57 protein-coding genes, 4 pseudogenes and 1 other annotated feature (2 of these 62 running past the window's edge) are annotated in these 57553 nt (G+C 36.4%); of the genes and pseudogenes, 44 read left to right on the top strand and 17 right to left on the bottom strand.

Going from position 1 to position 57553, the window contains the following annotated elements; all coding sequences use genetic code 11:
* A protein-coding gene (adhE, locus tag ACQKTA_RS07500; protein WP_427813331.1) for a bifunctional acetaldehyde-CoA/alcohol dehydrogenase crosses the window boundary here: on the top strand, positions 1-1747 show its 3' portion. The gene continues 857 nt to the left of window position 1, outside the view; the window shows 1747 of its 2604 coding nt (coding positions 858-2604); its start codon lies beyond the left edge, outside the window; its stop codon occupies positions 1745-1747.
* Between the two features lie 154 nt (positions 1748-1901).
* Positions 1902-2366, top strand: coding sequence for a hypothetical protein (locus ACQKTA_RS07495; RefSeq protein WP_332653629.1), 465 nt, complete (start codon positions 1902-1904; stop codon positions 2364-2366).
* A gap of 25 nt (positions 2367-2391) precedes the next feature.
* On the opposite strand, the gene fni is transcribed toward ACQKTA_RS07495, so the two are convergent.
* Genes fni through mvk form a run of 4 tightly spaced genes read right to left on the bottom strand, consistent with a single transcriptional unit; the run spans position 2392 to position 6437 of the window.
* Positions 2392-3435 (bottom strand): type 2 isopentenyl-diphosphate Delta-isomerase, encoded by a 1044-nt coding sequence (gene fni / locus ACQKTA_RS07490; protein ID WP_427813330.1) that lies wholly within the window; start codon positions 3433-3435, stop codon positions 2392-2394.
* On the bottom strand, positions 3425-4513 hold the full coding sequence (locus tag ACQKTA_RS07485; RefSeq protein ID WP_427813329.1) for a phosphomevalonate kinase: 1089 nt from the start codon (positions 4511-4513) through the stop codon (positions 3425-3427). The genes fni and ACQKTA_RS07485 overlap by 11 nt, the downstream gene beginning before the upstream one ends.
* Positions 4514-5503 carry a diphosphomevalonate decarboxylase gene (gene mvaD, locus ACQKTA_RS07480; protein WP_427813328.1) on the bottom strand — a complete coding sequence of 330 codons (990 nt, stop codon included), beginning with the start codon at positions 5501-5503 and terminating at the stop codon, positions 4514-4516. It abuts the gene before it with no gap.
* A complete protein-coding gene (gene mvk / locus ACQKTA_RS07475; protein ID WP_427813327.1) occupies positions 5496-6437 on the bottom strand; it encodes a mevalonate kinase in 942 nt (313 codons plus the stop codon). The genes mvaD and mvk overlap by 8 nt, the downstream gene beginning before the upstream one ends.
* A gap of 420 nt (positions 6438-6857) precedes the next feature.
* Here mvk and ACQKTA_RS07470 point away from each other — a divergent pair, with 420 nt between their 5' ends.
* Both ACQKTA_RS07470 and ACQKTA_RS07465 read left to right on the top strand, forming a co-directional pair.
* Positions 6858-7514 carry a deoxynucleoside kinase gene (locus ACQKTA_RS07470; protein WP_332581004.1) on the top strand — a complete coding sequence of 219 codons (657 nt, stop codon included), beginning with the start codon at positions 6858-6860 and terminating at the stop codon, positions 7512-7514.
* Between the two features lie 119 nt (positions 7515-7633).
* Positions 7634-8539, top strand: coding sequence for a magnesium transporter CorA family protein (locus ACQKTA_RS07465; RefSeq protein ID WP_332581003.1), 906 nt, complete (start codon positions 7634-7636; stop codon positions 8537-8539).
* A gap of 45 nt (positions 8540-8584) precedes the next feature.
* On the opposite strand, the gene ACQKTA_RS07460 is transcribed toward ACQKTA_RS07465, so the two are convergent.
* Positions 8585-9394 (bottom strand): Cof-type HAD-IIB family hydrolase, encoded by an 810-nt coding sequence (locus ACQKTA_RS07460; RefSeq protein ID WP_427813326.1) that lies wholly within the window; start codon positions 9392-9394, stop codon positions 8585-8587.
* A gap of 140 nt (positions 9395-9534) precedes the next feature.
* Positions 9535-9663, top strand: a sequence feature (ribosomal protein L20 leader region).
* Positions 9664-9690: 27 nt separating this feature from the next.
* Here ACQKTA_RS07460 and infC point away from each other — a divergent pair.
* From infC to ACQKTA_RS07430, 6 genes are all read left to right on the top strand, one after another.
* Positions 9691-10215 (top strand): translation initiation factor IF-3, encoded by a 525-nt coding sequence (gene infC, locus ACQKTA_RS07455; protein ID WP_071857809.1) that lies wholly within the window; start codon positions 9691-9693, stop codon positions 10213-10215.
* A 73-nt stretch (positions 10216-10288) separates the two neighbouring features.
* Positions 10289-10489 (top strand): 50S ribosomal protein L35, encoded by a 201-nt coding sequence (gene rpmI / locus ACQKTA_RS07450; RefSeq protein WP_010742869.1) that lies wholly within the window; start codon positions 10289-10291, stop codon positions 10487-10489.
* Between the two features lie 61 nt (positions 10490-10550).
* On the top strand, positions 10551-10910 hold the full coding sequence (gene rplT / locus ACQKTA_RS07445) for a 50S ribosomal protein L20 (RefSeq protein WP_427813325.1): 360 nt from the start codon (positions 10551-10553) through the stop codon (positions 10908-10910).
* Positions 10911-11083: 173 nt separating this feature from the next.
* Complete coding sequence (locus ACQKTA_RS07440) at positions 11084-11332, top strand: GlsB/YeaQ/YmgE family stress response membrane protein (protein ID WP_427813324.1); 249 nt, start codon at positions 11084-11086, stop codon at positions 11330-11332.
* A 13-nt stretch (positions 11333-11345) separates the two neighbouring features.
* Positions 11346-11474, top strand: a complete 129-nt coding sequence (locus ACQKTA_RS07435; RefSeq protein WP_281246546.1) for a hypothetical protein — start codon at positions 11346-11348, stop codon at positions 11472-11474.
* A gap of 139 nt (positions 11475-11613) precedes the next feature.
* A complete protein-coding gene (locus ACQKTA_RS07430) occupies positions 11614-14166 on the top strand; it encodes an HAD-IC family P-type ATPase (protein ID WP_427813323.1) in 2553 nt (850 codons plus the stop codon).
* Positions 14167-14174: 8 nt separating this feature from the next.
* Here ACQKTA_RS07430 and ACQKTA_RS07425 read toward each other — a convergent pair whose 3' ends face one another.
* Positions 14175-15623: a helix-turn-helix domain-containing protein gene (locus ACQKTA_RS07425; protein ID WP_427813322.1), complete on the bottom strand. Its 1449-nt coding sequence runs from the start codon at positions 15621-15623 to the stop codon at positions 14175-14177.
* 160 nt (positions 15624-15783) lie between these two features.
* Between ACQKTA_RS07425 and ACQKTA_RS07420 the strand changes: the two genes are divergently transcribed.
* The 6 genes from ACQKTA_RS07420 to ACQKTA_RS07395 all read left to right on the top strand — a co-directional run bounded on the left by ACQKTA_RS07420 (position 15784) and on the right by ACQKTA_RS07395 (position 26405).
* Positions 15784-16710, top strand: a complete 927-nt coding sequence (locus ACQKTA_RS07420) for an aldo/keto reductase (RefSeq protein WP_427813321.1) — start codon at positions 15784-15786, stop codon at positions 16708-16710.
* Between the two features lie 284 nt (positions 16711-16994).
* Positions 16995-20510, top strand: a complete 3516-nt coding sequence (locus ACQKTA_RS07415) for a MucBP domain-containing protein (RefSeq protein WP_427813320.1) — start codon at positions 16995-16997, stop codon at positions 20508-20510.
* A gap of 642 nt (positions 20511-21152) precedes the next feature.
* Positions 21153-22346, top strand: a complete 1194-nt coding sequence (locus ACQKTA_RS07410) for a glycine C-acetyltransferase (RefSeq protein WP_332580996.1) — start codon at positions 21153-21155, stop codon at positions 22344-22346.
* A gap of 40 nt (positions 22347-22386) precedes the next feature.
* Positions 22387-23388, top strand: coding sequence for an NAD-dependent epimerase/dehydratase family protein (locus tag ACQKTA_RS07405; protein WP_407857606.1), 1002 nt, complete (start codon positions 22387-22389; stop codon positions 23386-23388).
* Between the two features lie 244 nt (positions 23389-23632).
* A complete protein-coding gene (locus ACQKTA_RS07400; protein ID WP_427813319.1) occupies positions 23633-24982 on the top strand; it encodes an APC family permease in 1350 nt (449 codons plus the stop codon).
* Between the two features lie 214 nt (positions 24983-25196).
* Positions 25197-26405, top strand: coding sequence for a GTP-binding protein (locus ACQKTA_RS07395; RefSeq protein WP_427813318.1), 1209 nt, complete (start codon positions 25197-25199; stop codon positions 26403-26405).
* Positions 26406-26547: 142 nt separating this feature from the next.
* Here the strand turns inward: ACQKTA_RS07395 and ACQKTA_RS07390 are convergent, their stop codons facing one another.
* Both ACQKTA_RS07390 and ACQKTA_RS07385 read right to left on the bottom strand, forming a co-directional pair.
* A complete protein-coding gene (locus tag ACQKTA_RS07390) occupies positions 26548-26982 on the bottom strand; it encodes a thioesterase family protein (RefSeq protein ID WP_332580992.1) in 435 nt (144 codons plus the stop codon).
* 2 nt (positions 26983-26984) lie between these two features.
* Entirely contained in the window at positions 26985-27821 is an 837-nt protein-coding gene (locus ACQKTA_RS07385; protein ID WP_427813317.1) for an NAD(P)H-hydrate dehydratase, read from the bottom strand.
* A 182-nt stretch (positions 27822-28003) separates the two neighbouring features.
* Between ACQKTA_RS07385 and pepV the strand changes: the two are divergent.
* Positions 28004-29417 (top strand): annotated as a pseudogene (pepV, locus tag ACQKTA_RS07380) (dipeptidase PepV).
* Positions 29418-29589: 172 nt separating this feature from the next.
* Here pepV and ACQKTA_RS07375 read toward each other — a convergent pair.
* Complete coding sequence (locus ACQKTA_RS07375; RefSeq protein ID WP_427813316.1) at positions 29590-29925, bottom strand: hypothetical protein; 336 nt, start codon at positions 29923-29925, stop codon at positions 29590-29592.
* A 143-nt stretch (positions 29926-30068) separates the two neighbouring features.
* Here ACQKTA_RS07375 and ACQKTA_RS07370 point away from each other — a divergent pair, with 143 nt between their 5' ends.
* The 3 genes from ACQKTA_RS07370 to ytpR all read left to right on the top strand — a co-directional run bounded on the left by ACQKTA_RS07370 (position 30069) and on the right by ytpR (position 31625).
* Entirely contained in the window at positions 30069-30386 is a 318-nt protein-coding gene (locus tag ACQKTA_RS07370; protein ID WP_427813315.1) for a thioredoxin family protein, read from the top strand.
* A gap of 9 nt (positions 30387-30395) precedes the next feature.
* Complete coding sequence (locus ACQKTA_RS07365) at positions 30396-30851, top strand: universal stress protein (protein WP_427813314.1); 456 nt, start codon at positions 30396-30398, stop codon at positions 30849-30851.
* A gap of 162 nt (positions 30852-31013) precedes the next feature.
* Complete coding sequence (gene ytpR / locus ACQKTA_RS07360) at positions 31014-31625, top strand: YtpR family tRNA-binding protein (protein WP_427813313.1); 612 nt, start codon at positions 31014-31016, stop codon at positions 31623-31625.
* Between the two features lie 46 nt (positions 31626-31671).
* On the opposite strand, the gene ACQKTA_RS07355 is transcribed toward ytpR, so the two are convergent.
* A complete protein-coding gene (locus ACQKTA_RS07355) occupies positions 31672-32988 on the bottom strand; it encodes a S1C family serine protease (protein ID WP_427813312.1) in 1317 nt (438 codons plus the stop codon).
* A gap of 421 nt (positions 32989-33409) precedes the next feature.
* Here ACQKTA_RS07355 and rlmH point away from each other — a divergent pair, with 421 nt between their 5' ends.
* The 3 genes from rlmH to ACQKTA_RS07340 all read left to right on the top strand — a co-directional run bounded on the left by rlmH (position 33410) and on the right by ACQKTA_RS07340 (position 35039).
* Positions 33410-33889 carry a 23S rRNA (pseudouridine(1915)-N(3))-methyltransferase RlmH gene (gene rlmH / locus ACQKTA_RS07350; protein WP_427813311.1) on the top strand — a complete coding sequence of 160 codons (480 nt, stop codon included), beginning with the start codon at positions 33410-33412 and terminating at the stop codon, positions 33887-33889.
* Between the two features lie 172 nt (positions 33890-34061).
* The gene (locus ACQKTA_RS07345) at positions 34062-34745 is read left to right on the top strand and encodes a TVP38/TMEM64 family protein (protein WP_427813310.1); all 684 of its coding nucleotides are present in this window, start codon (positions 34062-34064) and stop codon (positions 34743-34745) included.
* A 78-nt stretch (positions 34746-34823) separates the two neighbouring features.
* Complete coding sequence (locus ACQKTA_RS07340) at positions 34824-35039, top strand: hypothetical protein (RefSeq protein ID WP_427813309.1); 216 nt, start codon at positions 34824-34826, stop codon at positions 35037-35039.
* A 170-nt stretch (positions 35040-35209) separates the two neighbouring features.
* Here the strand turns inward: ACQKTA_RS07340 and ACQKTA_RS07335 are convergent, their stop codons facing one another.
* From ACQKTA_RS07335 to ACQKTA_RS07320, 4 genes are all read right to left on the bottom strand, one after another.
* Entirely contained in the window at positions 35210-35353 is a 144-nt protein-coding gene (locus ACQKTA_RS07335; protein WP_427813308.1) for a hypothetical protein, read from the bottom strand.
* A gap of 15 nt (positions 35354-35368) precedes the next feature.
* A complete protein-coding gene (locus ACQKTA_RS07330) occupies positions 35369-35749 on the bottom strand; it encodes a DUF805 domain-containing protein (protein WP_427813307.1) in 381 nt (126 codons plus the stop codon).
* Positions 35750-35777: 28 nt separating this feature from the next.
* Positions 35778-35927 carry a hypothetical protein gene (locus ACQKTA_RS07325; protein WP_427813306.1) on the bottom strand — a complete coding sequence of 50 codons (150 nt, stop codon included), beginning with the start codon at positions 35925-35927 and terminating at the stop codon, positions 35778-35780.
* Between the two features lie 197 nt (positions 35928-36124).
* Positions 36125-36727, bottom strand: a complete 603-nt coding sequence (locus ACQKTA_RS07320; RefSeq protein WP_427813305.1) for a LysM peptidoglycan-binding domain-containing protein — start codon at positions 36725-36727, stop codon at positions 36125-36127.
* A 542-nt stretch (positions 36728-37269) separates the two neighbouring features.
* Here ACQKTA_RS07320 and ACQKTA_RS07315 point away from each other — a divergent pair.
* The 9 genes and pseudogenes from ACQKTA_RS07315 to ACQKTA_RS07275 form a co-directional block, all read left to right on the top strand.
* Positions 37270-37590: a DUF960 family protein gene (locus ACQKTA_RS07315; RefSeq protein ID WP_427813304.1), complete on the top strand. Its 321-nt coding sequence runs from the start codon at positions 37270-37272 to the stop codon at positions 37588-37590.
* A 26-nt stretch (positions 37591-37616) separates the two neighbouring features.
* The gene (locus ACQKTA_RS07310; RefSeq protein ID WP_427813303.1) at positions 37617-37910 is read left to right on the top strand and encodes a 4'-phosphopantetheinyl transferase; all 294 of its coding nucleotides are present in this window, start codon (positions 37617-37619) and stop codon (positions 37908-37910) included.
* A 191-nt stretch (positions 37911-38101) separates the two neighbouring features.
* Positions 38102-38656 (top strand): DUF1643 domain-containing protein, encoded by a 555-nt coding sequence (locus tag ACQKTA_RS07305; RefSeq protein ID WP_427813302.1) that lies wholly within the window; start codon positions 38102-38104, stop codon positions 38654-38656.
* 117 nt (positions 38657-38773) lie between these two features.
* Positions 38774-39151 (top strand): Mor transcription activator family protein, encoded by a 378-nt coding sequence (locus tag ACQKTA_RS07300; RefSeq protein ID WP_427813301.1) that lies wholly within the window; start codon positions 38774-38776, stop codon positions 39149-39151.
* A gap of 73 nt (positions 39152-39224) precedes the next feature.
* Positions 39225-39548 (top strand): hypothetical protein, encoded by a 324-nt coding sequence (locus ACQKTA_RS07295; protein ID WP_427813300.1) that lies wholly within the window; start codon positions 39225-39227, stop codon positions 39546-39548.
* 18 nt (positions 39549-39566) lie between these two features.
* Entirely contained in the window at positions 39567-40394 is an 828-nt protein-coding gene (locus tag ACQKTA_RS07290; RefSeq protein WP_427813299.1) for a TIGR00266 family protein, read from the top strand.
* Entirely contained in the window at positions 40387-40812 is a 426-nt protein-coding gene (locus tag ACQKTA_RS07285) for a zinc-ribbon domain-containing protein (RefSeq protein WP_427813298.1), read from the top strand. Before ACQKTA_RS07290 ends, ACQKTA_RS07285 begins: the two co-directional genes overlap by 8 nt.
* 250 nt (positions 40813-41062) lie before the next feature.
* Positions 41063-41299 (top strand): annotated as a pseudogene (locus ACQKTA_RS07280) (transposase); the annotation flags it as partial.
* A 20-nt stretch (positions 41300-41319) separates the two neighbouring features.
* Positions 41320-42231, top strand: a pseudogene (locus tag ACQKTA_RS07275) (IS256 family transposase); the annotation flags it as partial.
* A gap of 175 nt (positions 42232-42406) precedes the next feature.
* On the opposite strand, the gene ACQKTA_RS07270 reads toward ACQKTA_RS07275, so the two are convergent.
* Complete coding sequence (locus ACQKTA_RS07270) at positions 42407-43246, bottom strand: hypothetical protein (protein WP_427813297.1); 840 nt, start codon at positions 43244-43246, stop codon at positions 42407-42409.
* A gap of 404 nt (positions 43247-43650) precedes the next feature.
* Between ACQKTA_RS07270 and ACQKTA_RS07265 the strand changes: the two genes are divergently transcribed.
* From ACQKTA_RS07265 to ACQKTA_RS07210, 12 genes and pseudogenes are all read left to right on the top strand, one after another.
* Complete coding sequence (locus tag ACQKTA_RS07265; protein ID WP_427813296.1) at positions 43651-44538, top strand: replication initiation factor domain-containing protein; 888 nt, start codon at positions 43651-43653, stop codon at positions 44536-44538.
* On the top strand, positions 44531-44668 hold the full coding sequence (locus ACQKTA_RS07260; protein WP_427813295.1) for a hypothetical protein: 138 nt from the start codon (positions 44531-44533) through the stop codon (positions 44666-44668). The genes ACQKTA_RS07265 and ACQKTA_RS07260 overlap by 8 nt, the downstream gene beginning before the upstream one ends.
* A 126-nt stretch (positions 44669-44794) precedes the next feature.
* Positions 44795-45469: a hypothetical protein gene (locus ACQKTA_RS07255; protein WP_427813294.1), complete on the top strand. Its 675-nt coding sequence runs from the start codon at positions 44795-44797 to the stop codon at positions 45467-45469.
* Entirely contained in the window at positions 45456-45764 is a 309-nt protein-coding gene (locus ACQKTA_RS07250) for a hypothetical protein (RefSeq protein WP_427813293.1), read from the top strand. Before ACQKTA_RS07255 ends, ACQKTA_RS07250 begins: the two co-directional genes overlap by 14 nt.
* A gap of 183 nt (positions 45765-45947) precedes the next feature.
* Complete coding sequence (locus tag ACQKTA_RS07245; protein ID WP_427813292.1) at positions 45948-47291, top strand: recombinase family protein; 1344 nt, start codon at positions 45948-45950, stop codon at positions 47289-47291.
* On the top strand, positions 47281-48936 hold the full coding sequence (locus tag ACQKTA_RS07240) for a recombinase family protein (RefSeq protein ID WP_427813291.1): 1656 nt from the start codon (positions 47281-47283) through the stop codon (positions 48934-48936). The genes ACQKTA_RS07245 and ACQKTA_RS07240 overlap by 11 nt, the downstream gene beginning before the upstream one ends.
* 379 nt (positions 48937-49315) lie before the next feature.
* Entirely contained in the window at positions 49316-52303 is a 2988-nt protein-coding gene (locus ACQKTA_RS07235) for a type I restriction enzyme subunit R domain-containing protein (protein ID WP_427813290.1), read from the top strand.
* A 42-nt stretch (positions 52304-52345) separates the two neighbouring features.
* Positions 52346-53896, top strand: a complete 1551-nt coding sequence (locus ACQKTA_RS07230) for a type I restriction-modification system subunit M (RefSeq protein ID WP_427813289.1) — start codon at positions 52346-52348, stop codon at positions 53894-53896.
* Positions 53893-55008, top strand: coding sequence for a restriction endonuclease subunit S (locus ACQKTA_RS07225; RefSeq protein ID WP_427813288.1), 1116 nt, complete (start codon positions 53893-53895; stop codon positions 55006-55008). Before ACQKTA_RS07230 ends, ACQKTA_RS07225 begins: the two co-directional genes overlap by 4 nt.
* A 79-nt stretch (positions 55009-55087) precedes the next feature.
* Positions 55088-55225: pseudogene (locus tag ACQKTA_RS07220) on the top strand (IS6 family transposase); the annotation flags it as partial.
* Between the two features lie 215 nt (positions 55226-55440).
* The gene (locus ACQKTA_RS07215) at positions 55441-55860 is read left to right on the top strand and encodes a hypothetical protein (protein ID WP_427813287.1); all 420 of its coding nucleotides are present in this window, start codon (positions 55441-55443) and stop codon (positions 55858-55860) included.
* 75 nt (positions 55861-55935) lie between these two features.
* Positions 55936-56703 (top strand): SDR family NAD(P)-dependent oxidoreductase, encoded by a 768-nt coding sequence (locus tag ACQKTA_RS07210; protein WP_427813286.1) that lies wholly within the window; start codon positions 55936-55938, stop codon positions 56701-56703.
* 98 nt (positions 56704-56801) lie between these two features.
* Here the strand turns inward: ACQKTA_RS07210 and ACQKTA_RS07205 are convergent, their stop codons facing one another.
* Both ACQKTA_RS07205 and ACQKTA_RS07200 read right to left on the bottom strand, forming a co-directional pair.
* Positions 56802-56969 carry a hypothetical protein gene (locus ACQKTA_RS07205; protein WP_427813285.1) on the bottom strand — a complete coding sequence of 56 codons (168 nt, stop codon included), beginning with the start codon at positions 56967-56969 and terminating at the stop codon, positions 56802-56804.
* A 223-nt stretch (positions 56970-57192) separates the two neighbouring features.
* Positions 57193-57553, bottom strand: the final stretch of a protein-coding gene (locus tag ACQKTA_RS07200; protein WP_427813284.1) for a linear amide C-N hydrolase. 644 nt of this gene lie beyond the right edge of the window; only the last 361 of its 1005 coding nucleotides appear in the window; the start codon falls outside the window, past its right edge — the gene reads right to left on this strand; it ends in the stop codon at positions 57193-57195.

Raw genomic sequence — 57553 nt, 5'->3', positions numbered from 1 at the left:
ATCAGAATTAAGCAAATTAGAAGATGCCGTTATGAATGAAGGCAAGTATGCTGTTAATCCAGCGATCGTCGGTCATTCAGCGATTGATATTGCTGAACGAGCTGGCATCAAAGTTCCAGCAGGAACAAAATTATTGATTGCAGAACTTGATGGGGTTGGTGCAGATTATCCATTGTCACGTGAAAAACTTTCGCCAGTCTTAGCGATGGTCAAAGCAGAAAATACAGCTCATGGTTTTGAACTATGTGAAAGTATGTTGGACTTAGGTGGACTTGGACATACGGCTGTTATTCATACGGAAGATGAAAACTTACAAATTCAATTTGGTTTACGAATGAAAGCTTGCCGAATCTTAGTAAACTCACCATCGGCTGAAGGTGGTATTGGTGATATCTATAATGAATTGATTCCTTCATTAACATTAGGTTGTGGATCATATGGACACAATTCAGTTTCTCATAACGTATCAGCGATTGACTTGATCAATATAAAAACTGTAGCGAAACGGAGAACGAATATGCAATGGTTTAAATTACCACCAAAAATCTATTTTGAAAAAAATTCTTTATTGTACCTGACCCAAATGGAAAATGTTGAACGTGTCATGTTGGTTTGTGATCCAGGAATGGTTCAATTCGGGTATGCTGATATCGTTCGTGAAGTTTTAGGACGTCGTACGAATGATGTAAAAATCGAAGTCTTCTCCGATGTTGAACCAAATCCGTCAACGAACACTGTTTATAAAGGTTTAGAAATGTTTAATGATTTCCAACCAGATACAGTTATCGCTCTTGGTGGTGGATCTGCAATGGATGCGGCAAAAGGCATGTGGATGTTCTTTGAACACCCAGATACTTCGTTCTTTGGTGCTAAACAAAAATTCTTGGATATCCGTAAACGGACATACAACATCGGCAAACCAGAAAAAACACAATTTGTATGTATTCCGACAACTTCTGGAACAGGTTCAGAAGTAACGCCATTTGCTGTTATTACTGATAGTGAAACACATGTAAAATACCCATTAGCGGATTACGCATTGACGCCAGATGTAGCGATCGTGGATCCTCAATTCGTTATGACGGTTCCAGCATCAGTTACAGCAGACACAGGTATGGATGTTTTAACTCATGCAATTGAATCTTATGTTTCTGTCATGGCATCTGATTACACGCGTGGCTTGAGTTTACAAGCAATCAAAATCGTCTTTGATTATCTTGAAAAATCAGTGAAGACAGGCGATACAGAAGCAAGAGAAAAAATGCATAATGCTTCAGCGATGGCTGGTATGGCTTTTGCCAATGCTTTCTTAGGAATTTGTCACTCAATCGCTCATAAAATTGGTGGAGAATACGGTATTCCTCATGGACGGACAAATGCAATCTTATTACCACATATTATCCGTTACAATGCCAAAGATCCGCAAAAACACGCGATGTTCCCTAAATATGATTATTTCCGTGCAGACTCTGATTATGCTGACATTGCTCGCTTCTTAGGTCTAAAAGGAAATACCACTGAAGAATTGGTGGAAGCTTTGATTACAGCTGTCTACGACTTAGGGGTTAAATGTGGAATCGATATGAACTTGAAAGCGCAAGGTGTCACGCAAGAAACATTAGATTCAACAGTTGATCGTATGGCTGAGTTAGCCTACGAAGACCAATGTACAACCGCTAATCCTAAAGAACCATTGATCAGTGAATTAAAAGGTATCATCGTAACAGCCTACGACTATAAAGCGTAGTTGAAAAAAGAGTCTCCATATGGAGACTCTTTTTTATATGTAAGTGTGTTTTTTATTTAAAAAATTATTTTATTTAGAAAAATTGATCCTCTTTGATTGTTATGGCCCTAAAAAAACGATAGACTGAATTTAATATATGCGGAAAGGGTTCATGATGATGGAAAAATTGAGGAGAGAGATCAAAGAATTAGGTGAATCAGGAGCTCATTTACATGCGATCGTTGACTATTTAGTAAATGAGAAAAAAATTATGGGAAGTAAAGCAAATTATATCTTTATGTTAGATATGCAGGATTATATTGCGGCCTTGAATCGTTTGGCTCCCTCAACAATAGAAATGACTGTTGAACCTCATGAAGTAAAACAAATCAATTATTTATTGACTCGCCAGTATGAGTTAATAAAGTTGATTCAAAGAGATATTGAACGAAACATCGATGCAAAAAATATTGATCCAGAGCAATATAACGAAAAACAGCTCAAACGATTAAAAACAATCAATCAATTGTTATTGCAAGATAATTTAGTTTTCCAAGCAATGTTGGATTCAACTAAAATTGGCAGTAATATTCGAGTCGGTCAAAAGAAAACTTGGCTGCAACGCTTGTTTAGAAAATAAAGAGGATGCGTTTAACGCATCCTCTTTATTTTCTATTAGCTAGTCGTTGATAATCGATGCCTCGTGCCTGACACCATTCTTTAGGAGAGCCACTCAAAATAATAGGATTTTTGATTAGTTCGTCTGTTGTGGTTTTGTCGGTCATTAGATATAAACGAGCTAACTGGACTTTCCAATCTTCAATCAGCTCGATCGTTTTATCGACACCGTCACTCATTAATGAATCTAAGATAGTTGCAGAGATCCCGACTGCTTTTGCTCCTAAACAAAGAGCTTTAAAAATATCATATGCATCACGAATTCCGCCGGAAGCAAGGATCGTAAGGTGATCGATAGCTTGTGCTTCAAGTAAAGAGATAACCGTTGATTGTCCCCAATCATCAAGATAGCTCAATTCACGTTTTTTCCTTCGAGCATTTTCAATTTGTGAAAAACTGGTTCCGCCACGCCCTGATACATCGATGGCTTTTACACCATAGCTTTGCAATTGTTGAATCGTTTCTCTGGTCATCCCAAAGCCGACTTCTTTTACGATCACAGGCACGTGTAATTTTTCAATCGATTCTTTGATATTTTTGGGCCAATCATAAAAATCACTGTCGCCTTCAGGCATAACTAATTCTTGCGGGACATTTAAGTGGATCTGCATACCATCTGCATGTAAAAGTTCAACGATTTTTTGAGCATCTTCACTGGTACGGCCAGCGCCCATATTCGCTAGCAACAGGCCATTGGGATTGACCTCGCGGATAACGGTATAAGAATCAGCGACGCTAGGATCTTTTAAGGCTGCACTGACAGAGCCGGTCGCCATCATCAAATTTGTTTCCCGTGCGATGATCGCTAAATCATGGTTGATCTTTTTGGTTTTTTCACTTCCACCTGTCATGGCATTGATATAAAACGGAGCAGCTAATTTTAAACCAAGAATTTCAGTGCTCAAGTCGATAGAATCAGACTTTGTTTTAACCAAAGAAGAATGAATCAGGCGTACAGCATCAAAATCATTTTCTTTTTGTTTATGGTGAAAGGCCCGAGCTAATGAGATATGTTCGTCTTTACGATTCATAGTGATCCTCCGTTAAGTGATAAACATGTAGAGGTAATGGGGTAATACCAGCCTTTTCCCATGAGCTCATCAAAGGTAAGATGCCAGCCCGCTTATCGACGATTACGATACCGCAGTCGCCACCGCCAGCACCAGAAGATTTTGCTGCGCCGCCATATTTTTCCGCTAAGTCGTTTAGTCTTTTTAGTTCCTCAGTTTCGATTGAGACGTTGCTGAGGCTCGTTAGTTGATTAAGTAATGTACGATTTTTTCGAATCATTGATTGAATTAATGACACATCATTTTGTTTGAATCCTAGAATCATTTGGTCCACACAGTCTTTGCTATCGGTCAAAAACTGTTCGTAAGAAGTTTTCTTCTCATCCCTAGATTGATGAACTTGATCAACTAAATCCGAAGTAGAAGCAGGACTTCCAGTCCAACCAATCAACAAACGTAAATCTTCAGGGACTTTTAGTGGTTCGATATTTAAATTTGGCCAGTCGTAAGCGATCAAGTCTGTTAATTTCTCGTTAGCTAACTTACTTAAGACCCAATCATGATCGAAAGTTGAAAAAGCTAGCCAGCCGCCATAGCAACTAGCTGCGATATCTCCGCATGAACCGTTTCCTTGGACATTTAAATGGGCTAACGTCGCTAATTTAAATAGCTCTAATTGTGATAAGTTCAGTTCGTAAAAGGCGTTTAATGCTTTAACAGTTGCGACGGTCACGGCACCGCTAGAACCTAAACCGTATTTACGTCCATTTGAATTATCTAATTCACTCGTAACTTTTAAATCAAAGAAGGCTAATTTTTTGCCTTTTTCTTGAGCGAATTTTTCAGTGAAATGGATGGCAGCTAAAATATAATGAAAAGGATTGTCACGAATATCCAAAACGAGTTCATTATTACGTCGAGTCCAACGTACAGGCAAATCACTATATTGGGTCGATTGGATACTGCCGCTTTTTTTAGCCGGTTCGATCGTTACCGTAATGAATTGATCAATGGCGACAATGATGGCAGGATGTCCAGGTTCGACCACCGCATACTCGCCGGCAATATATAGTTTTCCTGGTGCAGATACTTCGATCATTTATGCTTCCTCCATTGATAAAATTTCAATACTTGGTCCTGCATGAGCGACAATCAATTGAGTTGGATCAAAATGTTTAGCTAACTCATCAAGAACTTTTTCTTCATTTTTGCGCTCAACTAAAACTTTGACGTTAGGCCCAGCATCCATTGTGAAATAGCAAGAAACACCGGTTGTTCTTAGTTGACGAACAAGATTCATTGCCTTCATACTTTCAGCTGACCAATATGTAAAAGGAGGTGTAGCGGCTAATGTAGTGCCATGCATTTTTAGCGCACTTGCTTCAGTCACTTCGCCTAGAGCCGTAAAATCTTTTGCTGCAATCGCAGCTTTGGCTTTAGCCAAGTCTTTCGGAACACTTTGCAGCCAGCCATCATAAAATGAAGAAGTTTCAACTGTTCGTTGCATGCCATCGCGGCTAGAAACATCTTTCTTTGCATCATTAACTACAATAAAAATCATACTTAAATCTTGTTCGAAATCGTTACTAATGATTTTGGTTGCATAAGAAGTCTCGTCGGAATTTCCTTTTTCCCATTCGGCAAAACCGCCATAAACACTACGAGAGGCAGAGCCCGAACCTCGGCGTGCTAGACGAGATAGTGCGATCGGCGACAAATCTAAATTCAAAGCAGCACTAACTGCTCCAGCCAAAGCTGCCAATCCGCTAGCGGAAGAGGCCAGTCCTGCTGCAGTAGGAACAAAATTTTGACTTTTAACGACAGCGAATAAGGTACAATCGGCTTTTTTTCTGGCTAAATCAAGAAAGCGACTTATTTTGATAGTCGCTTTCGAATCTTGTAATTGATTGTCTAAATAAAATTGGTCTTCCGTGAATTCAGTTGAAAAAGTGACTGTTGTTTCGGTATAAAAAGCATCTAATGTTAAAGATAGACTGTTATTCATTGGTAAAATTAATTCTTGATTTTTTTTACCCCAATATTTAATTAAGGCAATATTCGTATAAGCTTTCGCTTTCCCGCTAAACATGTGCATACACACCTAACCCTTCAATCCATGTATTGCGCGCCCCGGCATCTAATAGTGTTTGCTGTAGTTGCCGTCCGCTCGTTTCATTTTCTGCTAAGGCGATCATGCAGCCCCCACGGCCGCCGCCTGTTAATTTTGCTCCTAAAGCTTCATGTTTTAAAGCCGTTTCGATCAAATGATCTAAATGGCGATTGCTTGTACCTAATAAACGTAGTAAGCCTTGTGCTTGATTCATACAATCTCCTAAAATATGCGGCTGATTTTTTAGAATCGCTTGTTGTGCTTGTTGTGTCAATCGCCCTAGAGATTTGATTTGTTTCGCTGTTTCGCGAGGTCTTAACTCCCTTAATTTTGCGATGTCGCGAACAGCTTTACGTGTTTGTCCTTTGATACCTGTATCGGCAACAACTAAAAAAGCGTCCATATTCAATTGGAAAGGCTGGAAACCAATTTCTTTTTGATAACGAATTGGTTCAGTTCCACTGATGGTTGTAGCATCAATCCCGCTTGGATTACCGTGTGCGACTGCTTCTGCTTGGTTCACGAAATATAAAACATTCTCTTGGGTCGCAGGCTCTTCCATCCAGTCGAAAACCGCCCGCGTGATTGCAACAGCTACTGCAGCACTGGAGCCCATTCCGCGTTCTGCAGGAATGGAGCTTTCAATCTTTAAGTAAAAAGGTTCTGGAATTTTAAAATGCTTAACCAAATACCAAAGTAAAATAGTAACGTTGCGCATCGTAGTAGGTGCTTCGCTGAGCGGTCCGTGGAAGAAACTAGACTCAATCCATGATTCAAGTTTGTTTTTACGAATCGTTGCTTGAATACCTGTCCCTGAAAAAGGGAACGCAATTGCAGGCTCGCCATATACAACAGAATGCTCGCCCATTAATATAATTTTCCCACTGGCATAACCCGTGCTGATCGATTTCATTAAAAAAACTCCTAATTCATTTTAGAGTAGTTATCTCACATAAAATAAGTCTGCTTCTAGAAAGAGGTGTAGCAAGATACTTTTTTATGTAGGGGTATGGTTTTTATTTGATTTAAGTTAAATAGCTTTTATAAAAAATAATACATTTTGTTTATTTAACTTGTAAATAGGAATGCTTTTCTATCATTCTTATTATATCGGAATTATCAAATTTAGTCTCTTTCCATTTTACTCACAGTCTTGCGACAAGTAAACGAAACCGCTGAAAAGTTTTCGATAATCCTCATATTTTTAAACATTCTTTAGAAGCAGAGATAATTATTTCTTTGTATTTTTCATTTGACTACACCATATATTGGGGGTATATTTGTTGAGTTGAGAATTATGCACCATATTTTGTATGAAGTGAGTTGGAGGTTTATGAGCGTGATTGTACTAGCAGGAACCATCGGAGCAGGGAAATCCAGTTTGACAGAAATGTTATCTGAGCATTTGGGGAGTCAAGCTTTTTATGAATCAATTGAAGATAATGAAGTATTGCCATTGTTTTATGCAGATCCAGAGCAGTATGCCTTTTTATTGCAGATTTACTTTTTAAATAAACGGTTTGATAGCATCAAAAAAGCGATGCAAGATGACAATAATGTCTTGGATCGTTCGATCTATGAAGATTCTTTATTGTTCCATTTAAATGCGGACTTAGGTCGAGCAACTGAAACTGAAGTAAAAGTTTATGATGAATTATTAGCAAATATGATGCAAGAGTTGCCTTATGCCGCTCAGAAGAAACATCCAGATTTATTAGTCCACATTCGCGTTTCTTTTGAAACGATGATGGAAAGAATCCAAAAACGCGGTCGTGAATATGAACAATTGGAATTTGACCCGACATTATATGATTATTATAAAGAATTGAATCGTCGTTATGATCAATGGTATGAAGACTATAATGAAAGTCCTAAAATTCAAATCGATGGCGACCAATTGAACTTTGTCGATGATCTTACAGCTCGTGAAGAAGTCATTCGCATGATCGATGAAAAAATTTTAGAAGTTCAAGCTGTACCAGCAGAATAAGTCAAAGCACGCAAAGAAAATTGCGTGCTTTTTTGTGTCATTCAAAGCGTGGATAGGAGCAACCAAAGATCGATTTTGGTATACTAAAAATTGATGAAGGAAAGTGGAGGAGCACAAAAATGGACAGTAGCCAAACATTTAATCAAGATCTTAGTTCATGGATCAATGTAGATAGTACCCAATCTCATGAAGTAAAAAAATTGAAAGAACGTTATTCCATTAGTGATGAAATGCTGACCTATGCTTTGGATAAAAATGAACGAGCACGGGTTGAATATGATCCGACAGAAAAAGCATTATTGTTGATTTTTAAAGTTCCGAATCTGCTGAAAAAAGACAATCATTATGAGACAAGTCCGATGGCTTTTATCTTAAAAGACCAGCGTTTTTTTTCTTTTGTCAATGAACGAACGATGTATGTTGAAAATATCATTGAACGTTTATTGAACGACGAACCAAATCAAAGTGCAGCTAGTTTGCTTTTTCATACTTTGTTTTTGATTTCCGATTATTATTTTCCTTTAGTAGAAGAAGTAGATAGCCAGCGGATCCAACTGAATAAAAAATTAAGAGAAAAAACGACGAATAAAAATTTATTAGCTCTTTCTGATTTAGAAATCGGCTTAGTCTATTTAGTGACTGCTACTAAGCAAAATGCTGTTCTTTTAGAACAGATCAAGGCACAGTCAATTTTTTCTAGTTTTACAGAACAAGAAAAAGAAGAACTCGACGATGCATTGATCGAAGCAAAGCAAGCTGTTGAGATGACGAAATTATCCAGTGAGATATTGGATCAATTATCAGGAACGTATAATAATCTTCTGAATAATAACTTGAATGATACGATGAAAATATTGACGATCTGGTCGTTATTGTTAACGATTCCCACGATCGTAACAGGTTTTTTCGGGATGAATATGCCATTACCTTTTACGCATTCAGAAGTAGGGTGGATCATTTCTTTAGTAATCAGTTTAGGATTATCGATCTGGCTGATTTTGGTATTATGGCGCCGAATACGATAAAAAGTCTGAGACAAAAGTATTTATACTCGTGTCTCAGACTTTTTTTTATAAAATAAATTTTTCGATGACTTCGGCAACTGCGCTGTTTTCGTGATCCGCAATTGTAGTATATTGAGCAGCTTTTTTGATTTCAGGAATCGCATTTGCCACAGCAACACCTAAAGCAGCTGTTTGGATCATTGAAAGATCGTTAGTATTATCTCCGATAGCAATTGTTTCATCCATGGGAATCGCTAAATGAGCGGCTAAACTTTCTAAAGCCGTCCCTTTATTGACACCTTTCGGATTAAATTCGATATAACGATTCGATGAATAACTAATTTCTAAGGCTTCATGAAGTTCAGTCGGCATGTCTTGTTCGATTTTTTCCAGATAGTGACGATCTAAGTTTTGGAACAAGGCTTTATAACACGTTTGTTTTTCCAAAAAGGAAAAATCATCGTCCGTTCGTTTTTCATGAGGAATCGTTGAAAGATAGGCATCTTCATTCGGATTGCTATGATACACATAGGTTTGTTCAAACGTATAAAGATGGATCGCAACATCATACTTAGAGCCAAATTCAAATAACTGAGCTAAAAGCTCAAATGACATCGGAGATTCTTTAATGATCGTGGGTCCTTGACTTTCGACGACCACGCCGCCATTGAAGCCGATCATATAATGATTTGCTTTATCGACAGCATCTAATTCTATTAAAGTCTGCTTGATTGAATGAAAGCCGCGGCCAGTTGCAGGAGCAAAAGTAGTACCTTTGACTTCTGCTTGTTTGATTATTTCTTGAGTTTTTGAAGAGACGTGTCGCTGTTTGTCTAAAAGTGTTTCATCTAAATCACATGCAATCAATCGGTACATAGGTGTACCTCCTTAAATTTTCTACTTACATTATAGCAAAAATGAAAAATAGCCACTTGCTTTTTGACTGGCGATTTTTGAAAAAGTAAATAAAATAGATTGACAAAATAGATAAATAAAGATACACTGTTAAAGTTGAGAAATGAAAGCAGAAGCACCCGCTTCTCGCCTTACGCGAATATCTCGCTGGGCTAGATAGTTAATGACTGATCTTTTCGATGAGTCGGACTACGTGCGGGTTCGTAAAGAACTCGTTTTTTTATTCGCTTTTTTTCTCTCAAAAATTTTGGAGGTGAATGACCATAGCAAAGGATATGATGGTTAACGACGGCATTCGTGCACGAGAAGTACGTTTGATCGGACAAGACGGCGAACAATTAGGTGTTGTAGCGAAAGTAGAAGCTCTAAAAATAGCCGAACAAGCAAATCTTGATGTAGTTTTAGTCGCTCCAGGTGCGAAACCACCAGTAGCACGTATTATGGATTACGGAAAGTATCGCTTCGAACAACAGAAAAAAGAACGTGAAGCACGTAAGAAACAAAAAGTGATCAACGTTAAAGAAGTTCGTTTGAGTCCAACGATCGATGTGAATGACTTTAACACAAAACTTCGTAATGCGCGTAAATTCCTAGAAAAAGGCGACAAAGTGAAAGCTTCGATCCGCTTCAAGGGCCGTGCCATTACCCATAAAGATATTGGTCAAAAAGTTCTTGATCGTTTAGCGGAAGAAACTGGCGATATCGCTACAGTTGAACAAAAAGCGAAGATGGACGGACGTAGCATGTTCTTAGTGCTTGCACCGAAAGAAAAGAAAGACTAGCAATAATTTTGAGAATGCATCTTTGACTCTGGTTAAAGAGTATGCGAAATGAAAAGTAGGAGGAATTTTAGTCATGCCAAAACAAAAAACACATCGCGGTTTAGCAAAACGCGTAAAACGTACTGGTAACGGCGGTTTGAAACGTTTCCGCGCCTTTACAAGTCACCGTTTCCACGGAAAAACTAAAAAACAACGTCGTCAATTACGTAAAGCGTCTATGGTATCAAAAGGCGATTACAAACGTATCCGCCAACAATTGGCACGCATGAAATAATTGCGTCACCCGCTTTACAACTTAAAAAATTCAATGATTTATTTATTAGGAGGAATTAAACATGGCACGTGTTAAAGGTGGAACAGTAACTCGTAAACGTCGTAAAAAGACATTAAAACTAGCTAAAGGTTACTACGGTTCTAAACACACTCTATTTAAAACAGCTAAAGAACAAGTAATGAATTCATACAACTACGCATATCGCGATCGTCGTCAAAAGAAACGCGACTTCCGTAAATTATGGATTGCACGTATCAACGCTGCAGCTCGTATGAACGACTTAAGCTACTCAAAATTAATGCATGGTCTTAAACTTGCCGGTATCGAAATCAACCGCAAAATGTTAGCTGATTTAGCAGTTAACGATGCAGCTGCTTTCACTGCACTAGCTGACCAAGCTAAAGATTCATTAAGCAAATAATTGTTGTTTGACAACAATCGAGCCTCACTCAATCGAGTGAGGCTTTTTTTGTGAAAAAGTAAAAGAAGAAAGTGTAGCTATACTTTTCAACTAGCAAGCATATTAAAGGCTACATCCAAGCTTTTGTGCTAGGATAAATACATAAGCAAAGTAAAGAAGAGGGAGGGAAAACGATGCATTTATTATGGTCGATCATCATTGGCGCTGTGATTGGAGCAATTGCCGGAGCTATCACGAATAAAGGTGATTCAATGGGTTGGATCAGCAATATCATCGCTGGTTTAGTCGGTTCTTTTATTGGTCAAGCGTTACTTGGTTCTTGGGGACCTAGTTTGGCTGGGATGGCATTGATCCCTTCGATTATTGGTGCAATTATCTTAGTAGCAGTTGTTTCTTATTTTATGAGTCGCAAAAAATCATAGGAGGTCTTTTAGCATGAAAACACTTTTTAAATTTATGGTTGCTAGTACTTTAGTGGTAGGTGGCGTTTTAGTAGCAGGAACAATTTTTACAACAAAAAAAATTGACAAATATGGTGATGATCTGCAAGATTTTCTTCATTAATAAAAAGGATGTATCTGAAAAGATACATCCTTTTTTTTGTTTTACTAGGCAATAATTTCAGATGCCGCTGAAATTATCGACCTCCTCTTTAAAGTTATCGCTGTTATTCTTAATACAGCAAAAGAAATGGGGAATACATATGAAGTGGTATACTTTTTCGATAAATGATATCAAGCAAAAATTAAAAACAGACGAATCAGGTTTGGCAAAGGTAGAACGCCAAAACCGTTTGAAACAAAATGGTCCAAATGAAATGACTCAAAAAGAGCAAGCAAAATTATGGCAAAAAATCGCGAAACATTTTACTGATTTATTAATGCTTGTCTTGATCGGTGCAGCACTGTTAAAATTTGCGACCGGGGAAGTAGTCGAAGGAAGTATTATTCTTTTAGTCGTAATCGTAAATGGTTTAGTCGGATATTGGCAGGAAAGAAAAGCGGAAGAATCTTTGGATGGGTTGAAACAAATGATGGGTCAAGAGGCGACGGCCTTGATCGAGAGCCAGCCTGTAAATGTTGCCTCAGAAGAATTGGTCCAAGGGGATATCGTCTTATTAAAAGCAGGTGATGTTGTACCAGCTGATTTGCGTCTGATTGAGGTTCATGACCTAACTATTGAAGAGGCCATTTTGACAGGTGAATCGGAACCCGTTGAAAAAACAAATGCAAAGATTGAAGGGGATGCTTTAGCTGGAGATCAATTAAATATGGCATTTTCTGGAACATTGGTTCAAACGGGAACAGCTAGGGGACTAGTTGTAGAAACCGGGGATGCAACAGAGATTGGTCAAATTAATCAAGCCTTGCAATCCGTTCAAGCGCAAACCACACCGTTAGTAAAAAAAATGCATCAATTAAATAAGCAAATTTTTCGCGGTATTCTTGCACTGATCGTATTTTTATTGTTCTTTACTAGTTTTAGGTACGGAATGGATTGGAGTTTATTATTCTCTGCAAGTATCGCCTTGATCGTTTCGATGATTCCAGAAGGCTTGCCAGCAGTCATGACAATGATCCTTTCAATGGGTGTAAAAGAAATGGCCGGAGAAAATGCTATCATCAAGGGGATGCCTACCGTTGAAACGTTGGGGTCAATGACGGTGATTTGTTCGGATAAGACGGGAACACTGACAAAAAATGAGATGACCGTTACGGATGTTATAACAGAAGATTCAGTCATGATAAAAGAAATTATGAATAATTGCCAAGAGTTGAAGACTAAAAATGAGCAATCGATTGAAGAAATTCAAGGGAATCCAACTGAGCGGGCTTTGTTAACCTATGTTTCTGAAGAAAAAATGGAATTAAAACCTATTTTAGCAAAAATTCCATTCAGTTCTTCCTATAAATATATGGCCACACTTCATGAAACAGCGAAGCGCCACATTATTTTTGTTAAAGGTGCACCAGAAGTTTTATTAGCTAAAGCTCAGCTGACTAAAGAAGACAATCAAGCGTGGCAAGAACAAGGATTATCTCTTGCACGAAAAGGCCAACGTGTTTTAGGTTTTGCGTATAAAGAAGTTTCATCAGCTGAATTGACCCATGAAGACTTAAATGACCTAACGTTTGTTGGAATGGCAGGGATTATTGATCCGCCGAAAGAAAGTGCCATTAAAGCGGTTGCCCAAGCTCAACAAGCAGGAATATCAGTTAAAATGATTACTGGTGATCATAAGGCAACTGCTCAAGCGATAAGTGAACAAATCGGATTGAAGCATACTTCGAAAGTGTTAGAAGGAATCGATATTGATCTATTATCTGATGAAGAATTATCTACTGTAGTTGATAAGGTCGATGTTTTTGCTAGGACTACACCAGAACATAAATTACGAATCGTTACAGCTTTGCAGAAAAAAGAAGAAATCGTGGGGATGACAGGTGACGGTGTAAATGATGCACCGGCTTTAAAACAAGCAGACGTCGGTATCGCGATGGGAATCAAAGGAAGTGAAGTAAGTAAACAAGCAGCGGACATGGTATTAGCAGATGATAATTTTTATACGATCGTCAACGCTGTCAAAGAAGGTCGTCGTATTTTTGATAATCTTCAAAAAACGATTAATTTCTTCTTACCGACTGCGTTAGCCCAAGGACTGATCGTTATCGTAGCTTTATTGATGAATCGTCCTTTGCCGTTAACACCGATTCAGATTCTTTGGGTCAATATGGTAACGACCATTACCTTATCCTACGCACTAGGTTTTGAAAAAGTTAGTGAAGATGCCATGAATCGACCACCAAGAGATACTAAAGCGGGAATTTTATCTGGATATAATTTCTTCCGGATCATTTATGTTTCTTTATTGATCATGGTACCAGCTTACTTGTTGGCAATGCGTTTTGACGGAAGTGATTTACAGCAGACGATTCTTTTACAAAGTATTGTTTTAGGGCAAGCTGTTTATATGATCAATTGCCGTGAGTTAGTCGATCCCGCAATCAATCGCCGATTCTTTGAAAATAAATTATTGTTTATTTCTTTAGGAATCTTGTTAGTCTTACAACTAACAGTGATTTTTCTTCCGCTAGCACAACAATTGATCGGGACAACGGCTCTGACAGTCGGTCAGCAACTAGTGATCATGGGTAATGCCACGCTATTGTTCTTAGTTGTTGAAATTGAAAAGAGACTCAGTAAAACAATTATTCAAAGAAAAGCAAAATCAGCTAGTCAATGCATGAATGACTAACTGACAAGTTATAAATAGCTGTTAGATGTGAGTTCAGTCAATTGACTGAGCTCATTTTTTGTCGGCAATGTGGATAAATAAACTACAGGAAGTGGCGGAGTATCTAAAGGGATATTAGAAATAATAAATGCTCCTGACTCAGGAATTAACTTTTTTAATTGCGATAGTTCGATCGAAAGCAACTGGATACGATTTCCTAATAAGTCAGTAAGTTCCTGTTGTAAAAAATTTTTCCAAGCAGGTTCGCTTTGAAAAATAAAATAGCCTGTCTTCGTGTACGCACGAACTGAAACAATTGCTTGTTGAGTCAGTAGCGAGAATAAATTAATGAAATACGTCGTATCTTCACTACTGGAAAATTGAGGTAATTGTTCAAAAAGTTCTAATCCCTTTTGGTATAAAAAGCGATGCTCTTCTTTATGTTGATTGATCAATTCATGGTATTCCAGTTGGAATTGTTTGGAGAGAGCAGGTGACTCGGCATACTTTAATAATAATAACAATAGGTTTTCAGTTAATGAAGTAGCTGTTAATTGTGGCAAATGAAGTTCATCAGCAATGTCTTGAACAGTTTGTTTTGCTTGGTTTAAGAGCTGAGAATAATTAGTAGCTAAGACATCAACGACTTGTTCACCAAATTGATTGTTATAATTCCAACTTTCTAAAAAGCAGAAAAAGGCAAAAAATAGTTCTTCCGTCTGTAAATAAATCCCTTCTTTTTCATATAATTTTTTTAGGGACGATCGATACATCAAAAATAAAGCATCATTTTTTTCAAAAGAGAAGTGATCGATTCGACAGCCCGCTTTACTTCGGATGGTATTAATAAAAAACCAGCAGATACCAAAAATCTGTTCCGATTGAATACGCTGTTCATTCGATAATTCTTTTTCTAAAAAATGCAAATAATGTTCTTCATGAATCGAATAATCTTCAAAAAAATAATTGTTATGAGTGAAAGGTAATAAGAGTCGATGATAAAAAATCCGAATGGCACTTTCATCACCAATCAATCGAGCACGTTTAGTAGTCAGCGAAATTTTTATATTGTAAGAACGCAATTGTTGATTGATCTTTGTTCGCTGTCGTTTGAGTGTCTCGTAAGAAATCCCAGTCTCTGTTAAAAAATGCGTAACATTCAGCTCTTTTGTAAAAAAAAGCTGTTTGATCAATTGCAGACTAACTGAATGAGGCAAAAAAGTTTCCCAAATATCATTCGTCAATGCTTTTTTATGCGGGGTCAATCGGATGCCATTACTATCGGTTTCTAATTCCCATTGTTCGGGCAGATAACTACGGATTAGTTGAAGGTCAGAAAAGATCGTTCGTTCAGTCGTAGCAATTTTCTGAGCCAGCTCTTTAGCTGTCAGTTGTGGATGGTTCAATAGTTGTTCTAAAAGGATGATTTGTCGATAAATATCTTTTTCAGTGATGACTTTTTTAAGTAATGAATACATAAAGAACCTCCTTTAAATTAAGCATACGGAGAAAATATCAGCAGGTCAAGAAACAGTTATTTAGAACGTTTCATTTTTTTAGTGATAATGATTCTTTTTACCAGTAAAATAGTCTATACTTCTATAAGTAGTAAGCGTTTTATCAGAAAGGATGAATGAAATGTTACAACGAAAAATTGGCGGTAGCTATTGGGAAACTTCAGCAGTTGCTTTAGGTATCATGAGAATGGCAGCCTTAACACCAACAAAAGCGGCAGAAATATTAGAAACAGCAATCGAAAGTAAAATAAATTTTATTGATTCAGCAGATATGTATGGTGGCGGAAAATCAGAAGAAATTTTCGGTGCCGCGCTGAAAGAAGCAAATATCACACGTGATCAACTTTATATCCAATCAAAAGGTGGAATCGTCACTGGCGATGAAAAACGTTATGATTTTTCTAAGCAACATTTATTGGACTCTGTTGATGGAATTTTAGAAAGAATGGGAATCGATTATTTAGATAGCTATTTATTACATCGACCAGATCCATTGATGGAACCAGAAGAAATTGCTGAGGCATTTGATCTTTTACAAGCAAGTGGAAAGGTACGTCACTTTGGTGTATCAAACTTCAATCCAGAGCAATTCCAGCTTTTACAATCTCATGTAGATCAAAAATTATTGATTAACCAATTACAGTTTTCGATCATGCACACAGGAATGATCGATTATGGGATGCATACAAATATGACTGACACACGATCTTTTGATCACGATGGAGGGATATTAGAGTTTTCTCGTCGGAAAAAAGTAACGATTCAAGCTTGGTCTCCATTCCAATACGGTTTCTTTGAAGGGGTGTTTGTTGATAATGATAAATTCCCAGAGTTAAATGAGCTGCTAGCTAAGTTAGCTGAAAAATATAATACGAATAAGAATGCCATCGCAACGGCTTGGATTTTACGTCATCCTGCTAATATGCAAGTCATTTTAGGGACGATGAATCCGACACGCATCAAAGAAAGCGCCGCTGGAGCTGATGTTTCGCTAACAAAACAAGAATGGTACGATGTTTATTTTGCGGCTGGAAATGATTTACCATAATGAAAAGCTATATTTAAAGTAAAGGCTCGCTTCGGCGAGCCTTTTTGTTTTGCAATTTATATTATGAATACAAATAAATTATTTAAATAATAATAAATATTCATATTGATTATTTAATATTATTTTCGTTGTATAAATAGTTGATTTACTCTTCTTTAGGAGATACAATCATTATGATTAATTCATTTAAGTTAATTTTTTTATTGTAATATAAAAAAAGAAAGCGGTATAACAAAAATTGAATTGTCAAAAGTCGTAACGTTTGGGAAAGTGAGGAGTAGAAAATGAAGAGAAAGCATTTAGCGGTTTTGTTTGGATTATTATTTAGTCTGGTAGTATATGGAACGGCCGCTGAAAAAGTTTCAGCAGATGAAATAACAGTAAATACGATTGAAGAACTTCAAGATGCCGTGAAAAATGCCCCTGAAGATCGGAAAATATCTGTAGGCAACTTATTTCCTACAGATATTACTGCTACCATCAATTTAGTAGAGTCGCCTTATCAAATAGAAGTTGATGGTAATGGGAGAACGTTAACGTCCACAGGAAAAGAGTTATTTTCCTACAATGGTGGAAGTGGTACAGCCAGTTCAGTTCTTAAGCTTAAAAATTTTGATTTGCAAGGTGTAGGAAAATCTGCTCGCGCGCTAACTATTTCAGGTTATAAAGGCGAATTTATCTTAGAAAACACAAAAGTAGATGACTTTCATTCAAGTAATGACGGGAGTGCGCTTTATACATCGGGAAATACAACGTTGCAAAATTGTACCTTCTCCAATAATACGAATAACGCTTCTGGATATTCTGGCGGAGCCATTGCATCGAAAGGCTACTCTGCTACATTTAAAGCGTACAATACTAAATTTATTGCTAATCAAACATTACAAGCGGGTACTGGTGTTGTAGGTGGTGAAGGCGGAGCGATTTATTTTTTCCAGCCAAGCGCAACTTCAAAATTTATTTTTAAAAATAATTATTTTGAAGGGAACAAAGCAGTTGAGACGATTACTGGAAGTGGCCAAGCCAAGTTGGCAGATGGGGGAGCTATTGCTTTTTTTAATACAGTAACTGGAACAGATATTTTATTTGATGGAAATACGTTTGTAAAAAATATAGCTGGCGATGATGGCGGAGCAATTTTAATCCAAACCAATGATACTATCGATAGTGCTGCAACTTTTAAAAACAATACATTTTATCAAAATAAAGCTTTAGGCCAAGACCTTTCAGCTAATAGTGGCGGGGCAATTCAAATATATGCTAATGGGAGCTGGCTCCAAGGTCGTAAAGCAGTTGTGGATTATATCAATAATAGTTTTATTGAAAATGAAGCAACTTACGATGGAGGTGCCATTGGAAGCTCAGGTTATATGACCAACGTTTCTGCGGGTCGTTATAGTAATAACCTTTTTGTTGGAAACAAATCAAGAACAGCAAGTAGAAATAATATTGCGGATTCAAGTATCGCCGGAGCTGGGAATATTGAAAGCAATGTGGGTTATGATAATGGTAAGTTAAGTTCTGTTACGATGGCTGACGTGTTTGGAACAGCGCCTGTTAGCTTAGTTGATAACTATAATAATATTAAAGCAGGAACCAAGAGCGATGAAATCATTCTTCCGACTATCCCGATCGCTCCAGAAAAACTTGCAGATGATAAAGTAGAAAATCTCCGAGATGTAAATGAAGATCAGCGAGGAATGCCTCGTTCGGTGAAAGCAGACATCGGTTCTATTGAAATTGACTGGATCAAATATGATAGCAATGGTGGGCTCTTTGACTTAGGAACAGCTTTGGCAAAGTATGATGGCTCTAATTATTATGAAGGAACACAACCAGCAATTTATTATCAAGTAGGGTATCAAGGGTTGGATCAGATGATACCGTCAAAAGATTCATTAAAACCAATTCGTGATGGGTATCAATTTGCTGGTTGGTCTAGAGATAAAGATGCAAAAAATCCAGATGAAAATTTAGCCATGGGGCAAACGATTACGATTCCAAAAGGGAATGACACATTATATGCTATCTGGAAAAAATCTGAACCAGTAGCTGTTCACTATATGACTTATGATGCTAACAAGCAGCTTGTTCAAATTAGCCCTGATGAAATATTGACTGGTGAACTTGGTGAAGTTTACCATGCTCCTATTAAACAAATCGACGATTATGTTTTTTCAGGTGTAAAAGAAGGTGATTCAATTTCTGGTGTCTTTAGTGACGATCCAAAAGAAATAACTTTGATCTATACAAAAACAGCGAAAGAAAAAGGAATGGTTGTTGCTCAGTATCAAGACGAGGCAGGAAAACCATTAGCTGGGGATGTCTTTACCAGTGGAGAAGTGGGTGCTGATTATACGACTACACCAAAAGATATTGAGGGATATTCATTAAAAGAAGTAAAAGGAGATGCTAGTGGGAAGTATACAGCTGGTATTATCCAAGTCATTTACGTATATGTTAAAAACCCGATTGGACAAGGCAAAGTCACCGTTCATTACCAGTCAGAAGATCAAACGCCCTTAGGACCAGACGTTGAATTGTCCGGTGATATTGACGAGTCATATACGGTAGAAATCAAGCCTTTTGATGGGTACGTATTAAAGGGAATAGAAGGAAATATCAGCGGAAAATTTACTTTGGAAGATCAAGAAGTGACCGTGATTTATACAAAAAAAGGTGAGAAGCCTATTACAGGCAAAGGTGTCTTGATTGTTGAATACCAAGACGATTCAGGACATCCAATACTGAATAGCGATGTAAGTTTAGATGAAATAGGCAAGCCTTATACCACGACAAAAAAAGAAATTCCTGGTTATTCATTTAAAGAAGTTATAGGGAATGAAACAGGAAACTACGTCGATGGTATTACCAAAGTAACCTATATTTATATTAAGAACGTTGATCCGATAAAAAAAGGGAAAGTAACCATCCATTATCGAGATGAACAAGGAACTAAATTAGCAGAAGATTTTAGCGATGAACAGCCTATTGATACGCCGCTTCCAATGGAACAATTAAATAAGACGATTGAATCTTATACACTTAAAGAAATTACAGGAATGAATAAAGGGGGTCGTTATACAGAAGACCCTCAAGAAATAACTGTGGTTTACGGTAAACAAAGCGGGAAAATAATCATTAGCTATCTAACTGATGAAGGCAAACAGTTAACCCCTCCAATTATTTTGAATGGAGCAATCGGTTCTGATTATCAAACCAAAGATAAAGAAAAAAATTTCGATGGGTATAAATTTAAAGAAGTTGTCGGAAATAAAACAGGAAAATACACTTTGGACCCCCAAATCGTAACCTATATCTATAGTAACAAAGGAACGGTGTCGATTAATTATGTCGATGAATCAGGGAATGAAATTGCTCCGCCAGAACAAAAAACTGGCGTAATTAATCAAAAATATGAAACTACTGCTAGACGTATCACAGGATGGGCCCTTAAAGAAATACCTAAAAATGCTAAAGGGACTTTCTTAGAACAAGATCAAAAGGTTGTGTATACGTATAAAAAAGAAACAGTCACACCTGATAAACCGGATGGTTCTGGAGAAAATAATCAGACGATCATTCCTCAAGGACAGATAAACAACAATATATCAAAACAAGCTTTAAGTAAAACGGAAACAAATAATTCATACGAAAAACCTACTAGTGTTATCAGTAATGAAAAGAATTTACCAAAAACAGGTGAAAAGCAAAAATGGTCATCGATCTTTATGCTATTAGGTATCACATTAATAATTGGAGTAGTGACTATTGTAATAAAAAGAAGAAAAAGTAATTAAGCAAAATAAATATGAAAAGTAATTTTTAGGTTAAAAAGCGATCACCAATGACTAATAAAAGTCAAGGTGATCGTTTTATTTGGTTTACTTCTCAACGTAAATAGGAAAATAAAATCATTGAAAAATTTGTTTAAAAAGACCTATTAATTGTTAAACTAAACAATTTAGCAAAATACATGAAATCTCACTCTCGGAAAATTAATTTTTAATTAGAAAAGATATTTTTTAAGAAATGAATATTACGAATAAAATGAAAGGGATAAAAAATTGTTTGTGATAGAAATAGTTAATCATAAAGAATAAACCCACTTATTTTGAAAGCGTTTTTAATTTTTTGAAAAAAATAATTACCTTTACTTAAAAAAAATTGTGAAAGTTGGAACTTTTGAAAAATTCATAAACTAAGAGAACTTTTTTGTTAAACACGTTAAAATCACTATTAAAAAGTACTATTGAATAAAATTGATTAGAAAACATCTGAATTTTATTATAATTCAAAGAATTGTTTTCAAAGTAAGTTGTAACCGCTAACAAAAGTTTATACACTGAGTATGTAAAGTACGAAAGCGCAAACAAAGATGCTTATATAAGTTTAAAATAAGATGAATATCTGCGCAAAAATGACTACGGAGGAGAATAACTATGAGTTCAAAAGTTCTTGATCAATTTTTAGAAACGAATTTAGCGGATCTAAAAGAAAAAGGTTTATTCAACACCATCGATGTTTTAGAAGGGAGTAATGGCCCAATCATTACTGTGAATGATCAAAAAATGATCAACTTAGCTTCTAATAACTATTTAGGATTTGCGACACGCCCAGAATTGATCGAAGCCGATGTTGAAGCAACGCAGCATTACGGTGCAGGAGCAGGAGCAGTACGAACAATCAATGGAACGTTAGATATTCATGAAAAATTAGAAGCTAAAATTGCTGAATTTAAAGGAACAGAAGCGGCGATAGCTTTCCAATCTGGTTTCAACTGTAATATGGGTGCCATTTCAGCAGTAATGAAAAAAGGCGATGCGATTCTATCTGATGAATTAAACCATGCATCGATTATTGATGGCTGTCGTTTATCAGGGGCTAAAATCATTCGCGTCAACCATCAAGACATGGAAGATTTAGAAGCAAAAGCCAAAGCTGCAACTGAGAGTGGCGAATACAATAAAGTAATGTATATCACAGATGGTGTTTTCTCAATGGACGGCGATGTAGCTAAAATTCCTGAAATCGTTGAGATTTGTGAAAAATATAATGTCATTACTTATGTAGATGATGCTCATGGTACTGGTGTTATGGGACATGGTCACGGAACGGTTAAACATTTTGAAATGCAAGACCATATCGATTTTCAAATGGGAACTTTATCGAAGGGAATCGGAGTTGTCGGCGGTTATGTTGCGGGAACGAAACAATTAATTACTTGGTTAAAATCACAAGCGCGTCCATTCCTATTCTCGACTTCTTTAACACCGGGAGCCGCAGGAGCATGTATCAAAGCCATTGACCTAATCGAAGAACATCCAGAGTATGTTGAAACACTTTGGGAAAATGCTGATTACTTTAAATCAGAATTAAAACGGATTGGTTATGATATCGGTCATTCAGAAACACCGATCACACCGGTAATCGTCGGTGACGAAAAATTAGCGCAAGAATTCTCTAAGAAATTATTGGAAAATGGCGTGTATGCAAAACCAATCGTGTATCCAACAGTACCATTAGGAACTGGCCGTGTTCGTAATATGCCGAATGCTGGTCATACAAAAGAAATGTTGGATGACGCCATCAAAGTCTATGAACAAGTAGGAAAAGAATTAGGAATCATCAAATAAAGCATTAAACGAAAGTTAAAATAGAGAGGAAGATAGACAAATGAAAAAAGTATTGATTACAGGTGCTCTAGGACAAATCGGTTCAGAATTAACTGAAAGACTGCGTAAAGATTTAGGTGTCAACAACGTTATTTCAACAGATATTCGGACAGTTGAAGGCAGTCCAGTCGTTGAAGGCGGGCAATTTGAAGAATTAGATGTTACAAATTATGATAGCTTTTTAGACATGGCTAAACGCTATGAAGTAGACACAATCATTCATTTAGCAGCACTACTTTCAGCAACGGCTGAAAAACGTCCAGCTTTTGCATGGAACTTAAATATGACAGGGTTAATGAATGCATTAGAAGTGGCTCGCGAGATTGGACCAGAAACTAAATTCTTTGCGCCATCTTCAATTGCTGCGTATGGACCAGATGCTGAACCAGACAATACACCTCAAGATACAGTGATGCATCCAACAACAATGTATGGTGTGACTAAAGTTGCAGGTGAATTATTAGAAAATTACTATCATACAAAATACGGTGTCGATACTCGTTCGGTTCGTTTCCCAGGCTTGATCTCATATAAAGTAGAGCCTGGCGGCGGAACAACTGATTATGCCGTTGATATTTATTATGAAGCATTAAAAAATAAAACATATACATCATTTATCGATAAAGGAACATACATGGATATGATGTATATGGATGATGCCATCGAAGGAATCGTAAAATTGATGAATGCAGATGCAGATCGCTTAGAACATCGTAACTCATTCAATATTACGGCCATGGCTTTTGAACCAGAACAAATCGCAGCATCGATTCGCCGTCGGATTCCTGATTTTGAAATGAATTATGACGTAGATCCAGTCCGTCAAGGAATTGCTAATTCTTGGCCAAACTCAATCGATGACAGTGATGCGCGTAAAGAATGGGATTTCAATCCTAACTTTGACTTAGATAAAATGACCGACGAAATGTTAGAAAAATTATCTGCTAAATTCAAAGCAGAAGGTGTTGAAACAAAAATCTCTTTTAATAAAGTCAATTCATAAAAATACAGCGGTTTCTTAATATAACATGAGGGTGAAATAAGAAAAAGGGGAATGTAAAAAAAAACGTTCCCCTTTTTATAACCTCATGGTAAAATAATTTTCGAACAAACAATGTAAGTTATTAAATACTTAGTTCACAGCAATTTATCGTTTTATTTTTTAATAATGTAACTTATATTTTTTGTTTTCGAATTCAAGTTAAGAAGTGAACAAACATTCACTTCGCCATAGAGGAGGAAAAAAAATGGCAAGTAACGAACCAAATGTTGTGAGTTCTCACGAAGGTGAATTAAAACGCACAATGACATTCTTCCCGGCCCTTTCAACTGTAATGGGTACAGTAATCGGTGCGGGTGTATTCTTTAAAGCTGCAAGTGTGGCAGCGGTAACAGGATCAACAAGTCTACATATGCTTTCTTGGTTCTTAGGTGGTTTAATCAGTGTCTGTGCTGGTTTAACAGGTGCAGAATTAGCAGCAGCAATTCCAGAAACAGGAGGGATGTTACGTTACATCGAACGTGCCTACGGAGAATTTTGGAGTTTCTTACTAGGTTGGGCACAAGTAGTTATTTACTTCCCAGCAAATGTTGCCGCTTTATCGATTATTTTTGGAACGCAGTTCAAGAACTTATTCGGTTTGAGTAATGCAGCGATTATTCCAATCGCGATCATTGCAGCAACAACGATCATGTTGATTAACTTCCTAGGCTCAAAAGCCAGTGGGATGTTCCAATCAATCACTTTAGTCTGTAAATTGGTTCCGTTAGCTTTAATCGTTATCTTTGGTTTATTACGTCAAGGTGATGTGTCAGTAAGTTTATTTCCAGTTGAAGCAGGCGCGCATGTCGGTGGCTTTGCCCCAGCATTAGGTGCTGGTCTTTTAGCAACAATGTTTGCTTACGATGGTTGGATCCATGTCGGAAATATCGCTGGTGAATTAAAAAATCCAGCACGCGATTTACCTCGCGCAATCGCTGGTGGTATCTTAGGTATTATGGTCGTTTACTTATTAGTTCAATTCGCGTTCTTACGCACACTAGATATCTCTCAATTAGCCGGTAATGAAAATGCAGCAATGGATGTCGCTGGAAAAATCTTTGGCGGTATGGGCGGTAAATTAGTAACGATCGGTATCTTGATTTCAGTATACGGAACAATCAATGGTTATACGATGACTGGTATGCGTCTGCCTTATACAATGGGACTTGAAAAACAATTACCATTCTCTGATAAATTAGCTAAATTGAACAAAAATAAAGTTCCTTATATCGCTGGTATCTTAGAGTTAGTTATTGCTGTAGGTATGATGATGATCGGCGGATTCGATATGTTAACAGATATGTTGGTTTTCGTTATCTGGATCTTCTACACATTAGTATTTATCGCAGTTATCAAATTAAGAAAATCTGAACCCGATTTGGTTCGTCCTTACAAAGTGCCACTTTATCCAATCATTCCAATTATTGCGATCGTTGGTGGATTATTCATCTTAGTCATGACATTAATTAACCAATTCCAATTAGCGATGATCGGTATTTTGATCACAGCGATCGGTATTCCATTCTATCTATACTTGAAGAAAAAATATAAATAATTTTAAGCGTTAAATAAGCTACACAGAAACTCCCACGGAAGTTACTAGAAAAATTTTCTAGTCCTTCTCGTGGGAGTTTTTATTTTCAATAATGAAAGATAAAAAGAATTCTTGTGATTTGACTAGTTGCATGCTATTATACGAAACGTAATAATTACGTTTTATTAATGATAGAAGTCTATTTAAATAGGAAATCAAATTAAAGGAGAAACACATGGAATCAAAAATACCGGTAACTGTATTGACGGGCTATTTGGGTTCGGGAAAGACGACTTTATTAAATAATATTTTGCATGGAAATCATGGAAAGAAAATTGCTGTCATCGTGAATGATATGGGAGAAGTAAACGTTGATGAAGCATTGATTAATCAGAGTGGATTTAAACGGACAGACGAAAAACTAGTCTCTATGTCAAACGGCTGTATTTGCTGTACCTTGAGAGAAGATCTTATCGTGGAATTAAATAAGATTGTATCTGATCATGAGATTGAACAAATCGTAATTGAGGCTTCAGGAATCAGTGAACCTATCCCAATCGCTCAATCGATTGCCTTAGAAGATAATCCTTTAGGAATTGATTTATCAGCTAAATTAGAGTTAGATGCTATTGTTTCAATTGTAGATGTCAACCGTTTCTGGGACAATTTCCAGTCGGGTCAAGCAATTGAAAAACGAAAATCACAAGAAGTCGTGGAAGAAGAAGACCGTGACATCCGCGATTTATTGATTGATCAAATCGAATTTTGCAATGTGCTTTTATTAAATAAATGTGATCTTTTATCTGAAGAGAAAGTCGCAAAAATTGAAAAATTAATTCGCAAACTTCAGCCCACTGCTAAAATCATTAAGACTGTTCAATCGAAAGTTGAATTATCAGAGATTTTAGATACGAAGTTATTTGATATGGAAGAGATATCCGCTTCGGCTGGTTGGATAAAAGAATTGGAGTTAGGTTACCAAGATCATATTCCGGAAACAGAAGAATATGGTATTTCTAGTTTTGTCTATCGGAGACAGTTACCTTTTGATGCAAATAAATTTAATGTTTATGCGGATCAATATTTACCTGACTCTGTGACGCGCGCAAAAGGTTTTCTTTGGTTAGCTCAACATAATGATTTTTCAGTAATTTTTGAAACAGCTGGTAACCATAAAAGTATTGGGGTATTGACCTATTGGGTAGCGACGATGCCGGAAGAAGAGCAACAACAAACCATAGACTCGGATCCAGAATTAGAATCCTTGTGGCATCCAGTGTATGGCGATCGTTTAACAGAGATTGTTTTTATTGGCATGTGCATGGATCAAGCGGCGATCGAACAACAATTGGATGCATGTTTAGTCGATGAGACGAGCTTTGTAAACAATTCATTTAATCAATTATCGCCTTACCCATGGGAAAAGACGACTGACGAAAACTGATTCGAAAATGATTCATTTAGTGTCACAATAGAAACAGAGTAAAAAGATAATGTACTTTCTTTTTAAACGAAATAAATAAAGAGACCTGCAAATTGAGTTCACAAAATTTACAGGTTTCTTTGTATATTTCATATGAATCGGTTTATGCTTCTTCTTTAGTCGATTCGTAATAATCCAAAAATAGTTTATGCAGATGGGGGTGGGTCTTTTTCAACTGAATCAAGCGATTACTTTCATAAGACATGAAGCAATGCTGACTAGTACCCGTTGTGACTAGTTTTTCAGCTTTGTAGACGCGATATTCAAAATCTAAACGTGTACCAGTATATTTGGTTACAGAGGGTTTGATTATGACTTCGTCCCCAAAACGAACCATTTCTTTGTAATCGCAGCTCACACCTAATACAGGGATCATGATACCTTCAGCTTCAATTTTTTCAAACGGGCAATCCATAAAAGTTAATGCATCGACACGGGCTTCTTCAAACCAGCGAATATAGTTTGAGTGATGAATAATGCCCATTTTATCTGTTTCATAATAGAATGGTTTGCGTATGTAACCAGGGTATTTTTCCATAATTAATTCCTTTCGGTATATCGTTTCATATAGGAAGGCAAAGCAGCACTGATCGAAGTAGGTAAGACAAGATAATTTTCTTGATATAATTCATCACCAATCAAGCTATGCAAATAAACAGCAGCTCCAATCGTATCGATTGTTTGCTCAAACTGAGCTAAAAATCCAGTGATTATTCCAGCTAAAGTATCTCCAGTGCCGCCGGTCGCCATTCCAGGATTTCCTAGTGGATTGTGATAGTAAGCAATTGATTTATCATAAAGAGTAGTCCTATGACTTTTCAATACAATTTTTGCGCCTAATAGAGTTTGCTTTTTGCAATTATTTTCCTCAGTTTGGTCAGTCAATGCTAAGCCGCTTAAACGAGACCACTCCGCTTCATGCGGTGTGAAAACAGTTTGTTCTGGATAAGGAAGAATCAGTGCATGTTTACTAAATAAGGAGATCGCAGATCCATCGATGACGAGCCATTGTTTTGCGCTTTGTACAGATAGAATATGTTTTAGCAACGACAAAGCAGGTTCTTCTAAACCTAAGCCCGGACCAATCAAAATAACGTCAGCAGATTCCAGTACTTTTTTGATGGCATCTGTTTCAGAAAAATCCAATACCATCGCCTCTGGTAATCGAGTATGAAGGGCAGTATGATTTTTCTCTGCGGTAATGACCGTCGTAAGGCCAGCGCCACTCTTGATACAAGCTTCCGCACTCATGATGATTGCGCCGCCATATTGGCGGTTTCCTCCAATCAAAACGGCTCGGCCAAAGGTACCTTTATGAGAAATTTCAGGACGCTGTGTAATCACTTTGGATAAAATTTCTATGTTCATTTGAACCATTTGGATACCTACTTTCATTAAGTCGGATTGTTAGATAAATAATCGGCTAAATCCGGTTATTTGTTTTTATTATAAGATAAAAAGGAGAGCCTGTCGTCGGCTTTCTTAAAGAGTTTTCATTTTTATTCTGGTCCGGAGAATGCTATCATTATAGTGGGTTAAATTAAAGGAGGAATCTTTCAATGACAATCGATTTTAAAAAAGAAGTCGAAGCGCGCAAAGAGGATCTGTTAGCAGATCTATTCACTTTATTACGTATCAAGAGTGAACGTGAAGACGACAAAGCAACAAAAGAAGCACCATTCGGACCAGGACCGGTCGAAGCATTAGAAAAAATGTTAGAGATCGCTGAACGCGATGGCTTCACAACTAAAAATGTTGATAATTACGCAGGACATTTTGACTATGGTGACGGTGATGAAACTCTAGGTATTTTCGGTCACTTAGATGTAGTCCCTGCAGGTGATGGTTGGGATTCAGATCCTTATGAACCAGAAATCCGTGATGGAAAATTATACGCACGTGGTTCAAGCGATGACAAAGGCCCGTCAGTTGCCGCTTACTACGCAGTTAAAATCATTAAAGAATTAGGATTGCCAATCTCTAAAAAAATCCGTTTTGTCTTCGGTACTGATGAAGAAAGCGGCTGGGGAGATATGGACTACTACTTCGAACATGAAGAAAAACCTGATTTTGGTTTCTCTCCAGATGCTTATTTCCCAATCATCAATGGTGAAAAAGGGAATGTTACAATGATCCCTCATTTTGATGGTACAAATGGAACATCTTATGTATTAGTAAACTTTGAAGCTGGATTACGTGAAAACATGGTTCCAGGCAATGCAGTTGCTGAAGTAAAAGTTGCTGACTCAGCTGCAGCAGAACAATTAGCAAAAGACTTTGCTGATTTTGTTGAAAAAAATCCAATTAAAGGTACTGCTGAAGTAACTGGTACGACCGTTAAATTTAATTTAGACGGAAAAGCTGCTCACGGAGCAAGCCCACAACTAGGTACGAATGCAGGTACATTCTTGGCTGTCTTCTTAGATAACTATGACTTCGAAAATGGTGCGAAAGCATTTATCGAAAATAGTGCGAAACATATCCATGAAGATGTCTATGGTAAAAAACTTGGCGTAGCCTTCAACAATGAAAAAATGGGCGAATTGACGATGAATGCCGGAATCTTTACATTTAAAGATGGTCAAGATAACGACAACCATATCACGTTAAACTTCCGTTACCCTAAAGGTACAACTGCTGAAGAAATCCAAGCAAAATTAACGGAGTTATTCGGTTCAGATGTAAATGTAACAATGGGCGGAACATCACATGTTGCCTCACTATGTACCAGCAGATGATCCATTGGTAGCTACTTTATTGGATACTTTTGAAGATCATACAGGTATCAAAGGTGAAGAAATGGTGATCGGCGGCGGAACATTTGGTCGTTTACTAGAACGTGGCGTAGCTTATGGCGCTCAATTCCCAGGATTTGAAGACACAATGCACCAAGCAAATGAATATATGTCTGTTGAAGATATTTTGAATTCTGCAGTGATTTATGCAGATGCGATCTATCGTTTAGTAAAATAAAACGAGTAAACTAAAAACGAGTACGCTTAGCGTACTCGTTTTTTTATGGTAACAATCATAAAGATTCAGAATGTTATTTTTGTAATTATTAAAAAGATCATTCAATAGGATATTTTTAAATAAAATAAAAAAGTTACAAAAATAGAACGTTTGCAACTTTTTATTTCTCTCATTATTCATTAATGATACGTTCGATCTGTAAAACAGCGCCAGTCTTAGCATCGGCTTTAAATTCATAAGCAACTAGCTGTTCGTCTTCAGTTCGAGTGATTCCACCAGAAAGAATGTCCATTGAAATAGCGAATTTTTGTAAATGTTCTGTATCAAAAGAAATCCAAGACCCTTCGATCGGTCCTTCTTTTAAAAATTCCGTTTTGATTTGATCTAAAATTTTATCAGGAGAGATATTTTGCTGTTTACGATAATAATGATGTGCAACGATCCCACCGGCTAAACCGAGTGCCGAACCAAACATCAGACCTTGCATAAATTTTTTTGCTTGTTCCATAGTGCGATCCTCCTCTTGTATGTGTACGCTTTATTTTAACATAGAATAAGATCAATGAGGTTGATAAACAATGAGTGTCGCTTCTTTCTCAAAAACTGAGAAACGTGTATAATTAAGACAGTAAAAGAAAAGGTCGTGAAGAAATGATTATCCCAAAAAGTATTGAAGAGTTAGCTAACTATGCGCAAGTCGGAAAAAATGTGTTCTTTTTCACCGCAGACTGGTGTGGAGATTGCAACTTTATTAAACCACAAATGCCTGCGATTGAAGAAGAATTTCCTCAATTTCAATTCATCCAAGTAGATCGTGATGAATATATAGATGTAGCAGCAGAATGGAGTATTTTTGGGATCCCTAGTTTTGTGGTTGTAGACGATGGAAAAGAATTAGGTCGTTTGGTAAATAAAAATCGTAAAACGAAAGACGAAATCGCTGGCTTCTTACAAAAAGTAGAAGGGTAGGCAATTCTTATGTTTTCACAATCATATAAAAATATTTTAGTGGGTATCGATGGTAGTGATCAAGCAATCGAAGCATTCAAAAAAGCATTAGCGGTTGCCAAAAGAAATGATGGAACGGTATACGTAGCCAATGTGATCGATCATCAATTTTATACCTTTATGAGTTATTCACCATTGAATGAAAATATCATGGATCAATTAACAGAAGATGCAAAAGAATTGATCGCGGATTGTAAACAAATTGGTAAAGAGTTTGGTTATGAAAAAATCGAAGGTGTCATTGCTTATGGTTCAGCAAAAGAAGCAATGGCTAAGACATTGCCGGAAAAATATCAGGTTGATTTGGTGATGGTCGGTCAATCAGGATTGAATGCGGCTGAACGATTCATGACAGGTAGTGTCGCTAGTTATGTAATTAAAGAAGCCACATGTGATGTGTTAGTGGTACATCCGAGTGCGGAATAAAAAGCTGGCTTGTCCGGCTTTTTATTTGGAAAAAAATAACTATATACTAGATAAACTTCTAATGAAACTATCCGTATTTTTTAGTAGAAATGAAAAAAATCTCATGCAAATGACCCGTAGTATTTGTTAAGATACGAGAGGATTATAGATGGAGGTAAAGACGTGATTTTTGCATACAATAAACAAAATGTCGGCGATACTTTGATGGTGATCGTCAAAAACGATGAAAATAAAGAAAATAAAACAGAACGAAAAGGTGCGGTAGCTCGTATCCAAACAGTTGACGGTGAGACCGTTGCTTGGAACTTTTTCAATGTTTCTGAGTATTTAACGATTCAAGGAAATGGTCAAGTAGAACTTAGTGAGAACGACATCGAAGTATTAAATGGACAACTAAAAACAGCTGGGTATGAAGAACGTTTAGTTGCGGATCTTTCGCCTAAATTTGTTGTTGGTTATGTGAAAACCTGTGTGGATCATCCTGATTCAGATCATTTACATGTCACTGAGACAGAAGTGGATGGCGGTAATACATTACAAATCGTTTGTGGAGCTGTAAATATTGAAGCTGGTCAAAAAGTTGTTGTCGCAAAACCAGGTGCGATGATGCCTGATGGACAAATTATTTGGCCAGGTAGTCTCCGCGGTGTAGAAAGTTTTGGTATGATCTGTTCAGCAAAAGAATTACATTTGCCGAATGCGCCTGAGAAAAAAGGAATCTTAGTTTTAGCAGCAGATGCGAAAACAGGAGAAAAATTTGAAGTAGGCAAATAAAAAAATCCGTTGAGAGTATTTCTCTCAACGGATTTTTTATCATTTCTTAGTTGTTATTTCCTTGTTGGGTCGTTGTAGTTGATTTTAATGAACTAGAATCTAAAGTTAATTTAACAGAAACAGTTTCTTTCTTATCTTGACGATAATAAGTAATTTTTACAGTATCTCCAACTTTATGTTTGTACAACGCAGATTGTAATTCCACACCTGTTGTAACATCGGTATCATCAATTTTTGTGATTACATCATATTTTTTCAAACCTGCTTGAGCGGCGGGGGTTGAAGATTGAACACTTGCAACCACGACACCTTGAGTGACAGAGCTTGGTACTTTGATGATTTCACTTAATTGTTCCGTTGAAAGATCAGAAAGATTAGCCATTGAGATTCCTAAAGCTGGACGTATGACTTTACCATCTTTTTCTAATTGATTGATGATATTGACTACATCATTACTTGGAATGGCAAAACCGATCCCTTCCACACTGACGTTGGATTCTGTTTGAACGATCTTACTAGAATTGATCCCGACTACTTGACCAGCCATGTTTACTAATGGACCACCTGAGTTACCTGGATTGATCGCCGCATCTGTTTGGATTGCGTTAATATTGATTGTTGGACCATCATCGTTTTGATTGACTACTTGACGATTCAATGAAGAGATAATTCCTGAAGTGACAGAGTTAGCATATTGAGAACCTAAAGGAGATCCTAATGCAATTGCAGGTTCGCCAACTTTTAGACTACTTGAATCACCAAAAGTAGCAGCAGTAATGCCAGAGACCTTTTCAGAATCAACTTTCAATACGGCTAAGTCAGTATAAGAATCTGTACCAACTAAAGAGGCTTTCACTTTTGTACCATCTTCTAATAAAACTTCAAGCCCATCTTGATTTTCGACTACGTGATTATTCGTAACAATGTATGCAGTGTTGCCTTCAACTTTATAGATAACACCAGAACCTTCAGAAGATTCTTCTAAATCGCTGTTATCACTGGATGAAGAATTGCTATCACTGTCGCTATCGTTACCAAAAATATCAGAAAATCCGCCTAAACCACTTTGTGTTTGTTGTTGTTTTTGTAAATTGATGACTGAAACAACCGCCCCTTGAACTTTTTTAGCGGCCTCAGTAACATCTGAATTCACATCAACTTTCATATTACTTACTTTGGTACTGCCAGCACTAGGAGAGCCACTAGCTGTCTGACTACTAGGAGATAGCAGTGAACCATTCGCAACATAAAAAATTCCAATCGTTAATACAGCCCCAAGGACACCGCCAAGTAAACTAATACCAAATCGCTTTAAAAATCCAGCGGATCTTTTTGGTCTGGGTGTAATATCTTTTCTTACCATAATTTCCTCCACCTCTACTATAAATTAAGTTATATTGAGTATAGTATTATCTTATAAATTAAGTCTACTACACTGATTTGATTTTTTTATGAAAAAGGATTGTAGGAAAAAATATATCCAAACTATTTTATTTTTTCCACAAGTTTGGTGGAAAACTTAGGAAAAACGTTGTTGATGGATAAATTGTAGTTATTAATAACTTTGTGGAAAAAGTGGATAAACAAGTGGAAAACATGTGTTTGTCTGATGAAAACTTATAACATAAGAACTTTTCATCTATGTGTCTGTGGATAAACCTGTGATTAGTGTGAATAAGTACGTGGAAAAGTAGCGGATAATCTTTTTAAGAAACACGAAAAAGTGGATAAGTGTGAATTATTAATAGGAAAAGAAAAAAATTTAACGATTATAGGAGTAGAAAATGAATATCAAAATTATTACAGTTGGAAAATTAAAAGAAAAATATTTGGTTCAAGGAATCAATGAATATACAAAGCGGTTAGCTAAATATTGTAAAATCAATTTGATTGAAGTAGCTGATGAAAAAGCACCCGAAAAATTAAGCGAGGCTGAGATGATTCAAGTGAAAGAAAAAGAAGGAGAACGTATTTTAGCTAAAATAAAGGAACAAGAATATGTTTTTGCTTTAGCGATCAATGGTAAAAATCCAAGTAGTGAAGAATTCGCGGCTACATTAGATAGTCTTCAAACAAGCGGGAAAAGTCAATTTGTTTTCGTAATTGGCGGTTCATTAGGCCTCAGTAATCAAGTGTTAAAACGCAGCAATACTAAAATATCTTTTGGTAAAATGACCTATCCTCATCAATTGATGCGTCTGATTTTAGTCGAACAAATCTATCGAACGTTTAGAATTAATAATAATGAACCATACCACAAATAATGATATTTTTCTGAAATTGAATATTGATATAGAGCCATTCTTAGAGCAAAATTGCAGGCCAGTGGTACGGAGGAGTTGGTAGTAATCCTAAATTTTTAGTAGATTATTTTGATTTTTATTCTGTATTTGACAATAATATCTGTATAATTGTTGAGTGAAGTGGGTGAACAATTTGAACAAACGAAGAATTAAAATTATTCTCATTACTACGGGTATTATTTTGATTGCTATTCTGGGTTACTGTTTATATTTACGTTATCAGAAAGATATAAATTTTCTTCTTAATCCTAAGATAAGCAAGGAAAGATTTGTAAAAGAAGTACAATCTCATGGAGCTGTAGCAGCGATTCTCTTAGTTGGTATGATCGCTGTTATGTGTGCAGTGCCTGGGGTTCCGACATCGGTCATTGGTGTGATTTCAGGGCTAAGTTTTGGGCCAGGCGTGGGTTCGCTAATTAACATTTTAGGAAATACAATTGGAAATCTCCTAGCCATCTATCTCATGAGAAAATTTAAATTATTTGATAGAAAAAAATCATCTAGTAATTGGATACAAAAAATTAGAAAACTGAAACATCCTAGAATTGGTTTAATGTTGGGCTATATGGTACCATTTATCCCTTCATCCGTGATTAATATTACCGCTGAAACATTGAAATTACCGATGAGAGAAATTATTCTATCTATCATTGTTGGGAGTATTCCGACATCTATTCTTTATGCTTGTGGAGGAGATAGCATCATTCATGGAATAAGAAAGCCAACAATTGTTCTATTGATAGGCATTGTTTTTTTAGTCAGCATACTGGTAATCATCTATAAAAAAGAGAAAAAGAAAAAGTTATCAAGTTTTTGACGTGAATAATTTTATACGCTTACAAAGTAAATATGATAAAATTATTCATGGATATATTTTTTTACTGGAGGGATTTATTTGAATGAAGTGTATGTAATAAATATATTTGATCAGTCTAAAATAAAAGTCTTTTTATCATTCATTCCACGAAAAGGGGATACTTTACGCGTCGACTATGAAGAAAAAATTTTTTTAATACGTGGAATAATGCATGATATTAGTAATGAGAATAGTGAAAAACATTTTATTTACGCTGAGCCTATTAATGAGAATTATTGGAAAAATGATATTTGATTAATCAATTAAATATTTGATGAAATGATAAATTTAGTTGTGAGAGAATTTTTGGTGTCAATAGTTTATTTAATAGAGACTTTTATCAATAGATTTGGCTAAATTATTAGAAACATTTAAAAAAAAGTAGAAAGACCAACAAGAATACTCTTGTTGGTCTTTCTCCATGACTAGAATTTTTTCAACTTACGCTCATTTTTTTTATGTTCGACTCGTTGTCTATCCTTATCGATTCTAGTTTCAAATAACTTTCTTTCCTTTTGTTTCTCAAAAGAAGTTCTATTTTCTTTTAATCCATCACGTTCAGTTGTCATATTATATTCTCCCTTTTAGATAGATTGGTTCATGTATTCTGCATATTCCGTGTTTTGTACCACTTTTCCTGGTTGGCATAGCATGACAATTAGAATAATCCAGCCGATGATGGGTACTAAAGCGATTAACATCCATAGGGCAGATCGATTAGTATCGTGTAAGCGTCGTGCAGTTAATGTGAGTTGTGCAATGAAAAGGGCCACTCCAATTAAAGCGACAAAGGGATTCATATTTGTGAAGTCCAAGTAAGAGGCACCAATCAATACGATTCCAGTACTATAAAATAAAATATTGTACAAAATGCTATAAACAATGGTGGGTATCCAGTATTGTTTTCTCGTTGCAGTATAATTCCATCTAAACATGTCTTTCCAGTATTCCAATAATGTAGTCATTAAACTCATCCTCTTTCTGTTAGTTGTATTATTTTTTTAGTTTTCGTGATCTACTACGTGCATTACTTTTTTTAACTAAAGATGTTGCAGCGACAGTAGAAAGCATACCTTTACCAAAGGCTTTGTCAGTAACTGTTTTAGCAGCGCTGTATTTTACTGCTGATTTCAAATAGCTCATAGATGTTCCTCCTTGTTTCTTGTTTGTAAGGTAATAATAACGAAAAAACAAAGGTGTAGAGAAACAAATAGTGTCTTATATACCGTCAATTTTTTTATGGAAAGAAACCGTAGGGTTCCTTATTAGAATGATTACTAAAGTATTAGACAACAAAAAAGCCCTCAAATGAGGACTCTTTCATAGGATGCTATATCGACTTAGTACCAACCGTTTGATTGCCAGAAAGATTGTGCACCTTCCCATGAACCATAACGAGAAGTTACGTATTGGTCAGCGACACGTTCTTGATTTGCTTCAGAATAATCACCATTCAAGTATGAAGCAGACATTTGATAACGTCCAACATATTGCCCGTTATTTGCAGAATAAGAACCACCAGATTCCTTTTGTGCAATCCATTCTTTTGCTGAAGATGTAGATGAGGTACTTGTTTCAGCTACTGGAGCTGTTTCTTGAACTTCAGCTGTTTGTGCGGGCTGAACAGGTGCAGTTTGAGTTTGTTGAATAGAAGTTGTTTCTTGCTCCGTTTGTGTTGGTGCTACGGTTGTGGTTCCTTTAGCATCGGTATCGATGGTTAAGCTTTCACCTGCAAAAATCATATCTGCATTTGAAATGTTATTGGTTGAAGCAATTGCATTTACTAAGCTATTGTCACCAGCAAATTTAATTGATATTTTTGATAGAGTATCGCCAGATTGAACAGTATAGTTTTCAGCGGCATGGGCATCGTGTGATCCCAAACCAAAAGCAGCTCCAGCTGTAAGTAAAGTCGTAAGTAAAAGAGTTTTTCCAAATTTCATTATGTAGGTTCCTCCAAAAATTTAATTGTTTTAATTATTAATTAGTCATTTGACTACGAGATACACTTTACCATTGATTTTTGTGTCATAGGTTATCGTTTAATAACAATACGTTACAGTCACATATAAGAATATTACGAAAATATGTAAAAATATTGCTTTTGAAATCCTTAATCTTTATTAGGAATTTTTTAAACCCTACTCTTCTAAAGCATTATAGAAAGAATTTCAATAATATAAAAACAAATGAAGTCTGTGTCTATCTATAATTGTCTTCTATTTGTAATACCTTAACGAAGTTAAGGAGCAAGAAACTAAAAAAATTTGAATTTGTTTCTTAAGAAATGATAAATATCCTCCATTTCTTGTAGTTTAGAAAGAAAAGTTTAGATAAATAGTTCTTTTTAGCTTCAGAAAAGGTTGGACGAGAAAAGCTATATTTGATGAAAGAAAATTGATTATAAACATATATTATTACTATGAGGCTCAATCATCTTAAGTGGTGATTGGGCTATTTTTGTACTTAGAAGGAGGAATAAACAATGTTTGATACACAAGAAAACCGATACCTTACGAAAGGAGTGAGTGCAAAACTACCTAGAGAAATTCAGTTACGCTGTTGGCAATGGATTGATGAGAAATCAAAAAAAGTAGATAGTTCACTGGATTACCTACAAATTTTTGAATTCAATCCAGATAATCAACGTCAGTCGATAGAAGTCGTTCACCGTCAGGAAGAGCCTTTCTTCATTAACTATTATCAGGTGAAGATGAATCAATCCATTCAATCCTTTGATGTAGCAAAGCTTTGGGTGATTGATGATGGAACCAATCAAACCATGTTACTACCAGAAGAGTATTAACAACTATCTGAACTTTGGAGGGAAATATGATTGTAGATGACGCAATAATGATCCTGAAGGATCAAGTAGAAATTAATACAAATGAAACCGATTGGTCACTAGAATCAGTGACAGCGGGGCGTGAAGAATTAGACCCAGCAATTATTTGTACGAAAAAAGGGAGATTGCCTAAGTTAGTGATGACCCATTTATTCCTTTATATTGAACCAGATACTGGAACTGATTATGTGGTGTTTTTCATCATGGATGCGACAAGCAGTAGGGAGTATGTAAGAGGATTACTGATAAAAGGACAATTATTCTGGACATTGGAGGCGTAAGAAATGAAACATTATGAATTATGGAAAGTGTTTTTGTCCTGTCTAGAGCAGGTTTTAGATGTTGTCCAACAATCAAGAGAGGAATTGGAAGAATGAGTTGGCCCAAAATAGGAATTAAGGTGCTGGAGTTACTAATTATTATTGTGGCTGATAGAAGTAAAAAGCGATAAGGAATGAAAGGAAACGATTCAATGATAAAGAAAGAACTGATAACTATCCAATCAGAAGCATGGTTTGATGAAGATAAAGGACATCGTTATGTCTTTCGTCGTCAATGGTCTACTAACCCAAGTAATAGTAAAAAAGAGTCACTAGCTGCAGTTGTCACGATTCGTCCCGGAGGGACATCTGCCTATGTCGAAGATCTGACTATGTTGTTGGTGGAGAAAAATATACGTAAGCTCGGATTTGATGGTTTTATAGCAGTAAACCTATTCTCATCAGTTAAATCTGGTACTAAATATGGAACAGATAAAAACACATTAGAAGTTATTTCTACCGTCTTGAAAGACAAACAGATTGATCAAGTGATTTTTGCATGTGGCTCTGTTCTTGGGACCAATCAATTAGCGGGTAAACAAGCAAAGGACATATATGAACAACTAAGTTCCAAACAACAAACACAAGCAAAGGTGTTGATTGATCCTTCCACGAAAAAATTTGCACACCCATTGAATTGTCTTGTTAGAAAAGAATGGATATGTGAGTCACTTACTAAAGAGGATTTGTCTCGTTTAGTACGGTGAATTATCAGCAGACATATACAAGGAATTTGTCCATCGTTATGACAAAGACAACTACAGAGGAGAAGTTTTCAGTCTAGATTTATTATTATTTTAGCTGCTGAAATGAAAGGAGTTAAAATGGGTAATTATCAAAAAAAGGATCATTGGAGTGAAGCAACTAGTGACCCATATAGGTGGTCACCGATCTACAAGGAATTCGTACAACTAATTGGTGTAGAAGCCACGGTAAAAATCTACCAAGAATTCCGTGGGTGCCAGATTACGTTTCCTATGCGACTAATTGATTCTCGAAGCTTAGCACGGATTATCGAATCTGAATACAACGGCAGTAATCTGAGACAACTCGCTCAGGGCTATGGTTATAGTGAACGACACTTACAACGAATTATTAAGTCAATGGAAAAAGCGTTAAGTAATCAGAGTGGCCCAAATGAAGAAAATGGTGAGCTGCACACTAAAAAACATAAGTCTAGGGAGTTGAACGATGGAAAATAGGTTTTGTAAAAATTGTGGTAATGAGTTAAAAGTCTGCGCAGCATTTTGTCCCAACTGTGGGGAGAAACGGGACATGAAGCAACGTTCAAAAGTAACAGCTATTTATAATGGATGTACATCAAATAATGAAAGTAATAAAAAATTGAATGTTACTTTCGCCACAATTATCGGATACTTCCTACCAGGATTACCTTCTATTCTTTGGTTTAATCAAAAGAAAAAAGGCTGGAGTTTAATAGGATTGACCGTTGTGGGGTTTTTGATCTTTCAAATTTTCGGAAATATCGTAATTGGTGTATTTGGAGCAGTCGATGCATACCAGCTATCCAATCGTATGAACAAAGGAGAGCGCTTAGATGAATGGGCATTCTTTTGGAACCGTAGAAAATCTAGTTAGTTGATGGGAGGGATAAAATTGTCATTTTGCCAATACTGTGGAACAGAACTAACCATCGACACAAAGTTCTGTCCAGGATGCGGATCTGCAACAACCGAGAGTGAAGAAACAATAATTCAATCAATACCGATTCAAGAAACTAAAGTGTATTCACCACCAAAAGAAATTGTTATTCGTGGAACAGATCAATTTCCACTGGTTGAATTTGTCTTATCGAGTGATAGTAAAGTTTTGATAGAAAGTGGAGCTATGGTCTATCACAATGGAAATGTTCGATTGGAAGGAAGGCTTAATAACAAGGGTGAAGAGGGATTTAATGGTTTGATAAAGGCTGTCGGACGTTCTGTAGTTAGTGGAGAGACGATGTTCATTACAGAAGTATATGGAACACAAAACGAAGGCCGTATCACAATTGCTCCACCAACAGAGGGAAAGTTGATCCAAGTAGAAGTAGGTGAAAAACAATGGTACTTGAATGATGGGGTGTTTTTAGCTAGTACAAATAGTGTGTCTTATGATATTAAAAGTCAAACGATGTCTAAGGCGCTATTTGGAGGAACAGGCGGTTTATTCATTCAAGAAACCCGTGGCGAAGGGCAATTATTTTTCTCTGCTTATGGAGAAATAGAAAAAATAGAATTTGATGAAACAAAAGAGCAATTGGTTGTTGACAATGAACATGTAGTAGCTTGGCAGACCACGCTTGACTACTCAATTGAGACGGCCAGTGGCTCCTTTGGAGCAATGACTGGTGAAGGTGCAGTATTAAGATTTCATGAGAAAGGAACACTATTTATACAAACTAGAAGCTTCAATCGCCTCAAAGAAAAAATAAATATTGATTAAAATAAAACTAAAGGGGAATAGAAAAATGAAGAATTATTGTAAACAGTGTGGACATGAATTAAAGCAGGGAGCTATGTTTTGCCCTGAATGTGGAAGTAAAACAGGAGAATATGAATCAGTGAAAGATGTTCATACTATTTCAACATCTAATCAAACGCAAGAAAGAAAAGAGATAAATCCAATAATAGCCGCAATTGTAGGTTTTTTTGTTCCGGGTTTACCCGCATTAATTTGGTTCAATCAAAAAAAGAAAGGTGTTGTTATGTTGATAGTCGTCGCGATTGCGGCCATTTTATTAAGTGAATTAGGATTATTGATTACTTCAATCTTTGGTGTAATAGATGCTTACAAATTAGCTATTCGTGTTAATACTGGTGGGAGTCTAGACGAGTGGGATTTTTTCTGGAGTAATAAGTGATGAGTGTAATTTTAGATAGATATTATTTGTGAAATTGATAGTAATTAAAAATGCCTTAAAACCATTGGTTTTAAGGCATTTTTTAATGGATTAAATTATTGAGGAAGTTCAGACATGCTTCAGGATTATTTTTACAGAAAGAAGGATTAATATTTTGAGAGTGTAATATAAACCGTGTAAGTAACCATTATCCTAGGTATAGGGTTGCTTCACGGTTTTTCTTTTTCTAAAATAAAGAGGTGATTACACAATGGCTAAAAAGAAAAGAAATCCTGAATCCGTGAGGTTAGCTGAATCTATCCTAAACGCTTACCAACCGGAATCTGTGGACGATATGCAAGAGGCTTTGAAAGATGTATTTGGTCCGTTGTTTGAAAAAATGCTACAGGGAGAATTGAATAATCATCTAGGATATGAAGCTCATTCTAAAGATCCTAAGGAGCACACAAATCACCGAAATGGTTATGGAAATAAAACACTCAAAACGAGATGTCTCCGACATTGAAGGAAAAGTACTATCTATCTATGTATGCTCGTGGAATGAGTCAAAGAGATATTGCCACAACCATTGAGGATATCTATGGTTTCGATGTCTCTCACGAGCTGATTTCTGACATTACAGATACCGTGCTTCCCGAGTTGGAATGGCAAGCTTGCCCATTAGCCAAATGCTATGCTTTCTTATTTGTCGATTGTATGTATGTCACTCTCCGAGAAAACTACGAAGCCAAAGAATACGCGGTATATACAATCCTTGGTTATGATTTAAAGGAAAATAAGGATATTTTAGGTTTGTGGCTGAATCAAACAGAATCCAAAAACCGATGGATGCAAGTATTTGATGAACTGAAAGCACGTGGTGTAGAAGATGTCTTTTTTATCTCTATGGATGGTGTTTCTGGCCTCGAAAAAGGCGCAAAAACGATTTTCCCATTAGTGATTGTTCAACGATGTATCGTCCATCTTGTTCGAAATGCCTTGCGCTATATTCCGAGTATAGACTACAAGGAGGTGTGTAAGGATATGAAAAAATTCTATGGTGCTTCTTCTCTTAAAGCTGCTCACGCTGCCTTCGACAGCTTTCAAAATCGTTGGTCCCAGTATTCTGGAGCGATCGATGTTTGGAAACGAAACTTCGCTCACGTTGAACAATTGTTTGATTATGGCAGTGCGATTCGTAAAATCATGTATACGACAAATGCCGTTGAAAGTGTCCACTCCAGTTTTAGGAAGGTCACGAAAAAAGGGGTATTCTCTAATGAGAATGCGCTTCTTAAACTGCTTTATTTACGTACAAAAGAATTGTATAACAAATGGAATGGTGGTCATATCCAAAATTGGGCAATGGTCCTCAATCAGCTAATGATCAATGAAAACTTCTTTTCTCGAATTGAAATGTATACGATTTACCTCTCTTGATGATAGGTTTATTTATCCATGCTTTCAATCAGTCCATTTCTGGCTGAGTAGGCTGCTGGAGACTTTTATTGTATAAAAAAACTTTCATCTAGATAATTTACACAGTTTAGTTGACAAACCCGGCGTTTATCTATTTAGCATTAAAAGGTATCTATAAAGATATTATTTTAGTAAATTATAATTTATCAAATAAATCAATAGATCTATTCTCTACGGAGTCTTTTGCCTGTTGTAATTGATCAATTAAGTATTGATAAAGTTCGGGTGAAGGTGATTCTTGCCCCCAAGTATCGTTATGACTCACATCCTCAGAATAGGATTCAAAATCTGTTTGAAATTTGTCATTGTGGGTATAATCTAAAAGAAATTTTACAATTCCTTCTAGTAATGTGTAGTTGATGTGGAAAAATGTATACAAAATGTCATCTATTTCATCTTCTGTTGGCGTAAATTTAAATATGGCATCAAACAGAGTTGGCAAATACTCTTCTGTTTCAAGAAATATTCTACTATAACCACCTAAAAAATCTTCCATAAAAGCTACCTCAAGGGATGTTTCAGAGGTTTTTAACATTTTCAAAAACGTTTCTTTATTTTTGTCGAGCTCATCTTCATTTATATAACTACTATTTTTGCTGGTTTCCATCCATTTTTTAAAGGATTCAAAAATTCTAGATTTTTCTGATGGAGTAGCCATTACTATTTTTTTATAGTCATTATTAATCAAGCTTTTTTTTATGAACCCAATGGTATCGCTAATAAAATCAACACCTTTTGTTAAAGAAAGGAATTTAATAATTTCTTTTTCATCACCACTAAAATAATAACTACCATCACTTTTTTTATTACTTACAAAAATATTAGGGTAATTTTTTTGTAAAGTATTTAATGAGTTTCGTATCCCCTTTTTATCAATAGTTGATATTTCATCAGTAACAACATAGGAATCATTTAGGTCTTTTAACGTATTGAAAATTTCTGATTGTAATGCATCTAGGCTTAGCGTATTTGGCATATTTAAGACCTTTCGAAAAATTATTTAGTACAATAAATAGTACACCAACAATGCGAAATCTTAAAGGTTATTTGAGTAATTTAAAATGGATTTCAATGTATTAGTTATAATAGCTTATTGTCAAGTGAAAATTAGGGGGGAGTTTCCGACAAGGAAATCCCTCTTTTTTTGTGGAATACGAAAGAGCAAACTAAGATCATAAAGTTGAAGGGAGACGATAGTAAAATGAAATGTTTCATGTTTACCGCACACAATATAGCTCCAACAGTAATTCTTTGTGTCATTCAAAAGAACGAAATTTTCTATGCCCAACCGGGATGCCAATTACTTGTGGACTGTTACTATTTACAAGATCAACTGTTTCTAATGGCATATACTTTTATAAGAAAAAAAGTGGTAGGCCTATGATCACGAAACAATTGCAAATCGGGCATACAACCCTGAGTACTACTAGTAATACTGTCCTTACCAGGGAGCCCGACAGAGAGAAAACGCTGCTGATAGACTACCTATCTGTTTCATTCATTGATGCCGCGGTTGCTGATGTGGCTAATTATTTGTTTCCTAATTTAGATCTTCTGGTGCAAAAAAGCTTTGCGAATGGTTTTGCCACAGTGCTTACTAATGGAAAAATATTTTTGCACTATGGCAGTGATAATGATGTTGTGCTCCTTGTTATCCAATCTAAGGGGTGTCGGTTTTTGGAATCACTACCGCTATATACATGGCAGACATTCTTACAAAAATTATTCGATATCGACAAGTATATTGAGATTGACCATTTTAATTTCAAAAGATTTGATATTGCAGTGGATTCATTTGTTAAAGACACACTTACACCAAATCGAGTTCGTCGATCTTTTAGCAGTGGTCTGATAACTTCGAGATTTCATACCATCCGTTTGATTGAGGAAGCGACTATTTCTAGTAAGACAAGCAAAGGTGATTCCATTTACTTTGGCAGCCGTTCAAGCGATCTATATCTTGTTATATACAATAAAGCCTTAGAATCAAGAATCCAGGGAGAATGGTTCCGAACGGAGATCCGTTGCAAAAATGAGCAGGCAAATCGGCTGATTGTTACATTATTAGATGAGCCAGAGGATTTTTCTACTTGCGTCGCAGATTTGTTGCAGAACCGAATTCAATTTCGGTCTTCCGTACACAGAAAATCTGAGATTCGCCGAAGCATTTTTGCAGTGTGGTACAGCAGATACCTGAAATACTTGCGGCAACAAAGCCTTTATTCTGGAACTACAGCAACAGTCCAAGGTGGTGATCTCGATGATTAATGTACCGGATTACAATACGGGAGAAGCATTTGTACAATTGTTGCTGTTAGATGATGGTCTACTTATTGACTATTTTGGTCCGGTAGAACAATCGACAGATGAAAATTACTGGAACTATCAAAAATTATGAAGTTAAAGTGTTTATTTTCAGCAGGGAATTACAGCTAAAAAAATACGTGTAGTTGTTGGTGTCAAACAAAAGAATGGCCATCTGCTTATTAATACGTGGGTGGCTCTACAGGAGGAATTGATTAATATGATAATAAAGAAATTAGGCTTTAACGCTATTGATAATAATGAAATGAGTCTCCAGTCTACTAATGAACAAACGCAATCTTTTGATGACAGCATGCTGGAAAAAGCTTCGACTGTACCTAATACGAGCGTTACAGAAGAAACGACAGATCAACTAGAAGAAGCTAATGACGACAATAATTCAGAAGACAATGAAGGATCGGTGGAAGAACGACAAACAACTATGACTGGAGGATTTAATGAGTCAACGTCAGAAGAATCAGCATCTGCCAAGAAAATTCCCGGATATATTTCCAAGTCGAAAGGTTCAAATGGGATCAGGTCTAGAGGTAGAAGAGGGTTGAGAAAAGGGTCAGTCACAAAAGAAATTTATTTATTTGTTCGTGAACACTACGGGATGGACACGCCGTTCGTTACTGAAGGAGTTTACGAAGAATTTATCCAGCGAGGCTATTGTTCGTCTGATGTTTCCGGACACCTTTATTCCTTGAAGCAACAGGGTTACTTAGAATCAGACGATTGGAGTGATGCTGAGCTTGCTTCTTATGGTTTTGATGGAGAAGAGAACCGATTACGAAAGAATCTTAAGAAATGGGTGTTAATAAAGGAAAACCAATTGAATAAATGCAATGATGAAAAGACAAGAGACGGCGGTGTAAGCAATGATGAACATTAATTACCAATATCCATACCAAACAGATTTGGCCAATCTTACTGAAATTTATGGGGGACCAGCTGGAATATCTGGAATTGCCCGTTTACGGCAGTTTGTAGTTGAAGTGATTAGGTCAGGGAACGTATTCTCACCCGATGATTTCAAGCCGTATGCATATAAATTTGGCCTTAAAGCAACCAGCATATCTGCAGCATTTGATGTGCTCTTGAAAGAAGGGACTGTTTCAAATAATGGTCCAGCTGTCTTTAATAAGCAGTTTGGAAAAAAAAATCCGTTGACTTGGTGGGTCAACTAATCCGGCGATCAATGAAAAAAGGAGTTTGATCGCGGTATCACACCAGATGTAATCCGCGATCGAGCTTTACAAATGGGGAGGAAAAACTTGTGCCGAAAAAAAAGGAACCTAACGAAATGTTCACAGATGCAATGGCAGCGGCACTGCTACCGTATCTTTATCATCATGTTGAAGGTGATTCTAATGAATCTATCTTATGACCGCACTAGTATGGATAAAAAGCACAAGGTGTCAAACGATGCCCAATATAATGTGATTTTAGGAAAGGCAGAAGCAGACGGAAATCTTCCGCTGCTTCGCTTTAGTGACCGTGGCCTGTCTGGAGCTACAGAAGTGAGACCCGCTTACCAAACGCTGACGGATGAAGTCTGTACTTCTTATGAGAAACGTTGTTTGTATGTTTGGAAGTATGACCGATTATCCCGTCATTTGAAAACGGCTTTGACCTTTTATGATCTGTGCTTGAAACATAATGTGGAAATCATTTCAGTTGGTGATCCGATACCAAAAGTGACTGCTACAAATTTAGCACAAAGAAGAATGGCTATTCAATTAATTTTCATGATGGCAGAGTTTCAACGCGAAACAATTAGAGAAAATATTAACAGTACGCTCACGTTGAAACGACAAGCTAAAAAGTATCTCAGCTCCCAAATTGCTTTTGGGTATCAGTTGATTAATGGCGAAGTTGAGCAAGTGGTTGACCAAGCAAAAATTGTTCGATTGATTTATGATCTTTACGTTAAGACTGGCTTAGGATTTACGGCTATTCAGAATGAATTGAACAATAGAGAGGAATTGTATCGCAAGAATCAGCCCTTCAAACAATATAACGTAAGAGGTATTTTGATGAATCCCATTTATTATGGTTGTGTTCATGGGGGAACAGAAAAGCCATATATTGGTGATTTTGATCCAATCATTACAAGAGAACAATTTGATCGTGCTCAAAAAATAAGAGAAGATCGGCATGTTTCTAAACATGCCGATCGTCATTATCTATTACGTGGAAAAATTGTATGCAGTAAATGTGGCTGGGTATTGACGCCGCATTGGGTGATGAATCACCAAAAGAATTATCGCTACTATTACTGTGCCAACAAGAAATGTGGTGCTGTAAGGGTGAATGCGGGCATCGTGGAACGAGAAGTTACCCAATGGTTGAAAAACTTTGTAAATGAATCCGCTCAATTTCAGGCGATCAAAGAAAAAATCACTATTAAGCTAAAGTCGCTGGACCAGCAAAAAAGAAAAACAAATCAAAAAATCCAAACGACCAAATCAAAACTCATGAAGCAATATGAAATAGGTGAAATTACCACAGATGAATTGAAAAAAGGATTACGAATGACCCAGACTACTAACCCAAATACTCCCCTTGTTACTGAAGCGGAGTTAGACAAACAGTTGCACAAGCTGCTAAATCTCAAAAACAAAGAAATCGTAGATTTAATTGTAGATGAAGTAAAAGCCGTGCGTATCAGTGAAGAGAAAAAAATAGAGGAAGTGATTCTAAATGGTGTCTAATACTGAAATAGAAACGAGCAAAAATCGTGCTGCAATTTATACCCGTGTTTCTACTAACGAACAGGCGGAAGAAGGGCACAGTATTGAAGCACAACAACGACAATGTCGCGCGAAATGTGCGGACATGGGTTTAGAGGTTACAACTGTTTATGCTGACGAAGGAATCAGTGGAAAGAAAACAAGCAATCGACCACAGCTCCAAAAAATGATGGAAGATGCCCGACAAAAGAAATTTGATTACTTAGTTATTTGGAAAATTAGTCGTTTGTCTCGATCAATGATGGATCTTTTGAATACAAATGATGAACTAGCCAAACATGATGTCAGTCTTGTAGCTGTCTCAGACAATTTTGATTTAAGCAGTATCTCAGGAAAAATGACCTTCCAGCTGTTAGGTGCGTTCGCAGAATTCGAGCGTGAGACCATTGCATCGAATGTCAAAATGTCTATGACATCGTTAGTACGTGACAAAAAACGACCAGCTGGTGGCCGCAGATTAGGTTATGTTAGTGGAGTCGACCAAATAGGTAGGAAATGTCTGATTGTTCAGGAAGACGAAGCAGAAATCGTTCGATTAATCTTTGAAAAGTATTTATCTGGTAGTGGTTATAAGGCCATTGCCAATTTCTTAAACCGACAAGGATATATGACGGTTAAAGGTAATGCTTTTTCAACGACTGCGGTTAAAGGAATTTTGCATAACTATAAAACATACAATGGATTCCTAGTTTATAATCGGTACGAGCATTGGGAAAGTAAACGGCGTAAAGGGAAAAATGCTAATCCTATTATTGTTCAAGGCGATCATGAGAAAATCATTGATGATTTCACTGCCAAAAAGATCGAGCTGCGATTATCGGCCCAATCATTTCAACCTAAATGGAATAATCTTGGAGGGAACCTTCTTACAGGCTTACTAAAATGTCCTCAATGTGGCGCACCTATGGCTGCTAGTAATACAACTAATACGCTTAAAGACGGAACCAAAAGACGAATTCGATATTATGTTTGTTCACGCTTTAGGAATGAGGGAGCGAGTGTCTGTCATGCCAATTCAATCAAAGCAGATATGGCAGAAAATTTTGTGGCTGAACGGTTGAAAGAAGTCGTGACTATTCCCAGCATATTAGAAAAAACCATTGAGAAATTGAATGACTATCGCCAAGAACAAATCAGTCCATTAGAACAAGAATTGGCCACGATTGCGCTTAAAAAGGAAACCATTCAAGCGAAGTTGAAAAAATGGTACGAACTACTAGAGGAAGACAACGAACTGCTAGACAGCCTTATTGATCGAATCAATGAGTTGAAAAAGGACTTAGCTTTATATGGTATTAGGGAAGAAGAAATTCTGAGCATCCTAAATAACAAAGATAAGAAATTACAACCCAAGGATATTCATATCTTGGTATCCGGAATCGACCGAATGTTGGAAAATCAACCCAAGCCGGTTATCAAAAATATTTATCGGAGTTTCGTCAAAAGTGTTACTTTTGATCCTACAAATAAAGAAAATATCACGATTACAATGAATTTTTCTGAAGAAATCGTGGAGCAAATCAATGAACTATATAAGAAGACCGCATCTTTTAGCGAAGATGCGGTCTTCTTGCATTATGTGGAAAATACAGAGATTTCAATCTAATATCATCAGCCACGTTATGGTCAGATATAACGTGGCTGAGATTATTTTTATCAATTAGAGGATGTTATGGACCTGCGTAATTCATTATAATTACCCTCTCTTTTTTTTGTCTATTTAATGATAAAATAGAGTTAGTACAATCATTAAGAGAGTGACTTATAGTAAAAGAATTAAACCTCGATTATTTAGTGTCGCAGATAGTGTAATTGGTGTTAGTATCAATTATTATACATGAAAGAAAATAGTCATGATCAAAAGATTATTGCACTAGACAAATTTCGGGAAAAACAGTAGACAATCCACTGAATCTATCTAAAAAGTAGTGGCGTTTTTGGGAGTAACGAAACGGGTACGAAAAATAGTAGAAAGAAGGAGAATCATGGCAGAAGCAAAGTTTGAGGCCGCGTTAATAAAGAAGCTAGAAGAAGAAGGCTGGACGTATCGTAAAGATTTATCCAATGTAAGTATTCAAAAATTGGAAAATCATTGGCGTGAAGTGTTAAATGAGAACAATGCTCATAAGTTAAACGGCCAGCCGTTATCAGATATTGAGTTTGGCTTAATTAAACAAGAATTACAACGAATCCATACACCCTATGATGCGCAATTATTATTAGTCGGTGCTGGTGGCGTAGGAACGCTGCCTGTAACAAGAGATGATGGAACACCATTAGATGTTGAAATTTTTTACGAAGATGATGTGGCTGGTGGACGCTCACGTTACGAAGTCGTTAGCCAAGTCACCTTTACTGATTTACCGCATGGGTTAACGAGTAAGCGAATTATTGACTTAGCATTATTAATCAACGGAATTCCAGTGGTGCATATCGAAGAAAAAGACGAGCATTTACAAAATCAATGGCATGCTTTCGAACAATTAAAAGGCTACCATGGAGACGGATTGTATGTTGGTCTTTTTTCCTTTGTACAAGTCCAATGTATTATGAGTCAACATTCCGCGCATTATTTAGCACGACCGAATGCTTTTGCGCACTACAATAAAACGTTTGTCTTTGGCTGGCGAGATGAAAAGAATAGAGATGTTACTGATGCGTTTGAGTTTGCGCATCAAGTATTGGGCATTCCTGCATTGCATCGACTTGTCACCGTCAATATGATTCCAGATGCGTCAAACGACAATTTAATGGTAATGCGTAGCTATCAAATTCAAGCAACTCGCGCCATTTTACAACGGATGAAAGAAATGGATGCCAATGGATTGATTGAAAAAGAAGGCGGCTATGTCTGGCATACGACGGGCTCAGGGAAAACTGTGACGTCCTTTAAAGTGGCTCAACTTTTAGCCTCTGCACCTAAAGTAAGAAATATTTTGTTTATTGTTGATCGAGTGGATCTCGTGGATCAGACGCTGGAGAACTTTAAAGATTTTGCTTATCTCCAATTTAAAGATCGAATTAAAAAAGTAAATGGCACAGAATTGAAACAAGCGCTGAAACATCACCGAGCATCTCAAATCTTTTTAATTACCGTGCAAGGGTTAACCAAAGCGGTGAAGAGTGGGCTAAAAAATATGGACTGGAATGTCATTATTATGGATGAAGCGCATCGAAGTGCGAATGGAGAATCTGTCCATTTAATTAAACAAGCCTTTCCTAAAACAACCTGGTTTGGTTTCACAGGGACGCCTAATTTTTATAGTGATGATTTAAATGATGTGCAAACCACACGAGATATTTCAACGCATGATATCTTCGGAAAACGTCTGCATACCTATACGATTAAAGATGCTATTGGAGACGGGAATGTTTTAGGTTTTGATATTACGTATTTCAAACCCCATTGGGTGGTAGAAAATCCGCCCGAAGGCTTTTCAGAACATGACTATGAAAAAGAAGTCTATCAAAGTTTGCCCTATCGAGAAGAAGTCGTGGATGATATTTTAAAAAATTGGCAAAAAACAGCGAGTGGGGCATTAGTCGCGGGAAGACGCCAAGAAAATGCCTTTCAGGCCATGTTTGCTGTATCGGGAAAACAAGCTGTGGTTCACTATTACAACTTGTTTAAAGAAAAAGCGCCTCATTTACGGGTCGCTATGACCTTTTCCAAAGATGAAAGCAATAAAGCTGGAACAAAAGAACAAAATGAAGCGTTAAAACGGGCCATAAAGGACTATACAACAGTATTCAATGCCCCAAGTATTCTAAATGCGAAAGACCCTGCACGCGCGTATATGATCGATATTACGAAGCGACTCGCACGCAAGAAACCTTACAATCAAGATAACGAGGAGGATCGGTTAGATTTAGTCATTGTTTCGGATCAGTTATTGACGGGGTTTGATTCTAAATATGTCAATATGATTTATATGGATAAATTACTAAAAGAAGGCATGTTGATTCAAGCCATGTCCCGAACAAATCGAACGTTTGATTTAAATAGTAAACCTCATGGGAAGGTTCGTTTCTATCGTCAAGGCGATACAATGAAAGCATTTGTCGAAAATGCGTTACGGATTTATACACGTGGAGGCAATGATACCTTACAAGAAGCAAACGAGGACACTGACCAGCTAACAAATGAAGACTTACGAGACGATGATATTTTAGCTAAACCTCAAAGTCATCAAATTCAAGAACTTGAACCAGCGATTGCACGTTTAAAAGAATTAGCAGGAGACGACTTTAGTCAATTACCAAAAGGAAATGACGCCTTAAAAGAATTTGTTCAACGTGGATTAGAGACTCAAAATAAAATTCAGCGTCTGGTTCAACAAGGCTATGATCTTGGCAGTGAAATTGAAGAGTTAGATACGTTCAACGAACCTACAGGAAAAATGATCCGATTAGATATATCAGACAGTTCAGAATTTGGCGCCTTACAATCACGAATCAACGATGCGCGAGAAAAATTGCCAGAGAAAGACCGACCAGATCTAACAGAAATAAAAATTGGCTTGGCCTTGTACGATCATGAAATTATTGACTACGATGTATTAGTCGATCTTTTGAATACCTTTATGGATGAACAGTCAGAACCCAATAAAGAAGCGATTGAAAAACATATTTTACCAATGGAAGAGGAAAGTCGAGAAGAAATCCAGGAAATCGTTGTAGGTATCGAAGAAGGCGAAATCACACAACACTTTACGACGGATACGTTAAATGATACACGCAAACGTTATCGTACAGAACGTCAAGAACTGCGTATTCGACGGTGGGCAGCCAATCAAAAAGTGAATGGTAACCGAATTGTGGAAGCTTTCGACTTATTCCTACCTGGTCATACTCTGATTGATAATCCAAAATTGGGGCATCTAGTACGAGAAATAGAAACGGAAGAAAAGATAAGTTTCTTTGGGGCAGCAGAATTTGAAGAAGCCTTGATGACGTTTTTTAACAGCCTATAAACATCGAAAAAGTAATAATGAAAATAGAAAGAGGGAACCATTGTGGCATTATCAACGGAACAGCAAAACAAAATGTGGGCATTATTAAATCAAACGCGTGGGCAGATTGGCTTAACGGCCTATAAAGATTATATTTTTGGCTTATTATTTTATAAATATTTATCAGAAAAAGCGCAGCATTGGCTAGAAAGGGTCTCGCGTGGCGAATCATGGGAAAGTATCTATACCCAAGATCCCAATAAATCACTAGATTACATGCAAAAAAATCTTGGGTATGGCATTCAGCCCAATGATTTCTTTTCAGATTGGAAAGAAGCCATTGAAACCGATCGGTTTCATATTGGAATGATGAGTGATACCTTTGCTCATTTCAATCAACAAATAGCCTTTGAAGCGAAACAAGATTTTGAAGGCATCTTTGATGGGATGCACTTTGATAGTGCCGATTTAGGGTCCAATGCGCAGGCACGCGCTAAAATGATGATGTCAATGATCAACTTGCTTTCTGAACCAGAATTTACATTCTCCAATGATCAAGATAATGTCTCCGATATTTATGAGTACTTACTGGAAAAATTTGCGACAGTCTTAGCTTCAGATATGGGCCAATACTATACGCCTAAAGAAATTTCCACTGTAATGGCCCGTATTTTAACGGTTGGAAAAGAAGAGGCTGAATCTTATTCACTCTATGATCCAACCGTTGGGTCAGGTTCGTTACTATTAACAACAGCTAGCTACATGAAAAATTCCAACCAGCGCGGCGCCATTAAATATTTTGGGCAGGAAAAAGACTCTACGCCGTATCGTTTAGCTCGAATGAACTTAATGATGCATGACATTGCCTATAACGACATTAATGTTCACCATGCGGATACCCTAGAAAGCGATTGGCCCGACGGAATCGTTGAAGGAAAAGATAATCCTAGAATGTTTGATGCTGTGATGGCCAATCCGCCGTATTCAGCTCATTGGCAAAATACGGAACGGGAAGATGATCCCCGTTGGCGCGAATATGGAATCGCACCTAAAACAAAGGCCGACTATGCTTTTTTGTTACATTGTTTGTATCATTTGAAAGACGATGGCCGCATGGCGATTATCTTACCTCATGGCGTATTATTCCGTGGGGCCGCTGAAGGGCGTATTCGTAAAGCCTTAATTGATAAACATCAAATTGAAGCCGTGATTGGCTTTCCAGATAAGCTCTTTTTAAATACAGGTATTCCAGTCTGCGTGTTAATCTTACGTAAAAATCGCGCAGATTCAGATATCCTCTTTGTCGATGCCAGCAAAGACTTTGAGAAAACAAAAAATCAGAAAAAATTGCGTCAAGAAGATATTGATAAAATCGTTGATACGGTTATTGAACGAAAAGAAATTGAAAAATATTCTTCTTTGGTCTCTTTAGAAGAGATTCAAGAGAATGACTATAACTTAAATATTCCTCGTTATGTGGATACGTTTGAAGAAGAGCCAGAAATTGACTTAACTAAAGTGAATAATGACCTTAAACAAGTAGATCAAGAGATTGCCGAAAGTACAAAAGTGCTTCAAGAATACTTCAAAGAGTTGGGAGTGGAATGGGAATGACTGCGGTAAAACAAAAGAATGTCCCCGCTCTAAGATTTCCAGAATTTACTGACGATTGGGAACAGCGTAAGTTATCTAATATAGCCAATAGATTTGATAATTTTCGTGTACCTATAACAGCATCAGATCGAATATCTGGAGATACACCATATTACGGAGCTAATGGTATACAAGATTATGTCGAAGGATTTACACATGAGGGTGAATTCATTTTAGTAGCAGAAGATGGGGCGAATGATTTAAAAAATTATCCCGTACAATACGTTAATGGCAAGGTTTGGGTTAATAATCATGCACATGTTATTCAGGGAAAAAAGACAATTACTGATAATAGGTTCTTAATGAATTCTATTAAGAACTTCAACATAGAACCATTTTTAGTTGGTGGCGGACGTGCAAAACTGAATGCAGATGTCATGATGAAACTAAATATTCTGTTACCATCTTTTAAGGAACAAGAAAAAATCGGATTGTTCTTCAAACAACTAGATAACACTATCGTTCTTCATCAGCGTAAGTTAGATTTGCTGAAAGAACAGAAAAAAGGATTCTTACAAAAAATGTTTCCGAAAAATGGTGAAAAAGTTCCAGAACTTCGATTTCCTGGATTTACTGACGATTGGGAACAGCGTAAGTTTGGAAAGATAGTTGATGTTAAATCTGGGAGAGATTATAAACACTTAAATGACGGAGATATTCCAGTTTATGGCACTGGAGGATATATGTTAAGTGTAGATAAAGCATTGTCCTATGAAGAACATGCTATAGGGATTGGCCGAAAGGGAACTATTGATAAACCTTACTTGTTAAAAGCTCCTTTTTGGACTGTAGATACTCTATTTTATGCTCTTCCATTACAAAATAATGATTTAAACTTTGTTCATATCCTATTTCAAAACGTTAATTGGAAAAAGTACGATGAATCTACGGGAGTACCAAGTTTATCAAAGACAGTAATTAATAAAGTTATTGCAAATATTCCTAGTTTAGAAGAACAACAAAAAATTGGTTCATTCTTCAAACAACTAGACGACACTATCGCTCTTCATCAGCGCAAGTCAGATTTGCTAAGGGAACAGAAAAAAACATTCCTGCAACAAATGTTTATCTAATCTTTCATAAAAATAGTATCTATCCAAAAGGGGAGGGATATTTTTGAATGAATTAGATCGGTTCTGTTGCAAAGATGTATCTAAAGGCTTATTTTATAAGACTAAGCATCGAATGAGTAAATACCTGAGTAATATCATTGAACAGGATCATCGATCCATCAAGAAAAGCTACAAATTATATCAGTCCATAAGAACTGTCTCTGCGACAATTATAGGGACCTATGAAACCGTTCAAATATCCTCAATCGATGAAACGAGCATGGCGTGAAGTGTCGGATGATGCAGTAATCCCGTTGGAAGATGAGTTGAGATAAAAGATATTGATTTATATTGAAAATAAAGGCTTTATATTTATATATAGTTAGTTATTTTAAGTGGTTGATTATAAAAATACTACAAATGAAATAAATATGATTAGGAGGGGAGTTAATTATGAGTTTGAATCATGTTAATTACTCGTCTATTGCTTGGGGATTTGGAATCATTTTAGTAATCGTTCTTTTTTTCTATATAGGTAAGTTATATTACTATGCGGATGAGGAAAAAGATAGAATTTCCAAAATTTTCTCCACATTTTATTCACCATCAATTTTCACATTAGTAGTTTCGCTTAGAACCCTAGCAATATCAGATTTTTCTAAAACAAATAAACCTATTCTTATAATATTAGAACATCTTTATTTTTGGTTTGCATTGAGTATAATCATAAATTTGTTGAATCTAGTTTTGCTAGAGTTTCATTCGAAAAAGGAATTGCGTAAAAAAATAATTTTTTATGTAAGCTTAGCATTGAATTGTTTGGCATTTTGTGTGTGGCTTGTCGTCGCATATTTATTTTTTGATATTTTATAATAATGAAGAGTTTATTTCTACTTGTTAGTGTTAATATTTAGTAAACGTGTTTATTTTATAAAAGGAGTGATTAGAATGTTCAATTTATCAGGCAAAGTTGCCGTAGTGACAGGCGCTAGTAGTGGATTAGGTCGAGAGGCTGCGATTGCTTATGCAAAGGCAGGTGCTAGTGTTGTTTTGCTGGCTAGACGTTTTGAGTTGTTAAAAGAAGTGGCTGAAGAAATCCAAACTATGGGTTGTGAAGCTCTTCCAATCGAAATGGATGTAACAGATGAAAAACAAGTAGAATTTAGTATTCGTAAAGCATATAACTATTTTGGTCATATAGATATTTTATTGAATAATGCGGGAATTGCAGTCGCAGGAGGTGTAGATTCATTAACGGTCGAAAATTTTGATAAGTCGATGAACGTAAATGTAAAAGGACTTTTTCTTGTGAGTAAATATGTTGTAAGGCATATGATTGAAAATAATTATGGCAAAATTGTCAATATATCTTCCATTAATGCAGAGATAGCAGACAAATCAGATTTATTTATCAGGCACTCATATAATGCGAGTAAGGCAGCTGTTGTTGGCTTAACCAAAGGTATGGCTGCAAGCTATGGTAAATATAATATAACTACCAATGCCATTGGGCCAGGATTATTTGAATCTGAAATGACAGAAAAATCATTGTTTAAATCAAATGATTTTTTAAATATGTATAACACGGCTAATCCAATGAGCCGTACTGGGAAGCACGGAGAATTAAATGGGACAATTTTATATCTTTCTAGTGAAGCATCAAGTTATACAAATGGACAATTGATTATTATTGATGGCGGAATGTCTATAATTTAACCAATAAAATTATTTCAAGGTTTAAAGTTAAGGTTAAACCTTGATTTTTTTATTTTCCATATCTATAAAATATTTTGAATAGGCAATAATAATAAAGCTTAACAGGCGTGTAATGAGTCTGCATAACTTTCATAATAGCTAGTTTCATGGAAATCGTAAGAATTATCATAATCCATTTCCCAACGCAATTCTTCACTTTCAAACAGATTTGCTAGTTCTTCTAATTGTGCAGAGGTATTTAAGTGGTCATTAATATGATTAATCATAAAATCGCTCCTTTTTCTTTTATAAATATATCTTACTAGACATGAAAGCTCATTCATCACTAATAGTGTCCATTAACACGACAAATTTAAACTAGGTAGAATATCTGGTTTTTAAATTTACATAGTTAGAGAGCAAATATCAGTAAACAAAATGCAATATGTTACAAATTACACTATTAAAAGGAACATGATATTTTTCCATTTAATAGTGTAAATAGTTTTTTTATTTATCACTTTTAATTTCAGTATAAGAAATATGATCTAACGTTGGATCAAGTTGTCTATTAGTAAACGCTAAACTCTCACCAGTTTGAACACAAATTTTTCGTTCACATAAATTATATCCTGACCAGTACCTAGTATAATCAGAAATTTTTGGATTATTTGGTTCTCGTTCTAATCCCTTGGGAATGATAACTGTTCTGAAAACAGAGTATAGTTCATTCATTCCTTGTTCTTTTTCAAAAGGATCTAAGGCTGCAGACAGACAAAAACTGCGAATGAAGCGAGATGGTGACGTATAGTCACCAGGTAATCCGAACATACCGTAACCTGTACCGTTCTCAATAGGGATAAAAGTGTTC

The organism is Enterococcus sp. 22-H-5-01, assembly GCF_050310005.1.
GTDB classification, from domain to species: Bacteria; Bacillota; Bacilli; order Lactobacillales; family Enterococcaceae; genus Enterococcus_A; species Enterococcus_A hailinensis.
The sequence above is the reverse complement of the archived record's forward strand: the minus strand, read 5'-3'. Positions and strand labels throughout refer to the sequence as shown.

Excerpts from the sequence above, each read along its gene's own strand:
- ACQKTA_RS07435 (WP_281246546.1), top strand. The coding sequence starts at position 11,346 with ATGAAAACACTTTTTAAATTTATGGTTGCTAGTACTTTAGTGGTAGGT.
- ACQKTA_RS07245 (WP_427813292.1), top strand. The coding sequence starts at position 45,948 with ATGAATCTATCTTATGACCGCACTAGTATGGATAAAAAGCACAAGGTG.
- ACQKTA_RS07270 (WP_427813297.1), bottom strand. The coding sequence starts at position 43,246 with ATGCCAAATACGCTAAGCCTAGATGCATTACAATCAGAAATTTTCAAT.
- mvk (WP_427813327.1), bottom strand. The coding sequence starts at position 6,437 with ATGAAATCGATCAGCACGGGTTATGCCAGTGGGAAAATTATATTAATG.
- rplT (WP_427813325.1), top strand. The coding sequence starts at position 10,551 with ATGGCACGTGTTAAAGGTGGAACAGTAACTCGTAAACGTCGTAAAAAG.
- mvaD (WP_427813328.1), bottom strand. The coding sequence starts at position 5,503 with ATGTTTAGCGGGAAAGCGAAAGCTTATACGAATATTGCCTTAATTAAA.
- ACQKTA_RS07335 (WP_427813308.1), bottom strand. The coding sequence starts at position 35,353 with ATGACAACTGAACGTGATGGATTAAAAGAAAATAGAACTTCTTTTGAG.
- ACQKTA_RS07410 (WP_332580996.1), top strand. The coding sequence starts at position 21,153 with ATGAGTTCAAAAGTTCTTGATCAATTTTTAGAAACGAATTTAGCGGAT.
- ACQKTA_RS07370 (WP_427813315.1), top strand. The coding sequence starts at position 30,069 with ATGATTATCCCAAAAAGTATTGAAGAGTTAGCTAACTATGCGCAAGTC.
- ACQKTA_RS07310 (WP_427813303.1), top strand. The coding sequence starts at position 37,617 with ATGATTGTAGATGACGCAATAATGATCCTGAAGGATCAAGTAGAAATT.
- ACQKTA_RS07250 (WP_427813293.1), top strand. The coding sequence starts at position 45,456 with ATGATGAACATTAATTACCAATATCCATACCAAACAGATTTGGCCAAT.
- ACQKTA_RS07405 (WP_407857606.1), top strand. The coding sequence starts at position 22,387 with ATGAAAAAAGTATTGATTACAGGTGCTCTAGGACAAATCGGTTCAGAA.
- ACQKTA_RS07300 (WP_427813301.1), top strand. The coding sequence starts at position 38,774 with ATGGGTAATTATCAAAAAAAGGATCATTGGAGTGAAGCAACTAGTGAC.
- ACQKTA_RS07375 (WP_427813316.1), bottom strand. The coding sequence starts at position 29,925 with ATGGAACAAGCAAAAAAATTTATGCAAGGTCTGATGTTTGGTTCGGCA.
- ACQKTA_RS07320 (WP_427813305.1), bottom strand. The coding sequence starts at position 36,727 with ATGAAATTTGGAAAAACTCTTTTACTTACGACTTTACTTACAGCTGGA.
- ACQKTA_RS07395 (WP_427813318.1), top strand. The coding sequence starts at position 25,197 with ATGGAATCAAAAATACCGGTAACTGTATTGACGGGCTATTTGGGTTCG.
- rpmI (WP_010742869.1), top strand. The coding sequence starts at position 10,289 with ATGCCAAAACAAAAAACACATCGCGGTTTAGCAAAACGCGTAAAACGT.
- ACQKTA_RS07210 (WP_427813286.1), top strand. The coding sequence starts at position 55,936 with ATGTTCAATTTATCAGGCAAAGTTGCCGTAGTGACAGGCGCTAGTAGT.
- ACQKTA_RS07485 (WP_427813329.1), bottom strand. The coding sequence starts at position 4,513 with ATGATCGAAGTATCTGCACCAGGAAAACTATATATTGCCGGCGAGTAT.
- ACQKTA_RS07385 (WP_427813317.1), bottom strand. The coding sequence starts at position 27,821 with ATGGTTCAAATGAACATAGAAATTTTATCCAAAGTGATTACACAGCGT.
- ACQKTA_RS07240 (WP_427813291.1), top strand. The coding sequence starts at position 47,281 with ATGGTGTCTAATACTGAAATAGAAACGAGCAAAAATCGTGCTGCAATT.
- ACQKTA_RS07205 (WP_427813285.1), bottom strand. The coding sequence starts at position 56,969 with ATGATTAATCATATTAATGACCACTTAAATACCTCTGCACAATTAGAA.
- ACQKTA_RS07255 (WP_427813294.1), top strand. The coding sequence starts at position 44,795 with ATGATAATAAAGAAATTAGGCTTTAACGCTATTGATAATAATGAAATG.
- ACQKTA_RS07465 (WP_332581003.1), top strand. The coding sequence starts at position 7,634 with ATGGACAGTAGCCAAACATTTAATCAAGATCTTAGTTCATGGATCAAT.
- ACQKTA_RS07265 (WP_427813296.1), top strand. The coding sequence starts at position 43,651 with ATGATCACGAAACAATTGCAAATCGGGCATACAACCCTGAGTACTACT.
- ACQKTA_RS07260 (WP_427813295.1), top strand. The coding sequence starts at position 44,531 with ATGATTAATGTACCGGATTACAATACGGGAGAAGCATTTGTACAATTG.
- ACQKTA_RS07315 (WP_427813304.1), top strand. The coding sequence starts at position 37,270 with ATGTTTGATACACAAGAAAACCGATACCTTACGAAAGGAGTGAGTGCA.
- ACQKTA_RS07400 (WP_427813319.1), top strand. The coding sequence starts at position 23,633 with ATGGCAAGTAACGAACCAAATGTTGTGAGTTCTCACGAAGGTGAATTA.
- ACQKTA_RS07440 (WP_427813324.1), top strand. The coding sequence starts at position 11,084 with ATGCATTTATTATGGTCGATCATCATTGGCGCTGTGATTGGAGCAATT.
- ACQKTA_RS07420 (WP_427813321.1), top strand. The coding sequence starts at position 15,784 with ATGTTACAACGAAAAATTGGCGGTAGCTATTGGGAAACTTCAGCAGTT.
- ACQKTA_RS07415 (WP_427813320.1), top strand. The coding sequence starts at position 16,995 with ATGAAGAGAAAGCATTTAGCGGTTTTGTTTGGATTATTATTTAGTCTG.
- ACQKTA_RS07235 (WP_427813290.1), top strand. The coding sequence starts at position 49,316 with ATGGCAGAAGCAAAGTTTGAGGCCGCGTTAATAAAGAAGCTAGAAGAA.
- ACQKTA_RS07330 (WP_427813307.1), bottom strand. The coding sequence starts at position 35,749 with ATGACTACATTATTGGAATACTGGAAAGACATGTTTAGATGGAATTAT.
- ACQKTA_RS07470 (WP_332581004.1), top strand. The coding sequence starts at position 6,858 with ATGAGCGTGATTGTACTAGCAGGAACCATCGGAGCAGGGAAATCCAGT.
- ACQKTA_RS07365 (WP_427813314.1), top strand. The coding sequence starts at position 30,396 with ATGTTTTCACAATCATATAAAAATATTTTAGTGGGTATCGATGGTAGT.
- rlmH (WP_427813311.1), top strand. The coding sequence starts at position 33,410 with ATGAATATCAAAATTATTACAGTTGGAAAATTAAAAGAAAAATATTTG.
- ACQKTA_RS07355 (WP_427813312.1), bottom strand. The coding sequence starts at position 32,988 with ATGGTAAGAAAAGATATTACACCCAGACCAAAAAGATCCGCTGGATTT.
- fni (WP_427813330.1), bottom strand. The coding sequence starts at position 3,435 with ATGAATCGTAAAGACGAACATATCTCATTAGCTCGGGCCTTTCACCAT.
- ACQKTA_RS07215 (WP_427813287.1), top strand. The coding sequence starts at position 55,441 with ATGAGTTTGAATCATGTTAATTACTCGTCTATTGCTTGGGGATTTGGA.
- ACQKTA_RS07495 (WP_332653629.1), top strand. The coding sequence starts at position 1,902 with ATGATGGAAAAATTGAGGAGAGAGATCAAAGAATTAGGTGAATCAGGA.
- ACQKTA_RS07425 (WP_427813322.1), bottom strand. The coding sequence starts at position 15,623 with ATGTATTCATTACTTAAAAAAGTCATCACTGAAAAAGATATTTATCGA.
- ACQKTA_RS07305 (WP_427813302.1), top strand. The coding sequence starts at position 38,102 with ATGATAAAGAAAGAACTGATAACTATCCAATCAGAAGCATGGTTTGAT.
- ACQKTA_RS07390 (WP_332580992.1), bottom strand. The coding sequence starts at position 26,982 with ATGGAAAAATACCCTGGTTACATACGCAAACCATTCTATTATGAAACA.
- ACQKTA_RS07460 (WP_427813326.1), bottom strand. The coding sequence starts at position 9,394 with ATGTACCGATTGATTGCATGTGATTTAGATGAAACACTTTTAGACAAA.
- ACQKTA_RS07295 (WP_427813300.1), top strand. The coding sequence starts at position 39,225 with ATGAAGCAACGTTCAAAAGTAACAGCTATTTATAATGGATGTACATCA.
- infC (WP_071857809.1), top strand. The coding sequence starts at position 9,691 with ATGACCATAGCAAAGGATATGATGGTTAACGACGGCATTCGTGCACGA.
- ACQKTA_RS07325 (WP_427813306.1), bottom strand. The coding sequence starts at position 35,927 with ATGAGCTATTTGAAATCAGCAGTAAAATACAGCGCTGCTAAAACAGTT.
- ACQKTA_RS07225 (WP_427813288.1), top strand. The coding sequence starts at position 53,893 with ATGACTGCGGTAAAACAAAAGAATGTCCCCGCTCTAAGATTTCCAGAA.
- ACQKTA_RS07430 (WP_427813323.1), top strand. The coding sequence starts at position 11,614 with ATGAAGTGGTATACTTTTTCGATAAATGATATCAAGCAAAAATTAAAA.